General features: G+C 64.4%; 56 protein-coding genes (1 of these 56 cut by a window edge). 34 read left to right on the plus strand and 22 right to left on the minus strand.

Going from position 1 to position 55,884, the window contains the following annotated elements:
* Window positions 1–297 precede the first annotated feature (297 nt).
* The 4 genes from NLM15_RS31090 to NLM15_RS31105 all read right to left on the minus strand — a co-directional run bounded on the left by NLM15_RS31090 (window position 298) and on the right by NLM15_RS31105 (window position 4,592).
* A complete protein-coding gene (locus tag NLM15_RS31090) occupies window positions 298–1,155 on the minus strand; it encodes a hypothetical protein (RefSeq protein WP_254121584.1) in 858 nt (285 codons plus the stop codon).
* Between the two features lie 178 nt (window positions 1,156–1,333).
* On the minus strand, window positions 1,334–3,121 hold the full coding sequence (locus NLM15_RS31095; RefSeq protein ID WP_254121585.1) for a chloride channel protein: 1,788 nt from the start codon (window positions 3,119–3,121) through the stop codon (window positions 1,334–1,336).
* Window positions 3,122–3,130: 9 nt separating this feature from the next.
* Complete coding sequence (locus NLM15_RS31100) at window positions 3,131–3,784, minus strand: L-fuculose-phosphate aldolase (protein WP_254121586.1); 654 nt, start codon at window positions 3,782–3,784, stop codon at window positions 3,131–3,133.
* A gap of 181 nt (window positions 3,785–3,965) precedes the next feature.
* Window positions 3,966–4,592 carry a MarC family protein gene (locus NLM15_RS31105; protein WP_254121587.1) on the minus strand — a complete coding sequence of 209 codons (627 nt, stop codon included), beginning with the start codon at window positions 4,590–4,592 and terminating at the stop codon, window positions 3,966–3,968.
* Window positions 4,593–4,742: 150 nt separating this feature from the next.
* Here NLM15_RS31105 and NLM15_RS31110 point away from each other — a divergent pair, with 150 nt between their 5' ends.
* From NLM15_RS31110 to NLM15_RS31125, 4 genes are all read left to right on the plus strand, one after another.
* Window positions 4,743–5,309, plus strand: coding sequence for a ferritin-like domain-containing protein (locus NLM15_RS31110; protein WP_254121588.1), 567 nt, complete (start codon window positions 4,743–4,745; stop codon window positions 5,307–5,309).
* 186 nt (window positions 5,310–5,495) lie between these two features.
* Entirely contained in the window at window positions 5,496–5,879 is a 384-nt protein-coding gene (locus NLM15_RS31115; RefSeq protein WP_254121589.1) for an Hsp20/alpha crystallin family protein, read from the plus strand.
* 8 nt (window positions 5,880–5,887) lie between these two features.
* Window positions 5,888–8,281, plus strand: coding sequence for an endopeptidase La (gene lon / locus NLM15_RS31120; RefSeq protein WP_254121590.1), 2,394 nt, complete (start codon window positions 5,888–5,890; stop codon window positions 8,279–8,281).
* 5 nt (window positions 8,282–8,286) lie between these two features.
* Window positions 8,287–8,442 (plus strand): hypothetical protein, encoded by a 156-nt coding sequence (locus NLM15_RS31125; protein WP_254121591.1) that lies wholly within the window; start codon window positions 8,287–8,289, stop codon window positions 8,440–8,442.
* 72 nt (window positions 8,443–8,514) lie between these two features.
* On the opposite strand, the gene NLM15_RS31130 is transcribed toward NLM15_RS31125, so the two are convergent.
* From NLM15_RS31130 to NLM15_RS31140, 3 genes are all read right to left on the minus strand, one after another.
* Window positions 8,515–8,817 carry an HU family DNA-binding protein gene (locus NLM15_RS31130; protein ID WP_014493658.1) on the minus strand — a complete coding sequence of 101 codons (303 nt, stop codon included), beginning with the start codon at window positions 8,815–8,817 and terminating at the stop codon, window positions 8,515–8,517.
* Window positions 8,818–9,098: 281 nt separating this feature from the next.
* Window positions 9,099–10,331 carry an acetyl-CoA C-acetyltransferase gene (locus NLM15_RS31135; protein WP_254121592.1) on the minus strand — a complete coding sequence of 411 codons (1,233 nt, stop codon included), beginning with the start codon at window positions 10,329–10,331 and terminating at the stop codon, window positions 9,099–9,101.
* A 167-nt stretch (window positions 10,332–10,498) separates the two neighbouring features.
* Entirely contained in the window at window positions 10,499–11,962 is a 1,464-nt protein-coding gene (locus NLM15_RS31140) for a GH1 family beta-glucosidase (protein WP_254121593.1), read from the minus strand.
* A 176-nt stretch (window positions 11,963–12,138) separates the two neighbouring features.
* On the opposite strand from NLM15_RS31140, the gene NLM15_RS31145 reads away from it, so the two are divergent.
* Both NLM15_RS31145 and NLM15_RS31150 read left to right on the plus strand, forming a co-directional pair.
* Window positions 12,139–13,005, plus strand: coding sequence for a VOC family protein (locus NLM15_RS31145; protein ID WP_254121594.1), 867 nt, complete (start codon window positions 12,139–12,141; stop codon window positions 13,003–13,005).
* A 72-nt stretch (window positions 13,006–13,077) separates the two neighbouring features.
* Window positions 13,078–13,491: a putative quinol monooxygenase gene (locus tag NLM15_RS31150; protein WP_254121595.1), complete on the plus strand. Its 414-nt coding sequence runs from the start codon at window positions 13,078–13,080 to the stop codon at window positions 13,489–13,491.
* Window positions 13,492–13,524: 33 nt separating this feature from the next.
* Here the strand turns inward: NLM15_RS31150 and NLM15_RS31155 are convergent, their stop codons facing one another.
* The 5 genes from NLM15_RS31155 to NLM15_RS31175 all read right to left on the minus strand — a co-directional run bounded on the left by NLM15_RS31155 (window position 13,525) and on the right by NLM15_RS31175 (window position 21,479).
* Window positions 13,525–16,350: a winged helix-turn-helix domain-containing protein gene (locus NLM15_RS31155; RefSeq protein ID WP_254121596.1), complete on the minus strand. Its 2,826-nt coding sequence runs from the start codon at window positions 16,348–16,350 to the stop codon at window positions 13,525–13,527.
* A 330-nt stretch (window positions 16,351–16,680) separates the two neighbouring features.
* Window positions 16,681–17,088: a hypothetical protein gene (locus NLM15_RS31160; RefSeq protein ID WP_254121597.1), complete on the minus strand. Its 408-nt coding sequence runs from the start codon at window positions 17,086–17,088 to the stop codon at window positions 16,681–16,683.
* A gap of 58 nt (window positions 17,089–17,146) precedes the next feature.
* Window positions 17,147–17,314 (minus strand): hypothetical protein, encoded by a 168-nt coding sequence (locus NLM15_RS31165; RefSeq protein WP_254121598.1) that lies wholly within the window; start codon window positions 17,312–17,314, stop codon window positions 17,147–17,149.
* A 173-nt stretch (window positions 17,315–17,487) separates the two neighbouring features.
* Window positions 17,488–19,956 (minus strand): TonB-dependent receptor, encoded by a 2,469-nt coding sequence (locus NLM15_RS31170; RefSeq protein WP_254121599.1) that lies wholly within the window; start codon window positions 19,954–19,956, stop codon window positions 17,488–17,490.
* 164 nt (window positions 19,957–20,120) lie between these two features.
* A complete protein-coding gene (locus NLM15_RS31175) occupies window positions 20,121–21,479 on the minus strand; it encodes a histidine kinase (RefSeq protein ID WP_254121600.1) in 1,359 nt (452 codons plus the stop codon).
* Between the two features lie 143 nt (window positions 21,480–21,622).
* Here NLM15_RS31175 and NLM15_RS31180 point away from each other — a divergent pair, with 143 nt between their 5' ends.
* Both NLM15_RS31180 and fghA read left to right on the plus strand, forming a co-directional pair.
* On the plus strand, window positions 21,623–22,243 hold the full coding sequence (locus NLM15_RS31180; protein ID WP_232993430.1) for a response regulator transcription factor: 621 nt from the start codon (window positions 21,623–21,625) through the stop codon (window positions 22,241–22,243).
* Between the two features lie 77 nt (window positions 22,244–22,320).
* The gene (gene fghA / locus NLM15_RS31185) at window positions 22,321–23,166 is read left to right on the plus strand and encodes an S-formylglutathione hydrolase (RefSeq protein ID WP_254121601.1); all 846 of its coding nucleotides are present in this window, start codon (window positions 22,321–22,323) and stop codon (window positions 23,164–23,166) included.
* 198 nt (window positions 23,167–23,364) lie between these two features.
* Here the strand turns inward: fghA and NLM15_RS31190 are convergent, their stop codons facing one another.
* Complete coding sequence (locus NLM15_RS31190; RefSeq protein WP_254121602.1) at window positions 23,365–23,937, minus strand: DUF3280 domain-containing protein; 573 nt, start codon at window positions 23,935–23,937, stop codon at window positions 23,365–23,367.
* A 59-nt stretch (window positions 23,938–23,996) separates the two neighbouring features.
* On the opposite strand from NLM15_RS31190, the gene NLM15_RS31195 reads away from it, so the two are divergent.
* The 6 genes from NLM15_RS31195 to NLM15_RS31220 all read left to right on the plus strand — a co-directional run bounded on the left by NLM15_RS31195 (window position 23,997) and on the right by NLM15_RS31220 (window position 28,865).
* On the plus strand, window positions 23,997–25,178 hold the full coding sequence (locus tag NLM15_RS31195) for an ABC transporter substrate-binding protein (RefSeq protein ID WP_254121603.1): 1,182 nt from the start codon (window positions 23,997–23,999) through the stop codon (window positions 25,176–25,178).
* 22 nt (window positions 25,179–25,200) lie between these two features.
* Window positions 25,201–26,169, plus strand: coding sequence for a YVTN family beta-propeller repeat protein (locus NLM15_RS31200; RefSeq protein WP_254121604.1), 969 nt, complete (start codon window positions 25,201–25,203; stop codon window positions 26,167–26,169).
* Entirely contained in the window at window positions 26,166–26,972 is an 807-nt protein-coding gene (locus NLM15_RS31205; protein WP_254121605.1) for an ABC transporter ATP-binding protein, read from the plus strand. Before NLM15_RS31200 ends, NLM15_RS31205 begins: the two co-directional genes overlap by 4 nt.
* Window positions 26,969–27,817: an ABC transporter permease gene (locus NLM15_RS31210; RefSeq protein WP_254121606.1), complete on the plus strand. Its 849-nt coding sequence runs from the start codon at window positions 26,969–26,971 to the stop codon at window positions 27,815–27,817. Before NLM15_RS31205 ends, NLM15_RS31210 begins: the two co-directional genes overlap by 4 nt.
* Window positions 27,814–28,428 (plus strand): hypothetical protein, encoded by a 615-nt coding sequence (locus tag NLM15_RS31215; protein ID WP_254121607.1) that lies wholly within the window; start codon window positions 27,814–27,816, stop codon window positions 28,426–28,428. The genes NLM15_RS31210 and NLM15_RS31215 overlap by 4 nt, the downstream gene beginning before the upstream one ends.
* Window positions 28,429–28,565: 137 nt before the next feature.
* Entirely contained in the window at window positions 28,566–28,865 is a 300-nt protein-coding gene (locus NLM15_RS31220) for a copper-binding protein (RefSeq protein WP_254121608.1), read from the plus strand.
* Between the two features lie 145 nt (window positions 28,866–29,010).
* Here the strand turns inward: NLM15_RS31220 and NLM15_RS31225 are convergent, their stop codons facing one another.
* On the minus strand, window positions 29,011–29,568 hold the full coding sequence (locus tag NLM15_RS31225) for a PQQ-dependent catabolism-associated CXXCW motif protein (protein WP_254121609.1): 558 nt from the start codon (window positions 29,566–29,568) through the stop codon (window positions 29,011–29,013).
* Window positions 29,565–30,446 (minus strand): substrate-binding domain-containing protein, encoded by an 882-nt coding sequence (locus tag NLM15_RS31230; protein ID WP_254121610.1) that lies wholly within the window; start codon window positions 30,444–30,446, stop codon window positions 29,565–29,567. Before NLM15_RS31230 ends, NLM15_RS31225 begins: the two co-directional genes overlap by 4 nt.
* Before the next feature lie 132 nt (window positions 30,447–30,578).
* Here NLM15_RS31230 and NLM15_RS31235 point away from each other — a divergent pair, with 132 nt between their 5' ends.
* Together NLM15_RS31235 and NLM15_RS31240 are read left to right on the plus strand one after the other, a co-directional pair.
* Window positions 30,579–31,505, plus strand: a complete 927-nt coding sequence (locus NLM15_RS31235) for a quinoprotein relay system zinc metallohydrolase 2 (RefSeq protein WP_254121611.1) — start codon at window positions 30,579–30,581, stop codon at window positions 31,503–31,505.
* Between the two features lie 51 nt (window positions 31,506–31,556).
* Entirely contained in the window at window positions 31,557–32,375 is an 819-nt protein-coding gene (locus tag NLM15_RS31240; RefSeq protein WP_254121612.1) for a quinoprotein dehydrogenase-associated SoxYZ-like carrier, read from the plus strand.
* Between the two features lie 103 nt (window positions 32,376–32,478).
* Here the strand turns inward: NLM15_RS31240 and NLM15_RS31245 are convergent, their stop codons facing one another.
* Window positions 32,479–32,838, minus strand: coding sequence for a hypothetical protein (locus tag NLM15_RS31245; protein WP_254121613.1), 360 nt, complete (start codon window positions 32,836–32,838; stop codon window positions 32,479–32,481).
* Window positions 32,839–32,958: 120 nt separating this feature from the next.
* On the opposite strand from NLM15_RS31245, the gene NLM15_RS31250 reads away from it, so the two are divergent.
* Genes NLM15_RS31250 through NLM15_RS31270 form a run of 5 tightly spaced genes read left to right on the plus strand, consistent with a single transcriptional unit; the run spans window position 32,959 to window position 36,592 of the window.
* Window positions 32,959–33,906, plus strand: coding sequence for an ABC transporter substrate-binding protein (locus NLM15_RS31250; protein WP_375166946.1), 948 nt, complete (start codon window positions 32,959–32,961; stop codon window positions 33,904–33,906).
* Between the two features lies 1 nt (window position 33,907).
* Window positions 33,908–34,645 carry an ABC transporter permease gene (locus NLM15_RS31255; RefSeq protein ID WP_254121614.1) on the plus strand — a complete coding sequence of 246 codons (738 nt, stop codon included), beginning with the start codon at window positions 33,908–33,910 and terminating at the stop codon, window positions 34,643–34,645.
* Window positions 34,635–35,375, plus strand: coding sequence for an ABC transporter ATP-binding protein (locus NLM15_RS31260; RefSeq protein ID WP_254121615.1), 741 nt, complete (start codon window positions 34,635–34,637; stop codon window positions 35,373–35,375). The genes NLM15_RS31255 and NLM15_RS31260 overlap by 11 nt, the downstream gene beginning before the upstream one ends.
* Window positions 35,376–35,423: 48 nt before the next feature.
* Entirely contained in the window at window positions 35,424–36,218 is a 795-nt protein-coding gene (locus NLM15_RS31265) for a pentapeptide repeat-containing protein (RefSeq protein WP_254121616.1), read from the plus strand.
* A gap of 26 nt (window positions 36,219–36,244) precedes the next feature.
* On the plus strand, window positions 36,245–36,592 hold the full coding sequence (locus NLM15_RS31270) for a hypothetical protein (RefSeq protein WP_254121617.1): 348 nt from the start codon (window positions 36,245–36,247) through the stop codon (window positions 36,590–36,592).
* A gap of 10 nt (window positions 36,593–36,602) precedes the next feature.
* Here NLM15_RS31270 and NLM15_RS31275 read toward each other — a convergent pair whose 3' ends face one another.
* From NLM15_RS31275 to NLM15_RS31290, 4 genes are all read right to left on the minus strand, one after another.
* A complete protein-coding gene (locus tag NLM15_RS31275) occupies window positions 36,603–36,812 on the minus strand; it encodes a hypothetical protein (protein ID WP_212488791.1) in 210 nt (69 codons plus the stop codon).
* 168 nt (window positions 36,813–36,980) lie between these two features.
* Complete coding sequence (locus NLM15_RS31280; protein WP_254121618.1) at window positions 36,981–37,886, minus strand: hypothetical protein; 906 nt, start codon at window positions 37,884–37,886, stop codon at window positions 36,981–36,983.
* Window positions 37,887–37,909: 23 nt separating this feature from the next.
* Window positions 37,910–37,990: a pyrroloquinoline quinone precursor peptide PqqA gene (pqqA, locus tag NLM15_RS31285; RefSeq protein WP_008562446.1), complete on the minus strand. Its 81-nt coding sequence runs from the start codon at window positions 37,988–37,990 to the stop codon at window positions 37,910–37,912.
* A gap of 171 nt (window positions 37,991–38,161) precedes the next feature.
* Window positions 38,162–38,554: an EF-hand domain-containing protein gene (locus NLM15_RS31290; protein WP_254121619.1), complete on the minus strand. Its 393-nt coding sequence runs from the start codon at window positions 38,552–38,554 to the stop codon at window positions 38,162–38,164.
* A 341-nt stretch (window positions 38,555–38,895) separates the two neighbouring features.
* On the opposite strand from NLM15_RS31290, the gene NLM15_RS31295 reads away from it, so the two are divergent.
* The 6 genes from NLM15_RS31295 to NLM15_RS31320 all read left to right on the plus strand — a co-directional run bounded on the left by NLM15_RS31295 (window position 38,896) and on the right by NLM15_RS31320 (window position 44,740).
* The gene (locus tag NLM15_RS31295; RefSeq protein WP_254121620.1) at window positions 38,896–40,560 is read left to right on the plus strand and encodes a methanol/ethanol family PQQ-dependent dehydrogenase; all 1,665 of its coding nucleotides are present in this window, start codon (window positions 38,896–38,898) and stop codon (window positions 40,558–40,560) included.
* A 10-nt stretch (window positions 40,561–40,570) separates the two neighbouring features.
* Entirely contained in the window at window positions 40,571–40,927 is a 357-nt protein-coding gene (locus NLM15_RS31300) for a cytochrome c (protein ID WP_254121621.1), read from the plus strand.
* The gene (locus tag NLM15_RS31305; protein ID WP_254121622.1) at window positions 40,924–41,850 is read left to right on the plus strand and encodes an ABC transporter substrate-binding protein; all 927 of its coding nucleotides are present in this window, start codon (window positions 40,924–40,926) and stop codon (window positions 41,848–41,850) included. The genes NLM15_RS31300 and NLM15_RS31305 overlap by 4 nt, the downstream gene beginning before the upstream one ends.
* A 211-nt stretch (window positions 41,851–42,061) precedes the next feature.
* Window positions 42,062–43,081, plus strand: coding sequence for an FUSC family protein (locus NLM15_RS31310; protein ID WP_254121623.1), 1,020 nt, complete (start codon window positions 42,062–42,064; stop codon window positions 43,079–43,081).
* A 108-nt stretch (window positions 43,082–43,189) separates the two neighbouring features.
* Window positions 43,190–44,179 (plus strand): tripartite tricarboxylate transporter substrate binding protein, encoded by a 990-nt coding sequence (locus NLM15_RS31315; protein ID WP_254121624.1) that lies wholly within the window; start codon window positions 43,190–43,192, stop codon window positions 44,177–44,179.
* Between the two features lie 135 nt (window positions 44,180–44,314).
* On the plus strand, window positions 44,315–44,740 hold the full coding sequence (locus tag NLM15_RS31320; protein ID WP_254121625.1) for a hypothetical protein: 426 nt from the start codon (window positions 44,315–44,317) through the stop codon (window positions 44,738–44,740).
* A 45-nt stretch (window positions 44,741–44,785) separates the two neighbouring features.
* Here the strand turns inward: NLM15_RS31320 and NLM15_RS31325 are convergent, their stop codons facing one another.
* Window positions 44,786–45,754, minus strand: a complete 969-nt coding sequence (locus NLM15_RS31325; protein WP_254121626.1) for a helix-turn-helix domain-containing protein — start codon at window positions 45,752–45,754, stop codon at window positions 44,786–44,788.
* Between the two features lie 517 nt (window positions 45,755–46,271).
* Between NLM15_RS31325 and xoxF5 the strand changes: the two genes are divergently transcribed.
* The 7 genes from xoxF5 to NLM15_RS31360 all read left to right on the plus strand — a co-directional run bounded on the left by xoxF5 (window position 46,272) and on the right by NLM15_RS31360 (window position 54,149).
* Entirely contained in the window at window positions 46,272–48,080 is a 1,809-nt protein-coding gene (xoxF5, locus tag NLM15_RS31330) for a lanthanide-dependent methanol dehydrogenase XoxF5 (RefSeq protein WP_254121627.1), read from the plus strand.
* 111 nt (window positions 48,081–48,191) lie between these two features.
* Entirely contained in the window at window positions 48,192–48,683 is a 492-nt protein-coding gene (locus tag NLM15_RS31335) for a c-type cytochrome, methanol metabolism-related (protein WP_254124510.1), read from the plus strand.
* Between the two features lie 60 nt (window positions 48,684–48,743).
* Window positions 48,744–49,853, plus strand: a complete 1,110-nt coding sequence (locus tag NLM15_RS31340) for an S-(hydroxymethyl)glutathione dehydrogenase/class III alcohol dehydrogenase (RefSeq protein ID WP_254121628.1) — start codon at window positions 48,744–48,746, stop codon at window positions 49,851–49,853.
* A 33-nt stretch (window positions 49,854–49,886) separates the two neighbouring features.
* Window positions 49,887–50,450 (plus strand): S-(hydroxymethyl)glutathione synthase, encoded by a 564-nt coding sequence (gene gfa / locus NLM15_RS31345; protein ID WP_254121629.1) that lies wholly within the window; start codon window positions 49,887–49,889, stop codon window positions 50,448–50,450.
* 613 nt (window positions 50,451–51,063) lie between these two features.
* Complete coding sequence (locus NLM15_RS31350) at window positions 51,064–51,516, plus strand: (2Fe-2S)-binding protein (RefSeq protein WP_014493612.1); 453 nt, start codon at window positions 51,064–51,066, stop codon at window positions 51,514–51,516.
* Window position 51,517: 1 nt separating this feature from the next.
* Complete coding sequence (locus NLM15_RS31355; RefSeq protein ID WP_254121630.1) at window positions 51,518–53,830, plus strand: molybdopterin cofactor-binding domain-containing protein; 2,313 nt, start codon at window positions 51,518–51,520, stop codon at window positions 53,828–53,830.
* 58 nt (window positions 53,831–53,888) lie between these two features.
* Window positions 53,889–54,149 (plus strand): hypothetical protein, encoded by a 261-nt coding sequence (locus tag NLM15_RS31360; RefSeq protein WP_254121631.1) that lies wholly within the window; start codon window positions 53,889–53,891, stop codon window positions 54,147–54,149.
* A 265-nt stretch (window positions 54,150–54,414) separates the two neighbouring features.
* Here the strand turns inward: NLM15_RS31360 and NLM15_RS31365 are convergent, their stop codons facing one another.
* Window positions 54,415–55,884, minus strand: partial view of a methanol/ethanol family PQQ-dependent dehydrogenase gene (locus tag NLM15_RS31365; RefSeq protein ID WP_254121632.1) — the 3' portion only. It continues 255 nt past the right edge of the window; the window shows 1,470 of its 1,725 coding nt (coding positions 256–1,725); its start codon lies off the right edge, out of view; its stop codon occupies window positions 54,415–54,417.

Raw genomic sequence — 55,884 nt, forward strand, 5'->3', positions numbered from 1 at the left:
GGAATGCTCCTATCAAGTCGCTCGCCGCAGCGATTGACTGGCAAATCTATGCACTAACCGGCAGCCTACTCTCTCGCCCCGCAGGGCTCGATCATCGCGCGGATGGCTATAGGCGCCATACGATCAGCGGCGTGGTCCGCCTCGCGCTGGTGCGGCTCCGGCGAATTCGAAAGCGGCATATCCGCCATCTTCCTCGGCGCGATGCCGGCGGTAGTTCTCGGCAACGTCGGCACCATCGATGTGGGGGCGATCGTTACCGTGAATGTGGCCGCGACTACGGGCCCGTGTCGATCGCGACTATTGTCGCGCCGATTGCAGCTGGACCGGGGCCGCCCGTCGCACCGTCGCATGCGGTGACGACGTTGCCGGCGCCGGCTTGCGCGTCTGAGCCGCAGCCGGACGTGGCGCAGGCGCTGGTGCTGCGCGTTTCTTCTGCCCCGCGTTCGACCGGCCGGTCGTTTTCCCGGCGATCTCGGGCATCTTGTTATCCGACGTCTTGCTTTCAGACGCCTTGTCCCCAGGCATCTTGGCGACCAGCCGCGCCATCTGTTCCTGGCCTGCTTTCAATTCATCGGCAAGCCTGAGATTGTCGAGCGACATTTGCTCCTGGTTCGCTTTCAATTGCGCCTGGCTCTCCTTGAGCTGATCGATGCCTTGCTGCACGTTTGCGAGATCGCTCGCCAGCTTCTGCAGCAATTCGGTCAACTCCGGCGGGAGCGTGCTGCCGGTTGGCGCGACGACCTCCGGTACGGTTTCGGCGGCAGATGCCGGTTGCGGCGACGCCTCGGCCAATTGAGCAGTCGGGCTCGTCTCAGCTTCGCGCACCGACTCTGCTTGCAACTGCGACGACGTCGCAGTTTGCAACGGCGCCCAACCTGCGATCATCTGCCTGACCGTATCACCGTGGGATGATTGCGAGACGAAGGCAGCGATGCCGATCCCTGCAGCCAGCCCGAGACCGGCGAGGCCGCGTAGCGCTGGTCCGCCACGCCGCAGGCGACTGCGCATGGCATCGCGCTCCAGCTGGGCAAGCTGCTCGTTGGCGCGCGCGATCTCTTCATCCACGCTCTTGATTTTCTCGAAGGTATGCGTGAGCTCCGCGTCCATGCGCGCGGACAGCGCATACGGCTCGATCGGTGTCGTTACGGAATTCATTGGCGCTCCTCTTCGCAGCCCAATGTCGCCCGAAGGCGTCCGTCGCATTTGCTTGCCCTGATCATCGCTGACGCGATTTGTCCAAAGCAAGACGCCTTCAAGGAAATTCGGAGGCCGGGGGACTACGGGCGCCATGCCCCCTCCCCCAATACCTCCTCGATCCCGAGGCCGCAGCCCCTTACGACAACGCTCCCAACACCCCGCGCGTCGCCTTGTCGATCTCCTCGACATAGCGGCGGCGGACGAAGTTCTCGGTGAGGAAGCCGACCACCTTGCGGCTGTCGGTGGAATCGACCACCGCCAGCATTTCGGCCTCGGCCTCGTCGAACACCGCCATCGCCGACTTCACGTTCATTTCCGGGATCAGCACGATCTCGGTCAGGCGCGCGAGTTCGATGACCTGGATGTCGTCGGCGATGGTGTCGAGATCGCTGGAGAACAGGTCGGGCAGCAGAACGAGCCCGACATATTCGTCCGCATTGTTGACGATGACGATACCGGGCCGCGAGCCCAGCGCGAATTCGCGGCGGACCGCGGCGATCGTCGTGGTCGACGGCACCTTGCCGACGTCGGATCGCATCAACCGCTCGACGGTGAGGTTGCGCAGCCAGCCCACGTCATTGGCGCTTCGGATGGTCTCGCCGCGCAGATGCAGGCGCCAGGTCGAGAAGGAATGGCCGAACATGAAGCGGACGCAGATCGAGGTGACGATGCAGCCGGCCAGCACCACGGCGGTGACGTCGACATTGCGGGTCATCTCGAGCACGAGGAACGACATGGTCAGGGGACCGCCGACGATGGCGACGCCGAGCGTCGCCATCCCCGTCAGCATCGCGACCAGCGGGTCGATCACGAAATTCGGGCTGATCAGCAACAGCACCGCGGCAAAGAATTTTCCGATCAGGCTGCCGACGAACAGCGAGGCGAAGAACAGTCCGCCGCGGAAACCCGAGGCGAGCGAGATCAGGCAGGCCGTCACCTTCAGCGCGATGATCAGCGCGATCAGGCCGATCGTCATGTCGTGAAAGAGATCGAGCACCATGGCGCCGTGGCCGGCCGCCAGCACCTGCGGCGTGACGATGGCAAATCCACCAACGATGAGGCCGCCGATCACCGGCCGCAGCCAGATCGGCAGCCAGGCGAACAGGCGCTCGAACATCGAAGACGAACGCATCACCGCGATGCCGACGCCGCTGGTCACGAGCGCGAGCCCGACCAGCGCCAGATATTGCTCGATGCCGACCGAACTGACCTTCGGGATCTCGAGGGAGTACGGCGCGCCGCCGAGCCATTGCGCGGTCAGGGCGCCGGCCAGCGAGGCCGCCAGGATCGGCGCGGCGCTGCCGACCGAATAGACGCCGACGATCAGCTCGCAGGCGTAGAAGGCACCGGTGATCGGCGCGCCGAACGCCGCCGCGATCGCAGCGGCGGCGCCGCAACCGACGATCAGGCGCAAATCGTTGCGGCGTAGATTGAAGAACTTGCCGAACAGCGAGGCGATGCCCGAGCCGATCTGGGTGTAGCCGGCCTCGAGGCCGACCGAGGCGCCGCAGCCGTTCGAGATCAGCGTCTGGCTCGACACCACCACGCTGTCGCGCATCGACAGGTTGCCACCGCGCAACGCGTTGGCCTCGATCGGGTCGACCGCATTCGAGATCTTCATGCGCCGCCGCGACCATTCCATAATGCCGAGCGCCAGTCCGCCGAGCGCCGGCGCAATCAGCGCCGCCCAGGGACTGACGCGCGTATTGGCGGACAGCCGGACGTCGATCGGAATGCCATAGATCACCACGTGCGCAATCTGCGCGATCTCCGCCATCAGCGTCACGACCGCGCCGGCCAGCGTTCCGATCACAAGGGCAAGCGGGATCAGGTAGAATTCGTTGCTGCGCAGCAGCGCGCGCAGCCGAACCATGGTGCGGTTCGACCCCTTGCGATCGACGAGATGTCTGATCCGCACGAACACCTTTCCGCCCTAGCCTTCCGACATGCCGTAGCCGGCCATGCGCTGGCGGACACGTTCGATCTCGTCGCTGGGGAGCAGCGGCGGTTTCCCGATCTGGAGGCAGCCGTGATACTGCCGCGCCAGCGTTTCGACCTCGACGGCGAGCCACATCGCCTTGTCCAGCGTCTTGCCGAGCGCGATCATGCCGTGATGGTCGAGCAGGCAGGCATGCCGCCCCACCAGCGCCCGCAACGCATGCTCGGAGAGCTCCGCCGTACCGAACGTGGCATAGGGCGCGCAGCGGATGCTCTCGCCGCCGGCCGCCACGATCATGTAGTGCACGGCGGGAATCTCCATGCCCATGATCGCCAGGATGGTGCAATAGGTGGGATGGGCGTGGACGACAGCGTTGACGTCGTCCCGCGCCCTCAGGATGTCCAGGTGGAAGCGCCACTCGCTAGACGGCTTCTGGTCGGGCGCGTGCGAGCCGTCCATCGCCATGAACACGATCTGGTCAGGCGTCATGGCGTCGTAGGGTGTGCTGGTCGGCGTGATCAGGAGCCCGTCCGCATGCCGGACGCTGATGTTGCCCGAGGTGCCCTGGTTGATGCCGAGCGCGTTCATGCGGCGGCAAGCGTCGATGATGGCCTGTCTCTTTGCGAGCTCGTCCGCTGTCATCGACATCTCGGTTTCTTCTCGATTTCTTCTCGATTTCTTGGCGATGGGCGCTTGTTAGACCCGAAGTACGTCAAAGCAATATGGCAGTGCAAGAGAAAGCGGACCGGATGAGATCCCGTCGTGCCGGCTGTACCGTTACATCAGGAAACCAGCTGTAAAATCAGCACATTAGCAGATTGTCGCAGGTTCAGAAAAAGCTCGCCCTGACGGCCGCGATTCCGTTGATCACGAACTGCACCGAATAGGCCGCGAGCAGCATGCCGAGCACCCGCGACAGGACCGCGTTGCCGGTACGCCCGAGGGTGCGGGCGATCAGGCCCGCAGAGACGAAGCACAGCATGCAGAGCAGACAGACCGCGACCACGACAGCGATGATGATCGCGAGCCTGGCCCCATAGCCGGCATCGCCCGCCAGCAGCAGAGTGGTCGCGATCGCGCCGGGACCAGCCATCATCGGGATCGCCAGCGGAAACACCGCGACGTCGGAGGCATGCTCCGAAGTCGCCTTGTCGGCCTCGCGCGCCTCGCGATGCGGACGGTCGCCGAAGATCATCTGGTAGGACACGCCGAACAGCAGCAGTCCGCCGGCGATCTGGAAGGCGGGGATGCCGATCCCGAGCTGGCGCAGCAGCCAGTTTCCGATCAACGCGATGACCACCAGAATCGACGCCGCGATCAACGGCGCGCGCAGCGCGATCGTGCGCTTGACCTTGTCGGGCATCCCGCCGGTCGCGGCCAGGAAGGCCGGCGCAAGGCCGACGGGATCAACCACCAGCAGCAGCGTCACGAAGGCGGACAGGGCGAAGTCGAGCATGGGTCAGGCGTCTCGGGCGGGCGTCACTCGGGCGACCAGCCATAGCGGCTCGCGATCGCCTTCGCGAGGAACAATTGCTTTCGAAGAGTCTTTATCGCGAGAGGAATGAGGAAGGGCATGCCTTCCCGTGTCGCCTCATGAGGAGGATCTATGGCTAAACGAGCAAAGAAACGCACCACCAGGAAGACCGCGGCGCGCCGCCCGCGTCAGGCGCCGAAGATGCTGAGCGACCTGTTCCTGGAAACGCTGAAGGACATCTATTTCGCCGAGAACAAGATCATCAAGACGCTGCCGAAGATGGCCAAGGCCGCGCATTCCAGGGATCTCGCTGCCGCCTTCAACAAGCATCTGCGCGAGACGCAGGGCCAGGTCAAACGTCTCGACCAGATCTTCAAGATGCTGGGCAAGCCCGCGCGCGGCAAGCCCTGCGAAGCGATCAACGGCATCACCGAAGAGGGCGCCGAGATCATGAAGGACTTCAAGAACGCCCCTGCCCTCGACGCCGGCCTGCTCGCCGCGGCGCAGGCCGTCGAGCACTACGAGATCTCCCGCTACGGCACGCTGCGCACCTGGGCCGAAGAGCTCGGCATGCCTGACGCGGCAAGGCTGCTTCAGGCCACGCTGGATGAGGAAGAGGCGACCGATCACACCCTGACCGAGCTCGCCACCTCCGTCATCAACCTCGAGGCGGAAGAAGGCTACCGCGCGGCCGCCTGATACGCGCGCCTGCCCTACTGTTGCCTCCGACGCCGCGGAACATCTCCGCGGCGTCGATGCGTTAGAGTGCAAGGGCCTCTTCCGGTCCGTGGGGCCAGGCATGCTCCAAACGCGCGATGCTGGAATTTTGGGGAACCATCCCCATATCCTCGTTTTCCAATCGCAGCGCCTTCCCCGAGTTTTGCCATGCAACCCAAAAATCCCCTCGACTGGATGCTGTCCGAAGCCCTGGACTCGCTGACCCGCGCCGAACGGCTGCGCCAGCAGTTCGGCCGTCAGGACGCCTGCTGGGAGCCGCCGATCGACGTGCTCGAGACCGAGCATGAGCTGTTGATCCTGGTGGCGCTTCCCGGGGTCAATCCCGACAATGTCGAGACGGTGATCCATGACGGCGTACTCGTCGTCTCCGGCCAGCGCACGCTGCCGCCGGAGCTTCGCAACGCCCGCATCCACCGGCTCGAGCTGCCGCAGGGCCGCTTCGAGCGGCGCATCGCGCTTCCGCTTGGCCGCTACGCCATCAGCCGCTTCGTGATGGACGGCTGCGTCGCGCTGCGTCTCGCCAAATCCTGAGGTCGATCATGGCCACCGAACAGATGAATAACGAACAGACCAACTCTCAAAGCAATTCCGACGTGAAGATCCCCGAAGACGCGCTGATCATCATCCCCGTGCGCGAGATGGTGCTGTTTCCCGGCGCCATCGCGCCGATCGCGATCGGCCGGGCGAAGTCCATCGCCGCCGCGCAGCAGGCGCTGCGCGAGCAGCGGCCGGTCGGCATCGTCCTGCAGCGCAGCCCCGAGATCGAGGACCCCGGGCCGGACGATCTCTACCGGGTCGCGACCATCGCCAACATCGTGCGCTATATCACCGCGCCCGACGGCACCCATCACATCGTCTGCCAGGGCGTGCAGCGCGCGCGCATCCTCGACTTCCTGCCGGGGACGCCGTTCCCGGCTGCGCGCATCCAGCAAATCCCGGAGCCGACCACAAATTCGCCCGAGATCGAGGCGCGCGCGCTGAACCTGCAGCGCCAGGCCATCGAGGCGATCGAGCTGCTGCCGCAGTCGCCGCCCGAACTGGTCGCGATGTTCCAGAGCACCACCGCGCCCGGCGCACTGGCGGATCTGGCGACCTCGTTCATGGACATCAAGCCGCAGGACAAGCAGGAGGTGCTGGAGACCATCGACCTCGCCCTGCGTGTCGAGAAGGTGTCGAAGCACCTGGCCGAGCGGCTGGAGGTGCTGCGCATCTCCAACGAGATCGGCCAGAAGACCCGCGCCAGCTTCGACGAGCGGCAGCGCGAGGCGATCCTGCGCGAGCAGATGGCGACCATCCAGCGCCAGCTGGGCGAAGGCGACGGCAAGGCGGCCGAGGTCGCCGAGCTGACGGCTGCCATCGCCAAGGCCAACATGCCGCCCGAGGCGGATGCGCACGCGAAGAAGGAGCTGCGCCGCTACGAGCGCATGCCGGAGGCCGCCGGCGAAGCCGGCATGGTTCGCACCTATCTCGACTGGCTGATCGAGCTGCCGTGGGCGCTGCCCGCGGAGAAGCCGATCGACATCAAGGAAGCGCGCCGCATCCTGGACGCCGACCATTTCGGCCTGGAGAAGATCAAGAGCCGGATCATCGAATATCTGGCGGTGCGCAAGCTCGCCCCGCGGGGCAAGGCCCCGATCCTGTGCTTCGTCGGCCCGCCCGGCGTCGGCAAGACCTCGCTCGGCCAGTCCATCGCGCGTGCGATGGATCGCCCCTTCGTGCGCGTCAGCCTCGGCGGCGTGCATGACGAGGCCGAGATCCGCGGTCACCGCCGCACCTATATCGGCGCGCTGCCCGGCAACATCATCCAGGGCATCAAGAAGGCCGGCACGCGGAACTGCGTCATGATGCTGGACGAGATCGACAAGATGGGCCGCGGCGTCCAGGGCGATCCTTCGGCTGCGATGCTGGAGGTGCTCGACCCCGAGCAGAACGGGACGTTCCGGGACAATTACCTGGGCGTGCCCTTCGACCTGTCGCGCGTGGTGTTCATCGCGACCGCCAACATGCTGGACCAGATTCCGGGTCCGCTGCTGGACCGCATGGAGCTGATCAGCCTCGCCGGTTACACCGAGGAGGAGAAGCTGGAGATCGCGCGGCGCTATCTGGTGCGGCGGCAGCTGGAGGCCAACGGCCTTTCGGCCGAGCAGGCCGAGATCGAGCCGGAGGCGCTGAAGCTGGTGGTCAAGGGCTACACCCGCGAAGCCGGCGTGCGCAATCTCGAGCGCGAGATCGGCAAGGTGTTCCGGCATGCCGCGGTGCAGGTCGCAGAAGGTACGGCTGCGAAGGTCGTGGTGACGCCGAAGGACATCGCCACCGTGCTCGGCCAGCCGCGCTTCGAAGGCGAGATCGCGCAGCGCACCAGCATTCCGGGCGTGGCCACCGGCCTTGCCTGGACGCCGGTCGGCGGCGACATCCTGTTCATCGAGGCCTCGCGCGTGCCCGGCCGCGGCGGGATGATCCTGACCGGCCAGCTCGGCGACGTCATGCGCGAGAGCGTGCAGGCGGCGATGACGCTGGTAAAGAGCAAGGCTACGCAGCTCGGCATCGATCCCCAGGTGTTCGAGAAGAGCGACATCCACGTTCACGTCCCCGCGGGCGCGACCCCGAAGGACGGGCCGAGCGCGGGCGTTGCGATGTTCACGGCGCTGACGTCACTGCTCACCAATCGCACGGTGCGCAGCGACACCGCGATGACCGGCGAGATCTCGCTGCGGGGCCTGGTGCTGCCGGTCGGCGGCATCAAGGAGAAGGTGGTGGCTGCGGCCGCCGCCGGACTGAAGCGGGTGATGCTGCCGGCGCGCAACAAGCGGGACTACGACGACATCCCGAAGAGCGCGCGGGACAACCTCGAATTCATCTGGCTGGAGCGCGTCGACGAGGCCATTACGGCTGCGCTCGAGCCGGCTGATGCCAAGGTCGAGGCGGCGGAGTGAAGGTGATGAAGAAACTGCTGGAAAAAGCGAAGCGATCTCGGAAGACGCAGCGGCTGCGCCAGCTGCTCGATCGTGCCATCGACCGGGTTCGCGATGCGCTGGCGGCACCCGGGCCGCGGCTCCAGCCCGTTCCGGTCCGGGTGAAGCGCCGCAAGGGTTGAGCCCTCCGTCTCAAGCCCTCGCGGCAGCCCCAAACAAAAGGCCCCCTCCTAACCGAGGGGGCCCTTGCGTTGTTAGCCCACGGCGTCCTTGGCGGCCTTGACCGGGCGGGCGCGGACGATCTTCCGGGCCGGCTTGGCCTTGAACATCATCTCTTCACCCGTGAACGGGTTGGTGCCCTTGCGTGCCTTGGTCGCGGGCTTCTTGATGACCACGAACTTGGCGAAGCCCGGCACCAGGAACAGGCCGTTCTTCTTGAGCTCCTTGTGACCGACATCGGTCAGCGTCTCCATGACGCTCTTGACGTCGCGCTTGGAAAGCTCGGTGGCGGTCGCAATCTTTTCGATCAGCTGCGATTTGGACATTTGGGTTGGCATCGTGTCTCCTCTGATTCGTTGCCGGTTGCATACTAGACCAACCGTTGAAGGCTTAGAGCCTTCTGCACAGTTTTGTCGCGGTTTTACGGGCTTTTTTGGCCCTCTCAGGCAAAAAACCCTGCTTTTCAGCGGCTTCCAGAGCGGAAGGAGCCTCCGGCAGCGGTTTTTGCCTTGTTTCAAAGGCCCGCACGTCGCCTTGCTAAAGCTGATTCGCTGCTTTCGACAAGCGACGACCGGCCTCTTTGCCGGACGCCGGTCGCGATTCACCCTGAAAAATAAGGCTAGACGCGCTCGATGATGACGGCTGGAGCCATGCCGCCGGCGGCGCACATGGTGACGAGACCGCGCTTGAGGTCACGCCGTTCGAGCTCGTCGAGCACGGTGCCGATCAGGATCGAGCCGGTGGCGCCGATGGGATGGCCAAGGGCGATCGAGCCGCCATTGACGTTGACCTTGGCACGGTCGAGCTTGAGGTCACGGATGTATTTTTCCGCCACCACCGCAAACGCCTCGTTGATCTCGAACAGGTCGATGTCGTCGATGGTCAGCCCCGCCTTGGCCAGCACCTTGCGCGTGGCCGGCACCGGCGCGTTCAGCATCAGGGTCGGCGAGTCCCCCATGTTGGCCATCGCGACCACGCGCGCGCGGGCTTTCAGGCCATGCGCCCTGGCATAAGCGGGCGATGCGAGGAGGATCGCGGCGGCGCCGTCGACGACGCCGGAGGAGTTGCCGGCGTGATGCATGAAGTCGATGTTCAGGTCCGGATGTTTTTGCAGGATGAGGCCGCGATAGGTCGTGCCCTTGTCATCGAGCGCATAGTCGGCGATCGCGGGGAATGCCGGCTTCAATGCGGCCAGCCCTTCCATCGTGGTCTGCGGCCGCGGGTACTCTTCATGGTCGAGCGCGAGGCTGCCGTCCTCGCGATGCACAGGCACGAGGCTCTTCTTGAAGTAGCCGTTCGCCATCGCATGCGCCGCACGCTTCTGGCTTTCGAGACCGAGCGCGTCGACGTCCTGCCGCGTGATGCCTTCCAGCGTCGCGATCGCATCGGCACAGACGCCCTGATGCGACTGCGGATGCCGCGCACGCAGGCGCAGATTGCCAGAGTCCATCATCATCGGACCGCCGCCGCGGCGCCCTTCCATCGACATCATCTCGCAGCCGCCGGCGATGACGAGGTCTTCGGTGCCCGACATGATCGAGGCCGCAGCCATGTTGACGCTGGTGATGCCGGAGCCGCAGAAGCGGTCGAGCGTCACCGCGCTGGCGCGCACGTCGTAGCCGGCATCGAGCGCCGACATGCGGCCGAGATCGCCGCCTTGCGTCGCCACCTGCGCGCTGCAGCCCCAGACGATGTCATCGACATCGGCGGTGTCGATGCCGGTGCGGTCGGCGAGCGCGCGCAGCACGGTTGCACCGAGCTGCTGCGGATGAATGCCCGAGAGTGCTCCCTTGCCGGCCTTGCCGACGCCTCGCGGGGTCCGGCAGGCATCGATGATCAGCGCATCGGTCATGGGCGTTGTCCTCTTGTTATGAGTGTTGAGGACGGTTTTGAATCAGGGGATGGGCGGAGTCAATGCGCGGCGCAGACCCTTCTCACCCGGATTTTCCGCTGCGCGGTTTGCGTACGAAAGCCTCCGCAACGTCATGGCCCGGCTTGACGGCGTCTGAACGCAAGCGACTACACCCCCGCCGCGTTCTTCGCGATCACGTTGCGGTAGAAGCTCGCGCTGAGCTTCGGTGTACGCACCTGCGTGTCGAAATTGACGTGATAGAGCCCGAACCGCTTGCCGAGCCCGAACACCCATTCGAAATTGTCCAGCAGGCTCCAGAGGAAATAGCCGCGTACCGGCACGCCTTCGGCGGTGGCGCGCTGGAGCTGAGCGAGATAGTTGCGCAGGTACATGATGCGGTCGGTGTCGTAGATCTTGCCGTCAGGCGACACCACGTCGTCGCTGGAGGTGCCGTTCTCGGTGATGTAGATCGCATCCGTCTTCCAGATCTTCGCCGCCAGCTTCGGCACCCAGTAGATCGTCTCCGGCGCGATCCGGAGCCAGTCCGAACTCATATGCGGGAACGATTTCGGGATCGGCAGCGGCATGAAGCCTGCGCCCTGGTCGGAGGGCACCACGTAGTTCTGCGGCGCGTAGATGTTGAGGCCAAGGAAGTCGACCGGCGAGGAGATGATCTTCAGCTCGGCGTCGGTGTATTTCGGCGCATTGGCGCCCGCGTATTTCAGGAAGGCGTCGGTGTATTGGCCCGTCATGATGACGTTGAGATAGCCGGCATTCATCTCGCGCAGCGCAATCTCGGCGGCGCGGACATGCTCGGGCGTGTCGATCGCGGGAACGCAGACGTCGATGTTCTCGGCCGGCCCCACCCGTGTGCCGCGGCGGCCACGGGCTCGCACCGCCTGCACCGCGATCCCGTGCGCGAGCGCGCTGTTGTGCCTGATCTGGTTGACCTCGGCCTGCGGCAGCGTCACGCCCGGCGCATCGATGCCGAGGCCATAGCCGAACTGGACGAAGCGCCCGCTCTCGTTCAGCGTGAATACGTTCTTGACGCGATCGGTCAGGCGCTCGGCGACATAGCCCGCATAGTCACCGAAAATCTTGCAAGTCTCGGTCGAGCGCCAGCCGCCAAAACGGTCCTGGAGCGATTGCGGCAGGTCCCAGTGATAGAGCGTCAGCCACGGCTCGATGCCGTTCTTGAGGAGCTCGTCGACGAGGCGGTTGTAGAAGTCGAGCCCCCTAGGGTTCGGCTTGCCGTCGCCGTCCGGAAACACCCGCGGCCAGGCCACCGAGAAGCGATAGGCCTTGCAGCCGAGCTCCTTGATGAGCGCGATGTCCTCCTTGTAGCGGTGATAGTGCTCAACGGCGCGATCGCCGGTGGTCCCGTCCTCGATCTTGCCGGGGATGCGCACGAACTTGTCCCAGATCGAGGCCCCTCGCCCGTCCACGTTGACCGCGCCCTCGACCTGATAGGACGAGGTCGCCGTGCCCCAGACAAAGCCCGCCGGAAAGCCGTCCATGCCTCGCGGCGCCGCCGCCCGCTTGGCCTCGGCGGCCTCCAACGGATTTGCCAGCCCGGCCGCGGACAATCCCGCCAGCTTGGCAAACTGGCGACGCGAAACCTTGTCCGACATTGATACTGCTCCGAGGGTGATGCTGATGCTGCGGCACAATGGCGCGTCGCAGGCGGTTTGAGAAGACGTGAGGCCGGGATTTGCAGATGCAGAATTGCGGCACACCGACCCACCACAGAATTTACCTCAATTAACCTGCAAAGCTCTCCGTTCTCCAGCAAGTTTTGCGTCGCGCCATGTCGATCAAGCGATGGAGACGGAAGATGAGCGAAGAGACAGACCTCGAGACGACCGGCATTGGACGCCGGGATGTTCTTCTCACGGCCGGAGCCATGCTGGCAGGAATGACGGCAGCCAATCCGGCGGCTGCCAATGCCCAAGGCGCTCCCCGCCCCGCTTCGGTCGCCCGCGATTCCGCGCCGCTCGGCGCGCGGCTGCAAGGCGTTCAGCATTTCGGCGTGACCGTGCAAAACATGAATCGCGCCTTCGAATTCTACACTGAAGTGCTCGGCGGCACCGAGATTTTCCGCGACGGCGACTTCCAGGGTGAACCGATCCACAACACACTCTTGACCGATCAGGAAATCGAAGCGCGCGAGCGTCATGTCAACCCGCGCACGATCGGGGTTCCCGATCTCAGGGGCGGCACCCAACGCCTGGACGTGCGCTTCGTCCAGTTCGACAACGTCGTGATCGAGCTTCTGCAATATCGCGACGCCGGTCAGCCGTCGGGCAGCGGCGACAGCTTCGCGGAACCTCGCGATCACATGAGCCCGGCGTTTCCACGCTCCATGCACATCTGCTTCTACGTGAGGGATGACGTCGACTTCAACAAGTTCATCCATGACCTCGAAGCAGAATCGGCGCGCCGCGGCATGACGCAGGTGCGGGCCAATCGTGTGATCACCGTGACGTCCGAGCAGCAACGCCGCGCCGCCCCGATCGAGGCGAACACCAATCGCATCACGCAGGGCCTCTCGGAAGGCTGGGAGCTGATCTACTGCAAGGGTCCCGAGGGAGAACAGCTTGAATTCGTCAAGGCCCTGGGGCCGGTCAAGAAACGCTTCAGTGACGCGCTCGCCGCCCGCCAGCAGCGGGGCTAGAGCAGCACGACGCCTGTTCCTGTGAGCCCCTGCCCTGCAAGACGCATGCGTGCGTACCGGAGGATGATCCCCATGACGTCACGAACACGAATGATCCTGGCCCTCGCCGCTGCTTTACTCGGCGGCGCGGCGTCGGCCGCCGCACAGGAGCGCGACGGCGTTCGCTATCGCGCCATTCCCGACGGTGCCTATTCGGTTGTCGCCGAAGTGCGAGCCAAGCCGGGCAAGGAACGCGCGCTTCGCGAAGCAACGCTGCCGCTCGTCGCGCTTGTCCGCAGCGATCCAAAGAACCTCGTCTACTTCTTCCAGGAAGATCGCGAGACACCGGGACGCTTCATCTTCTATGAGATATTCGCAACCCGCGACGACTTCGAGGCCCACAACGCCATGCCCTATGTCCAGCAGTGGTTCGGCCGGCTTCCCGAACTGGCGGAAGGTGGCGTCGTGGTCAGGCGGCTGGAAATCCTCGGCCACAACGGCGGTTGATTTCACCGCAAGGCGGCAGCATCGCTTGATGGATCAGGACAAGCGGGCGATCTGCCGCCGCGCGATCGCCTCCCCTCTGGTCTCGTCAAGAATTTCCCGCGCCCGGGCCAGCCCGGGAACGTGCTCCCGGTCGCCGAGACGTCCCAGCAATTCGCTGAGGACGGCGTGCGCGACCGCCGGTCGTCCGGCGACCAGCTCCAGTTCGGCGAGACCGACGCTGGCATCGCATTCATGGAAATAGATGCCCTGCGAGCGCATCAATTCGATCGCGCCCACGAACAGGTTTCTCGCGGCATCCAGATCGCCCGGCCGATTGCGCGCCATCAGGATCCTTGCGAGGACGGGGTTGTATCGTCCAATGAACCGGCCATCCCGGTCGCCGAGGCATTGTGTCATCGCCTGCTTTGCCGCGGCCTCCGCTCCATCCAGATCACCTAACAAGCGTCGCGTCTCCGCAAGTTCAACCCACAGGATCGGATGAAGCGTCCCTGTCTTCAGGATGAATCCGTCCTGCAGACTACGCGTCAGACTGCGTTCTGCCGCCTCCAGGTCACGGGCTTCCTCGCGGACCAGAAGGGCCTGGAAGACATCAACCAGAACGCGCCATGGACGATAGAAGCTGGAAACAGCCTCGAGCTTCCGCAAATAGAGTCTGACGCGCTCAAAATCGCCGGACGCAAGGTTGGCCCAGATAGCTCCCTGGGCGAGGACAAAATACAGGGTGGTCACGTGGCCCTGGCTTTCCGCCTGGCTGACGGTCGAAGCCAGCAGAGACCGCGCCTGATCGGAATACCCCAGATAATATCTAGCGAGCCCGAGGCCGACCTTGCAGGAGATGATCGAGTCGATACCGCCAAAATAAAGCGAAACCCTTCGCGGAATCGCCGTTCGGTCGTCGAGAAACGCCTCGAACTTCTGCTGTGCCAACCTCATGTCGGAGTCCTCAAAAGCCTGGAAGGCAGACCAGCGCAGGAGAAGCCGCGACATCACGGCATCGTTCGATCGCCTGCATACCGCTGCGAACGCATCGATGTACGGCGAAGCGGGACGCCTGGTCAGGAGCATGTTTTGAATGATGCCGTAGAGCGCTCGCATCTCCAGGAAATCGTTGCGCGCGATTTGCGCTGCGCGCCAGGCGTGTTCGTAGAGGCTCGCGCCTTCGAGGCCCGGCACATAGACCTGCGCCGCCGCGAGCGCGACCAGCACGCGAGATCTCACGGCGGGCCCGACATCGGGACTGCTGTCGGCAAAGCGCAACGCCAGCTCCAGATGAGGAACGCCTTGCGCGAGTGAGGTGAACTCGAGCCATAAACGTTCGGCTGCAAGAACCAGCGCCATCCCGAGGCCGGGGTTGACGGAAAACGCCCAATCGAGAGCAACGCGAACCTCGTCGATATAACCGCGCAGCCGTGCACCGTCCGCGACGGACTCGGGGGCGTCCCAATCCCTCCGTTCCAGCACGTCGAGGAAATAGCGCGCGTGGCGCTCGTGCACCCGCTCCCGATCGCCTGCCGCGCCCGATGCCCGCGTGGCATAGGCCCGCGTGGTCTCCAGCAGGCGATATTCCAGCAGCGTGGCCCGATGATCGAGGCTCAGAAACGACTTGCCCGCCAATGCGGCAACCGCTTCGCGGACACCCGCCATGTCCAGATCGTCATCGCTGGCAACCGCAATCGCAGCATCGAGGGTGAAAGGCCCGGCAAAAAGGGAGAGGCGCCCGAGCACCACCTGCTCCCTTTCGGGAAGCAGGTTGTAGCTCCAGTCGATCGTGGCGGCGAGCGAGCGATGACGCGGGATGTTGGTCCGGCGATCGACCCAGAGCAGGGAAAACCGCTCGTCGAGCCCGCGGCGAACCTCGTCGACGCCGAGGACGTCGACCATCGACGCCGCGAGCTCGATAGCCAGGGGCATTCCGTCGAGATGCCGGCAGATATCCGCGATCGCTGCCGCGACGGTATCGTCGATCTCGAAGCCCGGAATTCGCTGGCAGACGGTTCGCGTGAACAGCTGGGCCGATGAATAATCCTGAAGGTTCTCCGCCGTCACCGGAACGGACGACGGCGGTGTTTCCAGCGGACCGAGACGCCAGACCAGCTCGCCTTCGATCCGCATGGTTTCGCGGGTCGTCACCAGAATGTGGACGTCGCTCGTATCGCTGAGCACACTTTCGACGAGAAGCGCGACATTCTCGGTGACATGCTCGCAGGAATCCAGGACCAGCAGCAGGTGCCGGCCATGGAGGGCCAGCAGGACCTGATCGAGACTTGCGGCGATGTGAACCGGCAGATCAAGCGCGCCGGTGACTGCCGCACAGACCCGGCTTCCGTCGGTGATGCGGTCGAGCTCGACAAGGCACACGCCGTCGGCGTAGGCCGCTTCGAGTTCGCTTGCCACGGCAAGCGCCACTGTCGTCTTGCCGATTCCACCGGGGCCCAGGACCGTGACAAGCCGGTGGTTCTGCAGGAGCTCCCTGATGTTGCCGATCACCGCACCGCGGCCAATCGGCGCGTTCGTCGCAGCAGGCGCCCGAGATCGGCGCTTCGGTGCGCGATAGACGCTGACCTCCCCGACGAAACGGTATCCGAAGGATGCCTCTGCGCGGATCAGGTCGCCGTATTCATGAAGAGCTTTTCTCAGGCCGGAGATCTGAACCTTCAGGTTGGCCTCGGTCACGATCCTCCCGGGCCATGCCCGATCGTAAAGCACAGACCTCGAGACGAGCTCACCTGGAGCTTCCAGGAGAGCACCCAGGATCGCAGCCGCGCGCGAGCCAATCCTCACGGGGGTCTCACCGTGCAACAGCAGGCGTCTGGCCAGGCTGAAACGAAATGGTCCAAACGTAACTTCCGGACCCGACATTGCCTGCTCAGCCCTCAGCGAAGCGATGGTCGATCGGTCGGCCGTTCTGCGGAGGCGTCGCGCGATCGCTGGTCTTGCGGCCACAGCATCTCGACAAGATGTCGCAGGCACGGGAAGCGTTGGATCGGGTGATATCGGGATCGCGCGGGATCATCGGTTGTGGCCAGTGCTCAGCCGGTACGAAGATACGCAGCTATCAGGCACAGGACCGGAATTCTTTCGGATTGGCACGAATAGGTCGGGCGAACTGACGCAGCCAGCGTTCGATGCATCCGAGGAGCCGATGCCGGAGCAAGGCGCAGGAGGGCCCGCAGGTGCCGGCGCGTGCGGTCAGCGCGAGCGCTTCGGCAATTTCGGGAGCTTGCCAGGATCGAACGGGGGGACCTTCGCGATCTGTTCGGGGGCCGGCGTCGGCTGTTCGGTCCGAATGAGCGTTCCCTGGAGCAAGACGCCCGGCGCCTGTCCCGCCGTCGCGGTGTAAGTCGCGATCTTGCCGGGGCACGTCCCTTGGATCTCCAGCGTGAGCTCATCGTCGACGCCGAAGACCGTTGCACGTCCGTCGGTATGACGCTTCGTCGACACGGTGGCGGTGAAGCGATCTCCATCGAGCTTGCAGGAGCCGTGATACGTCATCAGGCTGTCGCAGCCCCAGATTTGTCCGTCTGCGACATGGACGATCCCGGTCCCCTGGTCGATCGGCGTCTTGTACCAGGCCGCGTAGGTGCCGTCCTTCAGCATGGGAGTCTCCGCTGACATTCCCTCGCGAATAATCCGCATGATCAGCGCTAAGAAACGGTTAATCGCGCGGCCCGTGCGAATCCGGTCGCTCCTTTCGCAACTCGGCTTCCAGTTCCTCGATGATGCTGTGAAGCAGACCGGCGGCAAGCGGATCGGTGACTTCCCGCTCCAGGCGCCTGTAACGCGCGATCTGGAATTCCTGCTCTTGCAACTGGCGCTCTGTCATCGGACGGGCCCTCCGGCAAACCTACCCGGAAACAGCCAAGTCGTTTCGTTACAATTTTAAGATCATTGGCGATGGTTTCTGATCGGTTAAGGAACGCGGCGCCGAGCAGGCAGGTCTGTGGGGTTTGTACTGTCTCGCCTGTGGCCGACGCCGGTGGCTCAACGGAACCACCCTCAGAACGTCACCCGCATGCCCGCATAGAACGCCCTTGGCCTTGCCGGGCTCAGCGAGCGCGGGTCGTTGAATTCGGCGCCATTGGTGAAGTTGGGCAGGGCTTCGCGGTCGAAGAATGTGCCAAGGGTCGAGTAGCGGTTGTCGAAAATATTGTTCACCCGCCCGTAGATCTGGAAGTTCTTGGTGATCTGGTAGGAGGTGTGGAGGTTGAAGACGGTGTACGAGGGCAACTTCGGAAACTGGTTGGACTCATCGCCGACGAAATACTGGCTCGAGACAAAGAGCGCGTCACCCCCGACCTTCCAAACATCGGTCACCGCATACTCGACGCTGGCCTTGATGAGGTGGCTTGGCAGGCGCGGAATGTGATTGCCCGGCAAGACCTGGATGTTGCCGTCGGCGTCAGCGAATGGGCTGTCTGATCCAAGCGTCAGCGCGTCGAGGAAGCGCGCGTCCAGGAACGCATAGCTCGCCTGGAACTGAAGCACGTTCGACTTGATGCTTACCTCGGCCTCGACGCCCTGCCTGCGCGTCCGGCCGACGTTCTGGAAAAAGCCGAAGCCAGTCAGGCCCGGAATCGGAGTCGCCAGAATGTCGTCGTAGTTTGTGGCACGGTAGGCACCGATTTTCCAGCCGAGCGAGCCGATGTTCAATTCCTTGGTGCCGCGGAAGCCCGCTTCGAACGTCTTGGATACGACTTGCTGAAGTGGGGGGTCAGCGATCAGGAACTGCCCGATGATGCACGGCCTCGCCGGATCGGCGCAGCCGAGTTCGAGTGGGGTCGGCACCCGGTTGGCTTCGGAATAGCCGGCATAGGCGGTGACTTCAGACGTGATCCTGTAGGTGCCGCCGATGATGGGATTGAATCGATCATAGGTATGATCGCCGTTGAGCGCGGTGCCGAGCTGGTCCATCAGCGTGACCCGGGCCGCATTGAACCGGCCGCCCGCCGTCACCGCAAAGCGATCGTCCACGTTGAACGTGTCGAGCGCATAGAGCCCATGATATTGGTTGACGGTGCGAAGCGACACGGGGCCTACCGATGTCGGGTCACCGGACGGACCCAGGAATATGCCGCTGCCCGTAACGACATAGTTCGTGCCTATCGTTCCCAATTCGGCGCTGCCGGTGAAACGCGTGCTGCTGACATCATAGCTTGCGCCGATTACGAAGCGGTTGTCATGACCGAACAACTGATCGGTGTTCGTCGCCTGCCCGGAGACGCCAAACGTGGTCGATTTCGTGGTGGTGCGATCGATCTCGCTGAGAATGGCATCGGGCGCAAAGGTATTGGCGAGCTGAACGCCGTTCAGGCCGTTGGCCGGCGCTTGAAGGCCAGTCAGAGGGTTGACATCGCCAAAGCAGAGCAGTGTCGCATCCGCGTCGCAGGGCACCGTATCAGTCGGGTTTCCGTCCACGGTGCTCTGTTTGAAGCTCCGCAAATGCGCCGTGCCCTCGAAGGTCCAGGTCGGCGTCGCCTCCACCTTGCCGGTCAGGTTGAGATAGCCGACCTTGTTGGAAATGGTTTGCGGCGTCGTGTAGGTCGCGCCCCAATATTGCTGGAGCAATTCGGCCGGAACAGTGCTGGGTCCTGCCAGAGAATTGTTGGCGACGCCGCCATTGATGTGGAACTCGTTGCCTTCGAAGCGATACCCGACGTCGCCATAGAAGCGCCGGACATCCGATTGCGAGAAATTGCGGAAACCATTGTCGTGAACGCCTTCGAGCGCTCCGTAGACCGACCAATTATTGTCGACCTGCTTGCCCCACTGCGCAGAGCCCTGGATGCGGCCGAACGAACCGCCCATGATATCGATTTCGGCACCTTGATAGTTGAAGCCGTTCTTCATCTGCAGATCGATGGCGCCGCCGAGCGCATTGAGGCCGTAAGCAGGATTGTTGGTCACGACCACTGCCGATCGGATTGCTGCCGTCGGAATCAGATCCCAATTGACGATGTCGGAAAATGCCTCGTTGATGCGTACACCGTTCTGGTAGACGGCGAGCCCCTGCGGCGTGCCGGCCAGAGGTGAGGCAACATAGCCGCGAAACTGCACATCGGGCTGGAATGGATTGCCGGTCACTTCATTGATGCTGAGACCAGGCACGTACTGCTGCAGGGCAACAGCGATATCTGGCGAGGCGGTACGCCTGATCTGGCTGGCATCAACCGCATTGATCGCCGACGGCACCTTGTCGACATCGAGACCTCTGCCGGTGCCCGGTGATGTCGGATAAACGTATATTCGGGTCTTCGGAGCGGCGGACGCCGGCGCGCCGATGCGCGCGACCGGTCGCGTTGGCGCAGTGCGCCTCACGGCCGGCGGCGGAGGCGCCGTGACCTCGATCGGCGGCAGGTTCTGGACGTTGGTCTGCTCGTCCTGCGCAGCCCCGGCAGGGCCTGCGAAAACCAACCCCGACATCAGCCCCGTCGACACCGAGGCCATCAACAAACTACGCCTGCCCATCCCTGCTTTCCCATCCGTGACCACCGGCCGTTTTGATTTTCGCCGTTTGGTTGAGACCAAGTGTAATCAGCGGTCGCAATCCCGCCAGCCACAAAAGGTCGGGTAATCTCCGCGCCCATTTTCCCGACAAAATCGGGAATTTTTCCCGATCATCTCGGATGCGATCAGGCCACCGCCGTCGGAACCAGCGCCTCGACGGTCAAGCCGCCCTCGCCGGAGACGACGTTGAGCGTGCCGCCCAGCGCCAGGATTCGCTCGCGCATGCCGACGAGGCCGAAGCCGAGCTTCTGGCCCGGCTCCATGCCACGGCCATTGTCGCTGACCCGCACCCGGGCGCAGCCGCGGCCGTCGCGCTCCACCGGCTCCACGGGTTCGATCACGACATTCACCGAGGTCGCGCCGGCATGGCGGAACACGTTGGTGAGCGCCTCCTGCACGATGCGGTAAATGGTGAGGTCGGCGGTCTCGCCGGTCGGGCCCAGCGCCGGCGAGATCGTGGTTTCGATCGCGACGTCGGGATGCGACTCCCGCCACAGCCGCGACAGCGATTCCAGCGCCTGGCGCAGGCCGAGCTCGGCGAGGCCCACAGGTCGGAGCCGTTCCAGCACCCGACGATTGAACTGCTGGAGCGCGTTGATCTGCTCCATCATGGCGCTGCCGTGTTTTCGCACGGCATCCGCGCTCGGGGCGCGTCCATCCGCCTGCTTCGCCAGCGCGCTGGCATGCGCGCGCAGCGAGAAAAGATAGGGCCCGAACTCGTCATGGAGCTCGCGTGCGATCTCCTTGCGCTCGAGGTCCTGGAGCGACACCGCGCGCTCGGCAAGGCGCCGCTTGTCCTCGACCGCCTCACCGAGCGTCGCCGCAAGATGATTGAGCTTGGTGCAGATCGCGGCCAGCTCAGGGGCACCGCCCGGCGCAACGCGCGCGCCATAGCGCCCGTCTTCGAGCTCGGCCATCATTTGCGCCAATGACTGGAGGGGGGCGAGCGCGCGACCCACGACCGCCATCATCACCAGGAACAGCGCGAGCGCGATCACCGAGCCAACCTCGAGCTGGGTGACGATGGCGTCCCAGATCTCGGCGATCTCGTCATCGGGATGCGCGGTGATCACCAGCGAGCCGGGCTTGCCTTGGATCGAGACGGGCACGCTCACCGCGCTCTGCTCGGGATGAACCAGGCTGACGAACCAGGCCGGCGGCCCGCGCGCATCGTCGTCGGCTTCGGTTCGCGGCGGCGTCAGCGGGTTCCCGCCGGCGTCCTTGAGGGCTATGCTGACATGGCGCAGGCGGCTGAGATCGCGCGCGATCTGGTTCAGCCTGGCATCCGGATCGGGCGCTTCGTTGAGGTCGGCCACGATCATCTCGATGAATTCGCGCGCGAGCCGGATCACGCTCTGGTCCTCGGCCTGCACGCGCGGCCCGGCTTCGGCGACCTGGCGGCCGATATTGACCGCGAGCCCCAGCGCCAGCAGCAGCGCCAGCAACAGGTTGATGCGCGCGCGCAACGATAGATTTTGCCACATGGGTGCCGCCCGTGCCTCGCGAAGGTTGGCCCGCGCCTGTCCGATGACGTTGACAGGGGCGAAGCGCCCGATATCTAATCGAGAGCGTACAGCAATCCCGGCCGAGCGCGAAACAGGCCAAGACGCTGTCACGGGGAACGCCTATGCGCATTCTGATCGTCGACGATCATCCCATCGTGGCCTCCGGCTGCCGCGCCGTGCTGGCCGACGAGGGCGAGATCGAGATCCTGGAGGCCGCCGACGCCGAAGACGGCGAGTGCGTCTTCATCGTCGAGCGCCCCGACCTCTCGATCATCGACATCAACCTGCCGACCGTCTCCGGCTTCGAGCTCGCGCGCCGCATCCTCGAGCGCGCACCGGAAGCCCGCATCATCATGTTCAGCATGAACGACGACCCTGCCTTTGCCGCGCGGGCGATCGAGTGCGGCGCCAAGGGCTACGTCTCCAAGACCGGCGACCCCGACGACCTCGTCGAGGCGATCCGCGCCGTCGGAGGCGGCGGCACTTATCTGCCCACCGCGATCGCACGCAGCATCGCGTTCGCGGGACCGGCGCTGGCGCAAAGCCCGCTGTCGAAGCTGAACGCGCGCGAGATGGAGATCCTGCGGCTGCTCAGCGCCGGAAAGAGCCTGTCCGAGATCGCCTGGCTGGTGCAATCGTCCTACAAGACGGTGGCCAACACCTCCTCGATCATGCGCCAGAAACTCGGCGTGAAGACCTCGGTCGAGCTGGTTCGGCTGGCGATCGACAGCGGCGTCGCCTGACGCGCGACAACCGCCACGATTTCGGTCACACAAGCGTTGCAATGTTGATGTGGTTAGGTGCCACTGGAGCTTAGGGCATGACGATTCAGACTGTCTCGACCAATACATCCTACGGCGGCGTGCAGGGCGTGTATCGCCATGCGAGCCAGACGACCGGAACCGACATGGTGTTCTCGGTCTATGTCCCGCCGCATGCGCAAGGCGCGAAGCTTCCCGTGGTCTGGTATCTCTCCGGCCTCACCTGCACGCATGCCAACGTCACCGAAAAAGGCGAATTCCGCAAAGCCTGCGCCGAGCTCGGCCTGATCTTCGTCGCGCCCGACACCAGCCCGCGCGGGCCGGACGTGCCGGGCGATGCCAACAATGCCTATGATTTCGGCCTGGGGGCCGGCTTCTATGTCGACGCGACGCAAGAACCGTTCGCGCGCAACTATCGCATGTGGAGCTATGTCACCGACGAGCTGCCCAAACTCGTGGCGGAGAATTTCCCGGTCGACGCCAAGCGGCAATCGGTGATGGGCCATTCGATGGGCGGCCACGGCGCGCTGACGGTCGCACTGCGCAATCCGCACCGCTATCGCGCCGCGAGCGCGTTCGCGCCGATCGTGGCGCCCTCGCTTGTGCCGTGGGGCATCAAGGCGCTGACGGGCTATCTCGGGCCGAACAAGGACACCTGGCGCAACCACGACACCGTGGCGCTGATCGAGGACGGCGCGAAGTACTCCGGCTTCCTGGTCGACGTCGGCGAGGCCGATAATTTCCTCAAGGAACAGCTCAGGCCGGAGTTGCTGGAAGCGGCCTGCGCCAAGGCGGGCATCCCGCTGACGTTGCGGCGCCAGGCGGGCTATGATCACAGCTATTATTTCATCTCGACGTTCATGGGCGACCATCTGCACTGGCATGCCGAGCGATTGAAAGCTTAGCGGGTTGCTCGCTGTTTTCTTCCCTCTCCCCTTGTGGGAGAAGGTGGCGCGAAGCGCCGGATGAGGGGTTGTTTCCGCGCATTCAACTGCGTGAAAGTGCGCGCGGATAAATACCCCTCACCCGTCTCGCCGCTAAAGCGGCGAGCCACCCTCTCCCACAAGGGGAGAGGGTGCAGTGACGCGCGCGGAGAGAAGAATCTACTCCGGCTTGCCGTAATTCGGCGCCAGCAATCGGTTGCGGATCAGATAGCTCATCGTGCGCGACCAGGATTCGTCCGTGTTGCCGCGCATGTCGGCGCTGGCGGCGGCGATCATGTTGCCGGTCTTCACGTCGCGCAGATAGATGTTGAGGTTGATGATCAGGTTCGAAACCTTCTGCACCATGCCGGTGATCTCCAAGTCGGCACCCAGCTGCCCGGCAAGCTTGAGGTCGCAGCCGCCGCAGGCCTGAAGATTGGCGTGACGGGCGGCATCCCTGACCGGCGCGATATCGAGCAGCTGGAACCTTCCCGACGCAGTCAGTTCCTTGCGCAGCTGCTCGCTGATGCGCTCGAGCCGCGCCTCCTCCGGCTTGGAGCCGTAGAACTCGCCGGGCAGGCTGGTGTCGATCAGCTCGAAATCGAACACCACCAGCTTCGGCGGATCGGCGCGCGCGACCGAACCCGTCAACAGCAAAGCCGCGAAACACAGCAGCGCTCGCATGATCGTGATTCCGGGCCTCGCGCGCGCGGGGACGAAATGCGGGGTTGCAAGCCGGGCCAAATCGGTCATGCTTTAGCAGAGACAATTCTCCACCGGCGGTCAAGCCAGGGAGAACATCTGGAGGAAACATGATCCGATGGTTGGTCGGCCTGATCGGCTTGGGTCTTGCCGCGACGAGCGCGCTCGCGGCGGAGCCTGCCCAGATCGGCGTCGGCTATCTCGGAATCGCCGGCACCAGATCGACGCTGTCGCTGGTAGAGCAGCCCGCGGACAATGACGGCGTCGCCGGCGCGCGCCTCGCCATCGAGGACAACAACACCACCGGGAAATTCACGGGCCAGCGCTTCACGCTGGAGGAACGCCGGATCAAGGAGGGCGAAGACGTCGTCCAGGCTGCGACCGCGCTGGCCGACAAGAACGGCTTCATCATCGCCGATCTGCCGGCCGATGCGCTGCTGAAAGTCTCGGACGCGCTGCGCGACCGCGGCACGCTGGTGTTCAACGCCGGCGCGATCGACGAGCGGCTGCGCGAGGCCGATTGCCGCGCCAATGTCATCCACACCGCGCCGACGCGGGCGATGCTCGCCGATGCACTCGGCCAGTACCTGGTGTGGAAGAAATGGTCACGCTGGCTGCTGGTGGTCGGCTCGCATGACGAGGACAAGCTGTTCGCGGACGCACTAAAGCGCGCCGCCACCCGGTTCGGCGCCAAGGTCGTGCAGGAGAAGACCTTCGAGGACAAGGGCGGCGCGCGGCGCACCGATAGCGGCGTGACGCTGATCCAGCGCCAGATGCCGGTGTTCACGCAAGGCGCGCCGGCCTACGATGTTCTCGTCGCCGCCGACGAGAGCGAGGTGTTCGGCGCCTACCTGCCCTATCGCACCTGGGATCCCCGCCCGGTCGCGGGCTCGGCCGGCCTCGTGCCGAAGAGCTGGGATGCCTCGCAGGACCAGTGGGGCGCGATCCAGATGCAGAACCGCTTCGTCAAGCTGAACTCGCGGCGCATGACCGCTCTCGACATGCAGGCCTGGACGGCCGTGCGCATGATCGGCGAGGCGACCTCGCGCACCAATTCCGGCGACGTCAAGAAGGTGACCGACTTCATCAAGGGCCCGGATTTCTCGGTCGCCGCCTTCAAGGGCACCCGGCTGACCCTGCGCGACTGGAATCTCCAGCTGCGCCAGCCGATCCTGCTGGTCGACGGCCGCATGGTGGTGTCGGTGTCGCCGCAGGAAGGATTCCTGCACCAGGTCTCCGAGCTCGACACGCTCGGCTACGATCGCCCGGAGAGCAAATGCAAGTTGAAATGAGGACATTAAAGTGAGGACTTGGATGTTGCGCACATGGCGTGTTGGGCTCCTCTCCGGACTGGCGCTCGCGGCGGCGCCCGCGCATGCGTTCATCGCCTATGTCTCGAACGAGAAGAGCAACACGGTGTCGGTGATCGACACCGACAGCTGGACCGTGACCAAGACCATCAAGGTCGGCCAGCGCCCGCGCGGCATCGATTTCGCCCGCGACGGCAAGTTCGTGATGGTCGCGGTCGGCGACGACGACACCATCCAGGTCATCGACGCCAAGACCCAAGCCGTTGTGGACAGCCTGCCCTCCGGCCCCGACCCGGAATTGTTCGCGCAGGATGCGGCCGGAAAGATCCTCTATGTCGCCAACGAGAACGACAACACGGTCACCGTGATCGACCTGGAGAAGCGCGCTCGCCTCGGCGACATCCAGGTCGGCGTCGAGCCCGAGGGCATGACCATCAGCCCGGATGGCAAGACCCTGATCAACACGTCCGAGACGACCAACATGGCGCATTTCATCGACACCGCCTCGCGCCAGATCGTCGCCAACGTGCTGGTCGATGCGCGGCCGCGCTTTGCCGAGTTCAAGCATGATAGTTCAGAGCTGTGGGTGTCCTCGGAGATCGGCGGCACCGTCTCGATCATCGATCCCAAAAAGCATGAGGTAGTCGGCAAGGTCATGTTCGAGATTCCGGGCCTACGGAAAGAGGCGATCCAGCCGGTCGGCATCGGCATGACCAAGGACGACAAGACCGCCTTCGTCGCGCTCGGCCCGGCCAACCGCGTCGCCGTGGTCGACGTCGCCTCGCGCAAGGTGACGAAGTATTTGCTGGTCGGACAACGGGTCTGGCACATGGCGTTCACGCCGGACGAGAAATACCTGCTCACCACCAACGGCGTGTCGAACGATGTTTCCGTCATCGACGTCGCCGCGCAAAAAGTGATCAAGACCATTCAGGTGGGCGAACTGCCCTGGGGTATCACGATCGCGCCATGACCAGCCCTGCCCCCATCGCCGAACAGCGCGAGACGCCACGGACTGATCCGGCCGCGGTGCCGGCGCTGTCGATCGGCGGTGTCAGCCACGCTTACGGGCCGCGCCGGGCGCTGATGGACGTCTCCTTCAATGTGCAGCCCGCGAGCTTCACCGCCCTGCTCGGCCTCAACGGCGCGGGCAAGAGCACGCTGTTCTCGCTCGTCACGCGCCTGTTCGGCATCCAGAGCGGCCGCGTCGGCATTTTCGGCCACGACATCAGCAAGAGCCCCGGCGAGGCGCTGCGGCTGCTCGGCGTCGTGTTCCAGCCGCGCACGCTCGATCTCGACCTGTCGCTGACCCAGAACCTGCTCTATCACGCCGCGCTGCACGGCATCAGCCGGCGCGAGGCCGCCGCCCGCAGCGCCGAACTGCTCGGCCGCATCGGGCTCTCGGAGCGCGCCGGCAGCAAGGTGCGCGACCTCTCGGGCGGCCAGATGCGGCGACTGGAGATCGCCCGGGCGCTGCTGCACCGGCCGCGGCTGCTCCTGCTGGACGAGCCGACCGTCGGCCTCGACGTCAAGGCGCGCGCCGACATCATCAGCCATGTCCGCCAGCTCGTGACCGAGCAAGGCATCGGCGTGCTCTGGGCCACGCATCTGTTCGACGAGATCATGCCCGGCGACGAACTCGTGGTGCTGCACCAGGGCAAGGTACTGGCGCAGGGGCCGATGAGCCGCGTCATTACCGAGGCGGGCGCGCAGGACGTCAACACCGCCTTCATGCGCCTGACCGGTGCGCAAACGATGCCGGGAGGAGGCGCATGAGCAGCATCACGACGCGGGATACACCGCGCGGTTTCTCGACCGCGGAATACATGACCTGCCTCACCGGCATCGTCTGGCGCGAGGGCCTGCGCTTCCTGCATCAGCGCGAGCGCTTCGTCTCGGCGCTGGTTCGGCCGCTGGTGTGGCTATTCATCTTCGCCGCCGGCTTCCGTCAGGTGCTGGGCATCTCCATCATCCCGCCCTACGAGACCTACATCCTCTACGAGGTCTATATCGCGCCCGGGCTGATGGCGATGATCCAGCTCTTCAACGGCATGCAGTCCTCGCTTTCGATGGTCTATGACCGCGAGATGGGCAATATGCGGACGCTGCTGGTGAGCCCGCTGCCGCGCGGGTTCCTCCTGTTCTGCAAGCTGCTGGCGGGCACCGCCGTGTCGCTGCTCCAGGTCTATGCGTTCCTGCTGATCGCGTGGTTCTGGGACATCACCCCGCCGCCATCGGGCTATCTCACCGTGCTGCCGGCGCTGATCCTGTCCGGACTGATGCTGGGCTCACTCGGCATGCTGATCTCCTCCGGCATCAAGCAGCTCGAGAGTTTCGCCGGCGTGATGAACTTCGTGATCTTCCCGATGTTCTTCGCCTCCTCCGCGCTCTACCCGCTCTGGCGGGTGCAGGAGGGCAGCCCCTACCTCTACTATCTCTGCGAGGCCAACCCGTTCACCCACGCGGTCGAGCTGATCCGTTTTGCACTCTACGGGCAGATCAACTGGATCTCGCTGGCGGTGGTGGCGGCCTGCACAATCGTCTTCATGATCGGCGCCATTCTGGCCTATGATCCCTCGCGCGGGCTGGCGCGACGGGGCCCTGCGGGAGGCGAAGGATGAAGGTTCGGATTCTGGCTATGACCGCTCTGGCGCTTGCTCTTGCGAGCACGACCGCGCGTGCAGCCGATCCGCGCTATCCGGACTGGCCGTGCACGCAGGCAAAGGTGCCCGTGATTTCGCTCGCCGCGGTCTGGGCCGGCCCGGAACTCGGCGACGCCGAGACCAAATGGAAGGACGATGCCAAGGTCACCGCGCTGGTCTCAAAGCTGTCGGCGCGCAAGACGCCACTGGATGAGGCCGAGAAGTCCGTGAAGGAATTTCTGGCCGGCTCCGCCTCCGACAAGACCGCGAATGCCAAATTGCTGTTCGCCGGCCTGTTTGACACGCTCAACGCTCAGCGTTCGCAGGTAATGAGCGGCCTCGAACGCGTCAGCCGCAAGCAGCGTGAGGCCGCCGACAAGATTCGCGAGGAGACGATTCAGCTCCAGGCGCTGCAGGGCGCAACACCGCGCGACGAAGCCAAGGTCGAGGCGCTCAGCAACGAGCTGATCTGGAAGACCCGCATCTTCGAGGACCGTCACAAGGTGGTAAGGTTCGTCTGCGAGGTTCCAACCACGATCGACCAGCGCCTGTTCGCGCTCGGCCGCGTCATCCAACAGGAAATGGAATAGCGTCAGGCCCGCTGACGGCTCACGAAAAGTTCCCGCCATCGCCTCGGGATTGTTAACCTTTTGCCGTGCTATCTGCCGGAACCAAATCCATTTAAGGTGGCTTGTCGAAGTGAACTCCAGGACGTCGGGAGGCCTCGATGGGAACAACAAAATTCATCTTCGCGAGCGTTGCAGCCATCAGCACGCTCGCATCCGCTGCTTTTGCTGACGACATGACCGGAATGGTCACCAGAATCGACCGGCTCAACAGCACGATCTCGATCCAGCAGACACAGAAGGGCACGGTCGGCGCCAGCGCAGGCGGCGCCGGCGCGCTTCAGGAGTACAAGGCCAAGGACGCCGCGATGCTGGATGCCGTGCACGCCGGCGACAGGGTGACGTACTCGGCAACCGACACCAACGGCACGGGCACGCTGACGAAGTTGCAGAAGCAGTAGCAGTCTCTTTGTGGCCATCCTTCGAGACGCCCGCCTTCGGCGGGCTCCTCAGGATGAGGTCTGGTTTCGGCGAGATGTCAGCCCCTCATGGTGAGGAGACCGCGAAGCGGTCGTCTCGAACCACGAGGCTACTCGCGCAGTTTGCCTACTGCTCGGGCCGCGGCTCCGGCTGCGCCTCATCCGTCGGGAGCTTCGCACGCTCCCAGCCGTCGGTGCCGTCGGGGTACCAGGCGACGTTGGCATAACCATACGCCAATGCGCGCTTGGCGGCGTTCCACGACATCCAGCAATCGGCCAGGCAATAGATCACGAGCAACGCGGTCTTGTCGCCGCGCGACGCCTGCGCGAGGCCGCGCTGGAAATAATCGTCCATGGCGGGCGGCAGCGCGCCGTAGCCGGTGTCAGGCAGCCAGATGCTGCCCGGAATGTTTTTCCGCGGCGTATCGCGCCAGACGGTGCCTTCGGGAAGGTTCTTCGGCTTCGGCGCGCGTGGCAGCACGTCGATGAACGCGCCGCTCTTCGCACGCCAGATCGCTTCGGCCTCTCCAGTCGTCAGCACGCGCGCTCCGGCGAGCGTCGCCGGCACCGGCGCGCGGTAATTGTCGGTGCGATACCCCTCCGGCTCGAACGGCTCCTGCTGCTGCGCCAACGCCGGCGCCGCCAGACTGGCGGCGAGCAGCGCGACGGCAAGCTGTCGCCTCATGGCGTCTTCTTGGCCGTCTCCGCACCGAGCGGCCGGTCGCTCTCGTCGAGCAGCGGCACGCCGAAGTCGAGCAGGATCTTGTTGATCTCGCCCTGGTTCTCCTGGATCAGCTTGTTGAGCTGCCGCTTCCAGTTCTGGTCGGCGGGACGCACGCCCATGCCGATGCGATAGACCAGCTTCGGCCCGCTGGTTTCCTTCACCAGCGGCGTGACGTGAATCGAGCCGGCCTTCTTCGCATAATACCCGGCCATCGGTCCCCACAACACGCCGGCGTCGATCTTGCCGGCGACGAGATCGTCGACCATCGCCTGCGCCGAATTGTCGAAGCGCGTGTCGATCATCAGCGGATAGGGTTTTGCATCGCCCATCAGACCGGCCAGCGCCATGTTGGTCGCCGGCGGCGTGCCGGCGACGATGCCGACATGCTTGCCCTTCAGGCGCGCGTCCTCGAGCGTATCGACGTCCTCGAGCCCGCTGCCGGTCTTGGCAACGAGCGCATAGCTCGTGCGGTAATAGGGATTGGTGCCCTGCACGAGGTCATCGCCTTGCGGAAATCCCATGATGACGTCGCAGCGATGCGCGCCCAGCGTCATGCGCACGAAGCCGGTGGCCTGCGGGAAGAAGACGTAGTCGAGTTTCTTCTGGAGCTTGTCCGCGAGCAGCTCGGCGAGCTTGTTCTCGAACCCCTCGCCCTTTTCATTGGAGAAAGGCAGATTGCGCGGGTCGGCGCAGACGCGCAGCACCTTTGGGTCGACCAGCTCGAACGAGAGGTCGCCGGTCTCGCTGGTCTGCGCGATGGCGACGTCGCCGAGCGCGCAGGATGCAGCCAGGACCCACATTGAAAACAACCAGCGACGATATCGTCCGGCCTCCGTCATCGCGCTTCCTCCTCGGTTCGTTTGAATGCTAGCCATGCAACGCATGACGCGCCATGTCTTGCCAAACTTTGTGCTGGCTTGTTGACTTTGCTGCAGTGCAATGCGGTCAACCCTTTGAACTGAGGCGGAAAAGTGTCTCGCATCGCTCTCGTGATCGCAGCCTTGTCCCTGCTGGGGACAGCGACGCTAGCACGTGCCCGAGCGGCCGAATTGCCTGTGAGCGAAGTCGCACCGGGAATCTTCGTACACTCCGGGACCATCGCGCTCATGACCCGCGAGAACGAAGGGGACATCGCCAATGTCGGCTTCATCGTCGGCGAGGACGCGGTGGCCGTGATCGACACCGGCGGCAGCCTCCGCGAGGGCGAGGCGCTGCTGGCGGCGGTGCGGGCTCGCACCTCCAAGCCGATCCGCTACGTCATCAACACCCACGGCCATCCCGACCATGTCTTCGGCAACGCGGCCTTTGTCGCGGAGGGAACCAGCTTCGTCGGCCACAGCAAGCTGCCGCAGGCGATGGCGAGCCGTGGGCCGTATTATCTCGACAATTTCAGGCGCATCATAGGCAGCGAGCTGATCGATCCAGTGAAGATCGTGCCACCCACAATGCTCGTGTCAGACACGCTGACACTCGATCTCGGCGCGCGCCGCTTGACCTTGCGCGCATGGCCGGCCGGGCACAGCGACAACGATCTGACGGTGTTCGACGAGACGAGCAAGACGCTGTTCGCCGGCGACCTCGTCTTTCTCCGCCACATTCCGGTCATGGACGGCAGCATCCGCGGCTGGCTCGAAACGCTGAGAGGGTTGGAGGCCATCCCGGCGCTACGCGTCGTTCCGGGTCACGGACCCGTGAGCGACTGGCCTGCCGCGCTGGCCGATGAACGACGTTATCTGTCGACACTTCTGTCCGACGTCCGCGCACTGAACAAGAAGGGCGAGCCGATCCGGGCCGCCGCGGACAAGGCGGCCGCGTCGGAGCGGCCGCACTGGCAGCTGTTCGACGACTACAACGCCCGCAACGCAACCGCAGCATTCTCGGAAATTGATTGGGAGTAGCGGGCGCGCTACGATGGCCGAACATTGCTTCGTCCGCACAGGACCCTGACCATGATCGGATGCACGCGCCACCTGAGCTTGATCGCCCTACTCCTTGGCATCGCCTTCGCCGTGCCGGCGACTGCCGAAGAGGCCGATGATCCCTGGCCGGGCCTGGTGCAGGACATCTTCAGCAACCGTCCGATGAATGACGGCAGCGCCGTCATCGGCATCGAGATGCCCTATCGCGCCGAGGACGCCGCCATCGTGCCGGTGACCCTGCGCAGCAAGCTATCGCCAGGCGACAGCAGGCGCATCCGCTCGATCACGCTCGTGATCGACCGCAACCCCGCACCAATGGCGGCGAGATTCGAGCTCGGCGCGGATGCCAACGTCACTGAGATCTCCACGCGCGTGCGCGTCAACAACTACACCGACGTCCACGCCGTCGCCGAGCTCAGCGACGGCCAGCTCTATGTCTCGAAAGTCTATGTGAAGGCCTCCGGCGGCTGCTCGGCACCGGCAGGAAAGAACATCGAGGAAGCCAAAAATCGCCTTGGCCAGATGCGCTACCGGCAGTTCGCGCGCGAGGAAGCGCCGGCGAGCCGCGTCCGCGAAGCGCAGATCATGATCGGCCATCCCAACAATTCCGGGCTCCAGATGGACCAGGTCACGCAGCTCTACATCCCCGCCTTCTTTGTCGACCAGCTGAAGCTGACGCAAGACGACAGCCCAGTGCTGTCGATGGAAGGCGGCATCTCGATCTCGGAAGATCCCAATCTGCGCTTCACCTATGTCTCCAACGGCGCCAAGCGTTTCCGTGCGGAGGCGAAGGATACGGATGGCCACATCTTCCGCAATGAATGGGATGTGGAGAAGCCGGGGACGTAGCCGCGTCTCTCGCTGTCATTCCGGGGCGGTCCGCAGGACCGAACCCGGAATCTCGAGATTCCGGGTTCGATGCTTCGCATCGCCCCGGAATGACGGTGCTAACTCAGAAACACCTCACCTCGGCCTCCGCCTGCGCGCGGCGCAAATCATTCACGGCCGTGTTCGCCTGCTCGGACGTCCGGAACTGGACACCGAGATTGCCGCGCACCTGGGACATGCTGAGCGCGGTCTCGGCGGTGACGTAGCGGTCATAGGACACGATCGACGCGACGACGTCGATCGAGCATGAGCACTGCTCGATCGATTGCCGGCTTTCGCCATTGGCCTTCATGCAGCCATAGACGTACTCGGCACGTGCCGAGGTCGGGTAATCATTGGCGTCCTCGGCGCGCGCGGCGCACACGGTCGCTGTCAGCACCGCCAATGCGGCGACAATCGGTCGTAGCTGTCCCGCCAGATTCATGAGCATCCTCCCGCTGGTTGCGACGAAAGCTATGCTATGCGTATTGTCCTGAAAAGCACTCCCTTCGAGGAAACGGCTCACAAGGTGATGAGAGTTTTGGGACGAACATTGGCGCTCGCGATGACGCTGGCGCTGACGCTGGCCACAAGCGGCCGCGCCGCAGACAATATTCGCCTTGCGGTGCAGAAGACCGGAACATTCTCCTGGGAACTGGCCACGATCCGCGGCGCCGGTCTCGACAAGGAGGCCGACCTCTCGCTCGAGGTGACCGAGCTCGCCAGCCCCGAAGCCGGCAAGATCGCGCTCCGTGCCGGCAGTGCCGACATCATGCTGTCGGACTGGCTGTGGGTGTCGCGCGAGCGTGCGCTCGGCGCCAAGCTCACCTTCTACCCCTATTCCAGCGCGCTCGGCGCGGTGATGGTGCCGGCCGCCTCGCCGATCAAGACCCTCGCTGATCTCAAGGGGCGAAAGCTCGCCGTCGGCGGCGGTCCCATCGACAAGAGCTGGCTGCTGCTTCAGGCGCGGATGAAGCAGGACGGCGTCGACCTGAAGTCGGACGCGACCATCGTCTACGGCGCCCCGCCCTTGATCGCCGCCAAGGCGCTCGACGGCGAGATGGACGCGAGCCTCAACTTCTGGAATTTCTGCGCGCAGCTCGAGGCCAAGGGCTTTCGCCGCCTCGCCGGCATCGAGGACATTTTGCCGAAGTTGGGGGCCAAGGGCGCGGTATCCGCGGTCGGTTATGTCTTCGACGAGAGCTGGGCCGCCAGCCACCGCGATGCGGTAGCGCGCTTCATTGCGATGACCCGCAAGGCCAAGCAGTTGCTGGTCACCTCGGACGCCGCCTGGGACAAGATCGCGCCGCTCACCGGCGCGAGCGATCCGGCCATGCTCAAGACCTACCGCGACCGCTATCGCGACGGCATTCCGCGCCGGAGCATCGCGGACGAGGAAGCGGATGCGCGCGTGCTCTATCGCGTGCTCGCCGGAATCGGCGGACGCGACCTGGTCGGGCCGGCGGCCGAGCTCGATCCCGGCACCTTCTATCACGCGGTCCCCGGAGACTGAGGTGCCGCGTCTTCTGTCGTTTGCCCTGTTTCTCGCGATCTGGTGGACCGCCGCGCTGTTCGTCGGCGGCGCAAAACTGCCCTCCCCGCCGGCCGTGCTCAACGTCATCATCGCGGAGGCATCGAGCGGCGCGCTGTTCCTGCATCTCGGCGCCACGCTCGCCCGCGTCGCGCTTGCCTTCGTGCTGGCAATGTCGCTCGGCAGCGCCATCGGTTACCTGATGGGACGGGTGAAGCTCGCCGACCGGCTTTGCGATCCCTGGCTGATCCTACTCCTGAACCTGCCGGCACTGGTCGTGATCGTGCTGGCCTATATCTGGGCCGGGCTGACCGAGGCCGCCGCAATTGCCGCGATCGCCATCAACAAGCTGCCAACCGCCATCGTCACCTTGCGCGAGGGCACGCGCGCGCTCGACCGTTCGCTCGACGAGATGGCAACCGTGTTCGCGATGCCGCGCTGGCGCGCGTTCCGCCATGTCGTGCTGCCGCAGCTTGCACCCTATATCGCAGCCTCGGCCCGCTCGGGATTGTCGCTGGTGTGGAAGATCGTGCTGGTCGCCGAACTGCTGGGACGGCCGAACGGCGTCGGCTTCGAGATCGGGGTCGCCTTCCAGCTGTTCGACACGCCGCGGCTGCTCGCCTATTCCCTGACATTCGCCGCCGTCGTGCTCGTCATCGAAACCTTGCTGGTGCAGCCGTTCGAAGCCCGCGCAACACGGTGGCGGCCCCGTGCGGCTTGAGGTCGAGATATCGGGCAAGACGTTCCGGAGCGTCGCGGGCGAAACCCACGAGGTGCTGGCGCCGGTCAAATTCTCGCTTCAGTCCGGCGAGGTCGGCGTGCTCATCGGCCCCTCCGGCTGCGGCAAGAGCACGATGCTGCGCATCATCCTCGGGCTCGACCGCGATTTTCGCGGGACCGTCGCACGGCCACCGGAAGCGCGGATCGGGATGGTGTTCCAGGAGCCGCGGCTGTTGCCGTGGCGCTCGGTCGAGCAGAATGTGCGGCTTGCGGCTCCTGATATCTCCGAGGCAAAACTGTCGGAGCTGTTCAGGATCCTGGAGCTCGACGCACATCGCAGCCACTTTCCCGGCGAATTGTCGCTGGGCCTGGCCCGGCGCGTTGCACTTGCCCGCGCCTTCGCGGTCGAGCCCGATCTGCTCGTGCTCGACGAGCCCCTCGCCTCTCTCGACGACGCGCTCGCCGGCCGCTTGCGCGACGAGATCGCGACGCTGGTGGCGAGCCGCCCGGTGATGACGCTGCTCGTCACCCACAGCCTGGATGATGCGATCCGTCTCGGCGACCGCCTGTTCTTCCTGTCGCCGCGGCCGGCGCGCATCCTGGCCGAGGTCCCCATCGGCATCCCGCGCGAGGCGCGCGACGACGCCGCGATCGCCGCGATCAAGGCCGGACTTGCGCAGCGAGCCCAGGGTGAACAGGGCGGCGAACGCTCCGGGCGGGATGTCTCATAGGCAACCGCGCGGCGCGTGTGCTAAACAGGCCGGTAGCGGAGCCTGACAATGAGACGAACCGTTGCTCTGACGACGCTTGGCTTCGCGCTCGTCGCGACCATGGCGAGCGCTCAGGACATGATGCGTGACGTCGACCTGACCTCACCCGCCATGGTCTCCGCTGAAATGAGCCGGCAGGAAGTCGAGGCCGTGCTGGCCAAAACGGGCGCCGGCGTGCCCGCCGACTTCACCGGCACGCGATTGTCGGGACTCGATCTCTCGGGGCTCGACCTTTCCGGGGTGGTGCTTCGCACGGCACGTCTCAACAAGACAAAACTCGGCGGCGCCCGCCTTGATCGAGCGATCCTCGATCAGGCGTGGCTGCTCGACGCGGATCTCACGGGGGCAAGCCTGAAGGGCGCCAACCTGTTCGCTGCGCAGATGGCGCGCGCTCGCCTCGACGGCGCTGATCTCACCGGCGCGCGCATTGCGGCCGATCTCAGCGGCGCGAGCCTGGTCGGCGCCTCGATCGCCGACGCGCATCTCGGCGCCGACATGCGCAACCAGTCGATGGGGTTGATGCGCGCCGTGCTGCGATCGGCCAATCTGGAACGGTTGAACGCGCGCAACGCCGACCTGTCGCGCGTTGATCTCGAGTTTGCCTCCCTCAGGGGAGCCGACCTGACCGGGGCGTCGCTCCGGAACGCCCAGCTCGGCGGCGCCGACCTGACCGGGGCAACCGTCATCGACACCGATTTCGAGGGCGCCGATCTCACCTCCGCCAGGCTGATTGCACCGATCGGCCTTGACCGCGCCAAGAATTTCGACAAGGCAAAGAACCGCGAGCGCCTGATCAGGCAATAACGGCGTCGCCTTGGGAGGACGATTTGATGCGTTGGACTCTGGTGTTGATCGCGTTGCTGGCGTTTGCCGGCGAAGCCGCCGCGCAAGGCAAAGGCAAGGGCATCCGGCTCTGGAATTTGACGACGGAGACCATCTCCGGCTTCCAGCTCTCGCCGGCCGGCAAGACCGACTGGGGCCCGAACCAGTGCCTGAACGACAAGGACAAGGAGGTCGATCACGACGAGCGGCTGCGCATTACCGGCGTCGAGCCCGGCCGTTACGACGCCAAGGTCAGCTATCCCAATGCGCGGCAGTGCGTCGTCCGCGACATCGAGATCAGGGCCGATGCGGTGTTCTCGATCGCCGACAAGGATCTGAAAGACTGCACCAAGTAGCGCGGGCGCTTCACGCCTTGTCGTTCGGGTGCGGATATTCGCAGCGCCACCGCACCGCCTGCCACTTCGGATGGTCGCCGACCCATTGCGCGATATAGGGTGGCGCGGCCATCGCGCATTGCCGCGGCGACCCCGCATAGTTGAACACCAGGTGCTGCTCCTCGCAGGTCGCAGGCGAGAGCACCGCACATACAGTCACCACCAGGTCAATCGGATTCATGCCGGGATCCTCTCGCAAGGGCGATAGAGATTAGCACGAAAGGTTACGCTTCGCGGAGCGGGAAGTTTCAATTTGGTGGGAGATAATGGGAGGAACCGTGGGCCACACACTGACTGCCTTCTCCTCGTGGGGGAGAAGATGCACCTCCGTCGCGGTAACACACCCGGTCTAGAAGTTAACCCCGAACACCAATCGCGCCTGGTGCCGCTCGAAATTGACGAGGTCGAGATTGGCGCTCGATCCGGCCGGACGTCCCCAGGCCTGCATGCTCCAGCTTAGCGTGAGCCGCGACTTCTCCGAGAGCTGGAAATACGCGGTCGGACCGATGAACAAGGCCTGGCCGGAAAACTCGCCGAGACCGATGCCGTCATATTGCCGGAAGTATCGCATCTCCCCGCCGAGCAGCAAATTGGGGCGCACGCGCACCATGCCGGCGAAGGCCGCGCCGACGGTCGAGCTCCTTTCCGACACGCCCGCGACCTCGAAGCGAGCCCATTCCGGCTGGTAGATCAGATTGAGCGCCGCGATGGCGTAGTTCGGGATCAGCTCGCGATCGAAGGCGAGCGTGAAGTCGGTGCCGTACATCCGCCCTTTCGCGCCGCTGGTCTCGTCGATGCGGTCGCCATGGAGCTCCGCGGCGACAGTCAGTCCGAATGGCGCGCGCTCGCGGTCGAGCAGGCGATAGCGCAGGTCGAGCGAGGCGCCCTGAAAATTGAACTGGCGGCGATCGTCGATGTCGGGGACGCCGGTGATGTCGTGCAGCGTGGCGGTACCGCCGACCTCGATGCGGAAGTTCGGCAACGGCACCACCTCGATCTCGACCTCCTGCGCCAGGGCGCGATAGGTCCCGCCGCCCTTGCCGAAGCGCCCCGTGGTCTGGCTTTGAAATTCGCGCTCGCCGGGATTGCCGACATCGGTGCCGATCATGAAGCCGAAGATGTGCTCGGTATCAAAGCCCTCTTCGGCGCTGGCGCACGCCGGTGCAAGCGCGACGCTGCAGGCAGCTATGGTCCAGAATGTATGGGCTCTCGCGCGCATCCCTGACACTACCACGGCTTCGACGGCGTTTGCCATCGGGCCGCGGCAGGTCGTCAGTCTTACTTGCGCGAAGCGCAGGCGTACATGTTGATTTCCATGCCGACCGGCACTTCCACGATCTTCGGAGCTTTCCAAGCCATTCGGGGTCTCCCAAGGGATTGAGCGCGACATCGCGCGGGGCAAAACCTAGGGCTGCGTCAGGCACAGCGCAAGCGGGGAATCGAACCGCTGACACAGCGAACTGTCGCATCGCGCTCGCGAATTTCTCTCTCGGGCAAACCGTCTTCGCTCCCAGTCAAGCGCGACTGATTTCACCGCAACAATCGCAGCAACGCGCGGCCGGCGCGCGAGTTCAGCTCCTTCGCATCCAGCGTTCCATCCTTGTCGGGATTCGCCGCGTTGAAGCGCTGCTCCACCACCGCGAGATATTCGTCGAGCGTGAGAGTCCCGTCGCGATCGGGATCGGCGGCCGCGAGTTCTTTCGCTGTTAACCGTCCGCGCAATTCGCGGGCGTCGAGCGTGCCGTCGCGATCGGGATCGAGCCTGGCGAACAACGCGCTGGCAGCCTTCTTCACCTCGGCGAGATCGAGCGTGCCGTCATTGTCGGTATCGAACATCTTTACGGCGTTGCCGGAGGCCGACCATGCCGGGCCGGACAGCAGTGCAAGCGTGAGTGCAAGCGCAACAGAGCGACGCGATATCATGAAAACCTCCCTGACCAAGAGCTCCGATTCGAGCCGGTTCGAAACGACATAAGTCCACAAGCGAGCCGCGGTTCAAGTCCGGACTTGCATCTTGCGCGCCGCACAACTCGCGGAACCCGACGGCCCGAGCGCGGCAGCCCGTGCCGGCGCTGCTTCATGCCGCGGAATTTTTTCAGCGCCTGCGCACAAGTGAGAGCCGCCCGTAAGGTCTCCGTCAGGTAACCGGCATCCGGCGCCCAGCATATCGGCGTCGCAATTACGACTTTCGTATTGACGAGTTTTGCGTTCGGGCGGAGTGTTGCTGTCGCAGCGTCAAAAGGCGCGCATATTGGGAGGAACGGATGAAACGCTTTGCGATGGCCGCGAGCCTCGTCATGCTTGCATCGACTTGTGCGAGCGCACAAACCACCGAGCAACTGGTCAAGGGCGCGACCGATACATCGAACGTTCTCAATTACGGGATGGGCTACAATCTCCAGCGCTTCTCGACGCTGAACCAGATCAACAAGGACACCGTCAAGAATCTCGTCCCGGTCTGGAACTACAGCTTCAACGATGATCGCAGCGAGGAATCGCAACCCCTGGTATATAATGGCGTCATCTATGTGACCTCCCACAACGCCACCATGGCGGTCGATGCCAAGACGGGCAAGCAGATCTGGAAATCCAAGGTCGAGTATCCCGCCGAGACGCCGCGCATCGTCTGCTGCGGCATCATCAACCGCGGCGCCGCGCTCTATGACGGCAAAGTCTTCCGCACCACGCTCGACGCCAACGTGATCGCGCTCGATGCCAAGGACGGCAAGGAGCTGTGGCGGCAGAAAGCCGCCGACATCAAGGAAGGCTATTCGATGACGGTGGCGCCGCTGGTCGCCGACGGTGTCGTGATCACCGGCATCTCGGGCGCCGAGTTCGGCACCCGCGGCTTCATCGACGGCTGGGATCCGGCAACAGGCAAGCATCTGTGGCGCACCCATTCGATCCCCTCACCGGACGAGCCCGGCGGCGACACCTGGAAGGGCGACACCTGGAAGCTCGGCGGCGGCTCGACCTGGATTACGGGCTCGTACGATCCCGAGCTGAACACGGTCTATTGGGGCATCGGCAATCCCGGCCCGTTCAATTCGGCGGTGCGCCCCGGCGACAACCTCTACACCTGCTCCGTGCTGGCGATGGATCCCAAGACCGGCAAGATCAAGTGGCACTACCAGTTCTCGCCGAACAACCCGTTCGACTATGACGCCGTGGCCGAGATGGTCCTCGCCGACATGAACGTCGAGGGCAAGCCGACCAAGGTGCTGATGGATGCCAACCGCAACGGCTTCTTCTACGTGCTCGACCGCACCAACGGAAAGCTGCTCGCGGCCAATCCCTACGTGAAGGTGAACTGGGCAACCGGCGTCGACATGAAGACGGGCAAGCCGATCGAGACCGACGTTTCCAAGGATGCGCGCGAGGGCAAGAAGGTGATCGTCTATCCGTCGATCCTCGGCGGCAAGAACTGGGAGCCGATGTCGTTCAATCCGCAGACCGGATTGGCCTATGCCAACACGCTCGCCTTCGGCGGCAAGTACAAGTCGGAGCCCGTCACCTTCAAGCAAGGCGAATGGTATCTCGGCATGGACCTGACCGATCCCTGGGAGTTCGGGGACGGCGCGCGCGGCCATCTGAAGGCGATCGATCCCATGACCGGCAAGGCCAAGTGGGAGGCGCCGGCCGACATCCCGCGCTTCTCCGGCGTGCTGTCGACCGCGGGCGGCGTCGTGTTCACGGGCGCGCTGACCGGCGAGTTCGAGGCCTTCGATGCCGACACCGGCAAGAAGCTCTGGCAGTTCCAGACCGGCTCCGGCATCGAGGGACAACCGGTGACCTGGCAGCAGGACGGCGTGCAATACGTGGCCGTCACCTCCGGCTATGGCGGCGTCTACTCGCTGTTCTCCGGCGACGAGCGGCTTGCCAAGGTGCCGCCCGGCGGCTCGCTGTGGGTTTTTGCGGTCAAGCAGTAACCCCGGCGCGATGCGGAAAGACATATCTCACAAGACGGTGGCGACGATCGCCACCGTCGCGGTGCTGACGGTCGCGCTTGCGGCGACCGTTCGTGCCGCGGACGACGCAACCGGCAATCCCCTTCAGGCGCAGATCGACCATGGCAAGTCGACCTATGCCTCGAAATGCTCGCACTGCCACGGCCCCAATCTGATGAACTCCGGCACCATCACGCCGGACCTGCGCGCCTTTCCCGACGACAAGACGCGCTTCGTCACCACCGTGAAGAACGGCAAGAACAACAAGATGCCGCCCTGGGCCGACATCCTCAACGACGACCAGATCGCTGATCTCTGGGCCTTCGTCTCCAGCCGGAGAAAGCCATGAGGAGCTGGCTCGCTGCGTGGAGCGTTGCCGCGATCCTCGCGGCGGCGACGGTCGCCCGCGCGGCCGACGATCCGCTGAAAGTATGTCTCGACGAGGACCGACCGCCGCTCTCGGTGCATCGGCGAGGCGAGCCGGATTCCGGCTTCGACGTGCTGCTGGCACAGGCGATCGCGGAGCGGATGGGAAGGCCGCTGAAAATCCAGTGGTTCGAGAGCAAGCTGGACGAGGATTCCAGTCCGCAGCTCGAGGCCAACGCCTTGCTCTCCGACGGGCGCTGCTCGCTGGTCGGCGGCTATGCGCTGACGACGGATTCCCTCGTCAAGCCCGGCATGAAGACGGCACGCTTGCCGGATTTCTCCGGGGCCACGCGCGATGACCGGCGCCGCCGCGTCGCCGTCGGCGTGCTTGCGCCGAGCCAGCCCTATGTTTATTCGCCGATGACAGTCGTGCTCGGGCCGAAGGCGCGGGGTCGCAAGATCGGCGACATCGGCGACCTCGCCGGCCTTCGCCTCGCGATCGAGAGCGGCTCGCTGGGCGATGCCATCCTGATGACCTTCGACAAGGGCCGCCTGATCGACGGCATCACCCATCTCGTCCCCGGCCGCGACGATCTCCTCGGCGCGCTCCAGCGCGGCGACTATGACGCGACGCTGATCGACCTCGGCCGTTTCGACGCCCACCGCGCCGCGCATCCCGATACGGCGATCACCTCTTCCGGCTACTATTATCCGATCGGCGCCAATCGCGGCTATGTCGGGCTCGCCAGCGATCCCGCGCTGATCGACGCCGTCAACTCCGCGCTGACCGGCCTTGCTGCCGAAGGCAAGATCGCCGAATTCGGCAAGCAGGCCGGCCTCACCTATTTGCCGCCGCGCGAGCCTGCGATCTTGGGCGATGTCTGGATGAAGATCATTCAGCGGTGACGCCTGTCATTTGCGGGGCGCCCACAGGGCGAGCCCGGGATCCATTTCTCCGCAGCACATGCGGCCCGATGGATTCCGGGCCTGCGTGCTGCGCGCGCATCCCGGAATGACGGAGGGTGCGGTTGGCAACGGAGCGCATCACCATCGATTCGCCTGGCGGCACCGCGAACCGTATGATGCCCCGCATTTCATTTCGACCATTCGGTGCGCCGTGAATTCCCCGACCGCATCCGCCGCAGGCCTGCGCGATCTTCTCTCCCGCGAGATCAAGACGGGCGAACTGCTGCGGGCGCTGATCGTCGTCGGCCCGATGGTCGTCGCCTATTTCATCTCGCGCGAGACGGCGCTGTTGAATCTCGGGTTGGTCGCAGTCTCATTGCTCATTCCAGCCCTCAGGCTGCACCTGCCGCCAAAAGTCGTCGCGTGGCATTACCTCGTCATCATCGTTACCTTCGCTACGCTGTTCCTCGCGAGCCCGATCAAGCCGGCCTTCGTGGCGCTGACGGCGCTCGCCGGCTTCCTTGCTGTGGCCGGGACGCGCTATGGCGAGCATTTCCGCACGCTTGGCAATTGGGTATTTATCCCCGCCGTCTATCTCGCCTGCGAGGTGCGGGAGGGCGTGAGCGCCTCGGAAGCCGTCCGTCATGCCGGCGTGATCATCGCCTCCTCCCCGATCGCGCTGGCGCTCGTCTGCGCCATCCAATTTTACGACCAGCAGCGAAGTGACAATGCGGCGACCTCGTTCGGACCGCCCGCGGCCGAGTGGTTTCTGCCCGCGGTAGCAACCGCCATGGCGGTCTTTGCGGCAGCCGCGCTGGTCGAGATCCTCGACCTTGCGCAGGGGCAATGGGTGATGTGGTCGGCCGCGAGCGTCGTGGTCGGCGATCTCTCCGCGTCCACCGGCAAGTTGAGACAGCGGGCGATCGGCGCCTTCGTCGGCGTGCCGCTCGGCTTCCTCGCGGGCCTTGCCCTGCCGCAAAGCCGCGTCGGCTATGCCATCGCGGTGCTGGCTGCTACCCTCACCCTGATCTCGTTCTCACGCTATGTCATCGGCTTCGGCCTGCGCTGCTTCTTTATTGCGCTCGCCGCGTCCTTCGCCGGCGGCGCCAGCGGGATCGCGGAGGAGCGCATCGTCAACGTGCTGATCGGCGGCACTTTTGGCCTCATCGCCGTCGCCTTGACCGAGATCGTCTGGCTTCGGGTCATGCGCAAGCCGCGCTCGTCCGGGTGACGGAAAATAAAGGCCGCGCCGCCTGATCAATGCGCCAATCTGTCTCGCCTCCCGACCATGGCAGCGCCAGCCCGATGCAGTAGGTTCGGCCAAAATCAGGAGGGAATCATGTCCGCCAAATTCGATCGCCGCCACTTCATCGCCGCCGGTACCACTGCACTCGCGATGCCCTTCGTCGCGCGCGGCGCCTCGGCGCAAAGCACCTGGCCCTCGCGGCAAATCCGCATGATCTGCAGCTATCCCGCCGGCGGACAGACCGACCTGCTCGCGCGCGCCTATGGCGAATTCATCTCCAAGCAGGTCGGCAAGACCGTCGTCGTCGAGAACAAGCCCGGTGCCTCCGGCGCGATCGGCACCGCGGAAGTCGCCCGCGCGGAGCCCGACGGCCACACCATCCTGTGCTCGATCTCGACCACCTACATCATGAACCGGGTGGTGATGAAGAATCCCGGCTACGACATGGACAAGGATCTGACGCTCGTGAGCGTCATTCCCGGCGCCGGCCTTCTGCTGGTCGCGAACCCCAAGACCGGCGTCAAGACGCTGGAGGATTTCGTCGCCTTCGCGCGCAAGAGCGGCAAGGTCAATTTCGGCACCTACAGCGCGGGGTCGGCCCCGCACATGACGATCAACGAGCTCAACAAGCAGTATGGCCTTTCCATCGAGCCGGTTCACTACCGTGGCGAAGCACCGATGTGGACGGGGATGCTGGAAGGCACGCTCGATGCCGCGATGGGCAGCTACACGGCGGCGCAATCGGTCCTGCAAAGCGACCGCGGCACCGTCTTCGCCGTGCATTCGAAGAAGGTGGACGCGATCCCTGCCATCAAGACACTCCCAGAGCAGGGCGCGACGTCAAAATTCTTCACCGTGAGCGGCTTCTCCGGCTGGGCGGTGCCGAAGGCGACGCCGCAGCCGGTCGTCGACCGGCTGGCTGAGCTTTGCGTTGCCGCCAACAGCGATCCGAAGGTAAAGGAGGTGCTCGCGACCTTCGTGCTCGAGCCGGCGATCGGCTTCAAGGAGACCAACGCACTGTATCAGCGCGAGCTCCCGATCTGGATCGAGAGCGCAAAGTCGCTCGGTCTCGAGCCGGCCTGAACGTGACGCGGCACACGGGCTGTCCCATCGCAGCCCGCGTCCTACCAAAGCCTAGTGTCGGAAGCGCATTTTCCCGCTATGATTGTGCGCCGCTTCCGGAAGCCCTCTCCGGGGCGAACGAGAAAGGCCGCTCGCATGACACCGGATGGCGTCGCCGTAGCCGTCATGATCATCCTGCTCTTTCCGATGGGCTATTTCACGTTGGCCTCGCCGGCCTTCCTGCTGGTGAAGCTCGATATCCAACCCGTCGCCCAGCTATTGCGCGGTATGTTCAACGCCCATTTTCTGGTGATGCGCATTGCCGGCGTGATCGGGACGCTGGCTTTCCTCCTCGACGGCCGCCTGGTCGCCGCAACGGGCGTCGGCCTGCTCACAGCCCTGGCCATCTGGGGACGCCGCTGGTTCATGCAACGGATGGACGACCAGCTCAGCGCGAGAGACGCCGGCGATGCTGAAGCCCCGCGTCGACTGCGGCGGCTGCATTGGAGCGGAATGCTGGGCAACGCGGTGCTGCTCGTCGCTCTCGTGACCAGCATTCCCTACGTCGCCATATCGGCCTGAGCAATATCGCCGCGCAGCCTGCGTCGGCTGCGGCACGGCGTTCGCCTAATGCTCGCCTGAGGCCGCAGTCCCCTGCTGGGCCTTGTGGATCGAGGACGGCACCACGCCAAAATATTTCCGGAACACGCGGCTGAAGTGCGATGAGCTGGAGAAGCCCCAGGAGAAGGCGACGTCGGTGATGGTCTTGCCGCCGTGCGCCTCGAGCTCCTGGCGGCAATTCTGCAAGCGCGCCTGCCAGATGTAGTCGCTCACCGTGGTGCCGCGCTCGGAGAACAGCATGTGCAGATAGCGCTTGGAGCAGCCCAGCTCGGCGGAGATCTGGTCGATGCACAGATCCGGATCGCGCAAATGCTCGCGGATGAAGAATTGTGCGCGCACATACATCGCCTCGGGCCCGACGCGATCGAACATCGTGTCCGCTTCGCGCAACGGCAGCAGCAGGAGGTCGATCAGCGAATCGGCAACACCGACCGCGCTGTTCGCCGACAGCTTGGCCGCCTCGTCGAAGGTGGCGTGGACGAAATCGTGGGCGATTCTCCCCGTCCCGGTCTTCGCCGACAATTTGCAGGCCGGCATCCGCTGCGACGGGAATCCCCGGTCGCGCAGCAAAGCCTTCGGCACGATCACCACGTCGTGGCGGGTGAAGGCGGGGCTGATGATCGAATGCGGACAGGAGACGTCATAGGCGATGATGTCGCCCGGGTTCAGCTCGATGTGGCGGCCTTCCTGCTCGAAATAGGACACGCCGTAGGTCTGGAAGTGAATCTTGATGTACGGGTGTTCATTGGCCTTGGCGCGCGCCAGCGTGTGCGCGATGCGATGCTGGCTGACCTCGATCTGGCAGAGCTTCAGGCGCGAGACGCTGGTGTAGTCGATGCGGCCTTCGAGCGAGGATGCCTCGAGCGGATCGACGTCGAAATGCCCGCACAGGCTCGTCAGCCCGTCGATCCAGCTCTGGATCTGACGCTTCGGCGTCAGTCCGGTCGTCGAGAGCGTGTGAATTGTGTCGGACATTAATCCAGCCACTGTGGTTGCATCCGGAGATTCGACGCGAATCGCGACCAGCGCTGCCGGAGCCCTCAGCCATGATTGCGTGACGTTTACCTCGAAATTGAGCGGTCTTTTGCAACGAGCGCGATCGTTCCATTGCCACCCTTGACGGTTAATCCTCCGCCTTAGTTGCAGCGCCGTCAAGGGGAACCTGAGCGTCGAAGCCGGTCGCGAAGCCCCGCGGAAGCCGCTGAATTCGCTACTGCAAAATCAAAATCTTCGCATCCGTGCGCTGTCGAGCAAAGCGGCTTCTCTCTTGGGCAAGTTTCCCGATGACGAAGTCGTTAGGGATTGCGACAGGAACAAGAAGAACGGGCCGCTCCTGCACGTGGACCCGTAGCTCTCATCCGGAGGAGGAAACAGCACAGCATCGTTTCTGGTCCCAATCGTGACCGCCCTGCACGAGCAGACGCCGGACGAGAAGCCCGGTGATTTAGCAATGCTTCGGAAACAATAAAACGAGACCAACGGAGGAATGACTATGCGCAAGGTGCTAATGGCGACCTATCTTGGCTCCGCGGCGATGCTCGCCGTCGGCAGCGCGTCAGCCAATGACGAGCTGATCAAGATGTCGCAGAACCCCAAAGACTGGGTGATGCCGGCGGGCGACTACGCCAATACCCGCTATTCCAAGCTGAATCAGATCAACGCACAAAACGTAGGCAAGCTCCAGGTCGCCTGGACCTTCTCCACCGGCGTGCTGCGCGGCCACGAAGGCGGCCCGCTGATCATCGGCAACATGATGTACGTCCACACGCCGTTCCCGAACAAGGTCTACGCTATTGACCTTTCAAACGAGAACAAGATCGTCTGGAAGTACGAGCCGAAGCAGGATCCGAACGTCATCCCGGTGATGTGCTGCGATACGGTTAACCGCGGCCTGTCCTACGGCGACGGCAAGATCATCCTGCATCAGGCCGACACCAACCTCGTCGCGCTCGACGCCAAGACCGGCAAGGTCGAGTGGTCGTCGACGAACGGCAATCCTGCCAAGGGCGAGACCGGTACGTCGGCCGCGCTGGTCGTCAAGGACAAGGTCCTGGTCGGCATCTCCGGCGGCGAGTTCGGCGTGCAGTGCCACGTCACCGCTTACGACCTCAAGAGCGGCAAGCAGGTCTGGCGCGCCTTCTCGGAAGGTCCGGATGATCAGATCAAGGTCGATCCGGCCAAGACGACGTCGCTCGGCAAGCCGGTCGGAGCCGACTCCTCGCTGAAGACCTGGCAAGGCGATCAGTGGAAGATCGGTGGCGGCTGCACCTGGGGCTGGATGTCCTACGATCCCGCTCTGAACCTCGTGTATTACGGGTCGGGCAACCCCTCGACCTGGAATCCGAAGCAGCGTCCGGGCGACAACAAGTGGTCGATGACCATTTTCGCGCGCGACGCGGACACCGGCATGGCCAAGTGGGTCTATCAGATGACGCCCCACGACGAGTGGGACTATGACGGCGTCAACGAGATGATCCTCTCGGATCAGCAGATCAACGGCCAGCCGCGCAAGTTGCTGACCCATTTCGACCGTAACGGCCTCGCCTACACGATGGACCGTGAGAACGGCGAACTGCTGGTCGCCGAAAAGTACGATCCGAAGGTGAACTGGACCTCCGGCGTCGACATGGACAAGAACTCGGCGACCTATGGCCGTCCGAAGGTGCTCGACGCAGCGTCGACCGACAAGGCCGGCGAAGACCACAACGTAAAGGGCATCTGCCCGGCCGCGCTCGGTACCAAGGACGAGCAGCCGGCAGCCTACTCGCCGGACACGCAGCTGTTCTACGTTCCGACCAACCACGTCTGCATGGACTACGAGCCGTTCAAGGTGAGCTACACCGCGGGCCAGCCCTATGTGGGTGCGACGCTCTCGATGTATCCGCCGCAGGGTGAAACCCACATGGGTAACTTCATCGCCTGGGACGGCAAGACCGGCAAGATCGTCTGGTCGAACAAGGAGCAGTTCTCGGTCTGGTCGGGTGCGCTCGCAACCGCCGGCGGCGTGGTGTTCTACGGCACGCTCGAAGGCTACCTGAAGGCGGTCGATGCCAAGTCCGGCAAGGAGCTCTACAAGTTCAAGACTCCCTCCGGCATCATCGGCAACGTCACGACCTATGAGAACGGCGGCAAGCAGTATGTCGCAGTGCTCTCCGGCGTGGGCGGCTGGGCCGGCATCGGTCTGGCAGCAGGTCTGACCGATCCGACCGCCGGTCTCGGCGCAGTCGGTGGCTACGCGGCTCTCAGCAACTACACGGCACTCGGCGGTACGCTGACCGTGTTCTCGCTGCCGGCGAACTAGCCTCACCTTCGTGTCGCTCCGGCGCGTGGATCAACTCCACGCGCCGGCTCGTCTCCACCGAACGCCTTCGAGGATATTCTCTTGCGTAAAATCTGCTTTGCCATTGCTGCGATGATCTTCGTTGCGTCCGGCGGAATTGCCGTTGCGGACGGTCCGGGCGACCCGACCGCCGTCAAGAAGGAAGACGACGGAAAATGGCTCGATAAGGAAGGAAACCCGACCTACAAGATTTCGGCCGACGGCACCGTGGACTGGTTCACCTATTCCGGATATCGCCGCTATCACTCCGACTGCCACGTCTGCCATGGCCCCGACGGCATGGGATCGACCTACGCACCGGCGTTGAAGGATTCGGTCAAGACCATGAGCTATGGCGACTTCCTCGGCGTCGTCGCCTCCGGTCGCAAGAACATCTCGACCGCGCAGGAGAACGTCATGCCAGCCTTCGGCGACAACCCCAACGTCGCCTGCTACATGGACGATCTCTACGTCTATCTGCGCGCGCGCTCCGACGAAGCGTGGGGCCGGCAACGCCCCTCCAAGAAGGAGGAGAAGAACGAGGTCTACACCAAGGCGGAAGACGCCTGCATGGGCAAGAAATGAACGTTACGAGGGCTGCCGGTACTACCTCTTGGCGTCCTGCGAGAATTTGAGGAGTTTACGATGAAGACACGTGCCGCCGTCGCTTTCGAAGCGAAGAAACCACTCGAGATCGTCGAAGTCGATCTGGAAGGACCGAAGGCAGGCGAAGTCCTGGTCGAGATCAAGGCGACGGGCATCTGCCATACTGATGCCTACACGCTCGACGGCTTCGACAGTGAGGGAATTTTCCCGTCAATCCTGGGCCATGAGGGCGCCGGGATCATCCGCGAAATCGGCCCCGGCGTGAGCTCGGTGAAGCCGGGCGACCACGTCATCCCGCTCTACACGCCGGAGTGCCGGCAGTGCAAAAGCTGCCTGAGCCAGAAGACCAATCTCTGCACCGCGATCCGCGCGACGCAGGGCAAGGGCGTGATGCCCGACGGCACCAGCCGCTTCTCCTACAAGGGCAAGCCGGTCTACCACTACATGGGCTGCTCGACCTTCTCGAACTTCACCGTGCTGCCCGAGATCGCGGTCGCCAAGATCCGCGAGGACGCGCCGTTCGACAAGAGCTGCTACATCGGCTGCGGCGTCACCACCGGCGTTGGCGCCGTCGTCAACACCGCCAAGGTCACGCCGGGATCCAACGTGGTCGTGTTCGGCCTCGGCGGCATCGGCCTCAACGTGATCCAGGGCGCCAAGATGGCCGGCGCCGACAAGATCATCGGCGTCGACATCAACGATGCCAAGGAGGATTGGGGCCGCCGGTTCGGCATGACCGAGTTCGTCAACCCGAAGAAGGTCACCGGCGACATCGTCGCGCATCTGGTCAACCTGACCGACGGTGGTGCCGACTACACCTTCGATTGCACTGGCAACACCACCGTGATGCGCCAGGCGCTGGAAGCCTGCCATCGCGGCTGGGGCACCTCGATCATCATCGGCGTTGCCGAATCCGGCAAGGAGATCGCCACCCGCCCGTTCCAGCTCGTCACCGGGCGCAACTGGCGCGGCACGGCCTTCGGCGGCGCGCGCGGCCGCACCGACGTGCCCAAGATCGTCGACTGGTACATGAACGGAAAGATCCAGATCGATCCGATGATCACCCACGTGCTCAAGCTCGAGGAGATCAACAAGGGTTTTGACCTCATGCACGAGGGCAAATCCATCCGTTCAGTCGTCGTGTTCTAGCTCGAAAGCGTCACACCCAAGGAGGATCGAACCATGACTGTTGCACTCCATCCCTCGATCGACAACGGCGTCAAGCAAGGCAGCGGCAGCTTTGCCGGCGGCACGCTGGCCTGCAAATGCAAGGACCATCAGGTCAAGGTCGGCATCAAGGGCGACGTCGCCCACAATCACGCCTGCGGCTGCACCAAGTGCTGGAAGCCGCAGGGCGCGAACTTCTCGGTTGTCGCCGTGGTGCCACGGCAGAACGTCACCGTGCTCGAGAACGGCGACAAGCTCCAGATCGTCGATCCCTCGGCGGTGATCCAGCGCTACGCCTGCAAGGCCTGCGGCACGCATATGTATGGCCGCATCGAGAACAAGGGCCATCCCTTCTACGGCCTCGACTTCATCCATCCCGAGCTGTTCCAGGAGCAGGGCTCGCAGGCGCCGCAATTCGCCGCCTTCGTCTCCTCCGTGATCGAATCCGGCGTGAAGCCGGAGCAGATGGCGGGCATCCGTTCGCGGCTGAAGGAAATCGGGCTCGAGCCCTATGACTGCCTGTCGCCGGCGCTGATGGACGCGATCGCGACCCACGTGGCGAAAGCCAAGGCCGCCTGAACAAGGCAGCCAGACCTTCGCCTTGCCCCGTCCGCCCGCTGGCCCCAACCAGCGCCAGCGAGCCGGACGGGGACCGGCCCCGACTGATTGCGGCGATGCCGCCGCTTCGCACGACGCAGATGCGAGGGCCATGAACTCCTCAGTCCTGGTCTCTGAATGACTGCGCAGTGCCGCCCACTTCCCCCTCGAAGTCCGCGCCTCTGCGCTTCTCCCTCCCTCGACTGAGGCATCCTGCTTCGTCCGTGCAGTCTCTGCCGGACGAAGCTTTTTTCGTCGTGCACCTTCCGCGAGCACGGGGGCATGATGCCGCGCCCTGCTTTTGACAAACCTTGGTTGCAATCTTTTCCCGTCAAGAACACCCGGCTGTGAACGCCGGGCCGAGGCGATCTCTGTTACGATCGCGTCGTGACGATGCCGCGAAGTTCAATCAATCAAGAACAAGACGGGGAGGTATCGAGCACATCCGTACATTGCGATGCGCATTCCAGCCGCCCGCCGGGATTTGCCTGCGCGGGGCGAACGGCGGGATGCGGACGTGACGACGCATGGACCACTGCGCCGGCCGATGGCGGCGCGTTCAAAATCACAAGCTTATGAAGAGCGAGGGACGATCATGATCAAGGTAAAGATCAACGGCCAGGAACAGAGCTGGGACGGCGACCCGGATCTCCCGCTACTCTGGTTCCTGCGTGACGAGGCCGGGCTGACCGGCACCAAGTTCGGCTGCGGCCAGGCCCTGTGCGGCGCCTGCACCGTCATCGTCGACAAGGAGGCCGTGCGCTCCTGCATCACGTCGATCAACGACGTGGCCGGCCGCGAGGTCACGACGATCGAGGGGCTGCATCCGAATGGCGATCACCCGGTGCAGAAGGCCTGGCGCCAGGTCAACGTCCCCCAATGCGGTTTCTGCCAGGCCGGCCAGATCATGCAGGCCGCCGCGTTGCTGATGGAGAACCCGAAGCCGTCTCATGATCAGATCCGCGAGGCGATGGCCGGCAACATCTGCCGCTGCGGCTGCTACCAGCGCATCGAGAACGCAGTCCATCTCGCATCGACGGGAGTGTGACATGAATTTCATCGACAACCCCGGGAAGCTTCACAGCTTCGAGAAGACCATTCGGGTCGAGAAGGTCTCGCGCCGCAGCATCCTGAAGGGGCTCGGCGTCACCGGCGGCTTTGTGCTCGCCGCCCCCGTGATGTCGCGCCAGGCCTTCGCCTATGAGACTGGCGCCGGCAAGATGCCGCACGGCGTCGTGGTCGATCCGCGCGTGTTCGTCGCGGTTGCGCCCGACGGCACCGTCACCATCCTTGCCCATCGCGCCGAAATGGGCACCGGCGTGCGCACCAGCCTGCCCCTGATCGTGGCCGAGGAGATGGAGGCCGACTGGTCGAGGGTCAAGGTGGAGCAGGCACACGGCGACGAGGTGAAGTTCGGCAACCAGGACACCGACGGCTCCCGCAGCACGCGGCATTATCTGATCCCGATGCGCCAGATTGGCGCCTCCGCCCGCACCATGCTGGAGCAGGCCGCGGCGAAGCGCTGGGGCGTGCCCGCGACCGAGGTCAAGGCCGTCAACCACGAGGTCGTCCACAGCGCGACCAGCCGCAAGCTCGGCTTCGGCGAGCTCGCTGCCGATGCCGCCAAGGAATCGGTGCCGAGCATCGAAGGCCTCAAGCTGAAGGACCCCAAGGACTTCCGTTATCTCGGCAAGGGCAAGATCGGCATCGTCGACCTCCACGACATCACCACCGGCAAGGCGCGTTACGGCGCCGACGTGCGTTTGCCCGGAATGAAGTATGCCGTGATCGCGCGCCCGCCGGTGACGGGCGGCAAGCTGGTCTCGTTCGATCCTGAATCGGCGCTGAAGGTACCCGGCGTCGAGAAGGTGATGCAGGTGCGCGGCTGGCCGTGGCCGTCGAAATTCCAGCCGCTCGGCGGCGTCGCTGTGATCGCGCGCAATACCGGCGCGGCGATCAAGGGCCGCGACGCGCTGAAGCTGACCTGGGACGACGGCGCCAACGGCAAATACGACTCCGTCGCCTATCGCAAGGAGCTCGAGGAAGCCTCGCGCAAGCCGGGCCTCGTCGTCCGCCAGGAGGGCGACGCAGACGCTGCCCTGAAGGGCGCCGACAAGGTCGTGGTCGGCGAATACTATCTGCCGCACCTTGCCCATGTCAGCATGGAGCCGCCGGTGGCGGTCGCCGACGTCAAGGGTGACAAGGCGGAGATCTGGGCACCGGTGCAGAGTCCCGGCGGCACCCGCGAGGACGTCGCCAAGACGCTCGGAATTCCCGAGGGCAACGTCACCGTCAACGTCACGCTGCTCGGCGGCGGCTTCGGCCGCAAGTCGAAATGCGACTTCGCGCTCGAGGCGGCGCTGCTGTCGAAGGAGCTCGGCGCGCCGGTGAAGGTGCAATGGACGCGCGAGGACGACGTCCGTCACGACTTCCTGCACACCGTCTCGGTCGAGCGGATCGAGGCAGGCCTCGACAGGAGTGGCAAGGTGATCGCCTGGCGCCACCGCAGCGTGGCGCCGACCATCGCCTCGACCTTCGCCGCGGGGGCAAAGAACCAGGCCCCCTTCGAGCTCGGCATGGGCCTCGTCGACATGCCGTTCGAGATCGCCAACATCTCCTGCGAAAACCCGGAAGCCGCGGCGTTCACCCGCATCGGCTGGTTCCGTTCGGTCTCCAACATCCCGCGGGCCTTCGCGGTGCAGTCGATGGTCGGCGAGATCGCGCATGCGACCGGGCGCGACCAGAAGGAGACGCTGCTCGCCCTGATCGGCAGCCCGCGGATCGTCAAGCCCGCGGTGAAGGACATGTGGAACTACGGCGAGCCCTTCGACAGCTACCCGATCGACACCGCGCGCCTGCGCAAGGTGGTCGAGCTGGTCGCCGAGAAGGGCGAATGGGGCCGCCAGGTGCCGAAGGGCCACGGTCTCGGCATCGCCGTGCACCGCAGCTTCGTCAGCTACATCGCGACCATCGTCGAGGTGGCTGTCGACGAGAAGGGCAAGCTGACGGTGCCGCGGGTCGACACCGCGATCGACTGCGGCACCTATGTCAACCCCGAACGCATCGCCTCGCAGATCGAGGGCGCGGCGATCATGGGGCTGAGCGTCGCCAAATACGGCGCGGTCACCTTCAAGGACGGCAAGGTGGAGCAGAAGAACTTCGACGACTTCCAGGTTCTCAGGATGGATGAATCTCCTCTTGTCACCAACGTCTACATCGTCCCGCCTGGACCCGACACGCCGCCGAGCGGCGTCGGCGAGCCCGGTGTTCCGCCGTTCGCGCCCGCGCTGATGAACGCGATCTTCGCGGCGACCGGAAAGCGCATCCGCAACCTTCCGCTCGGCAAGCAATTGGAGGCGTAGGAAGCGGGAACATAAGACGGCCTCGCGCCGTTTCCATCGATCTGACAGGAGCAGATCGATGATCAACATCTCAAAGGCGCTCGCAGTCTCGTTGCTGTCGGGCGCCTTTTCTTTGACCGCCGTGAGCGTCCACGCGCAAAGCAACACGACGCCCCCGACCACCGCGACGCGCCCCGCCGCGCCGGACCAGAACTCGCTCCCCAACGCCGCCGCTCCGCCCGCCTCGACCACCCAGACCACCGGGCAGAGCAACACCGATCCGAAGGTTCAGGAGATGAACCAGAAGGAGAAGGACAAGGTGGACCGGCAAGGGAAGTAGTAATTCGGCACACCAACGTCTCCACACCGTCCGCCGAAGCGCATCGATGTGCCCTCTCCCCTTGTGGGAGAGGGCAGCGACGTTGGCTGCTACGACCTCACTTGGGTGAGGGGTCTGTCTCCGCGGATAGAGACCTCTCATCCGGCGCTTCGCGCCACCTTCTCCCACAAGGGGAAAAGGGCAGCGCACGCAAAATGCGGCGGACGTTGCCGTCCGCCGCATTTGCCCCCTCACCGCTCCGCTTCCTTCGATCCGCCCGCGGAGCTTATTTCTTCAGCGCGAACACCCAGATGACGCCGCCCTGCGGCACATTGGACTCAATGCCGATATTGTTGGTCACGAGCGCATCCTGGATGCGCTGCGCGTCGACGCCCCATCCGGACTGGATCGAGATGTATTGCGTGCCATCGATCTCATAGGACGACGGCATGCCCATGATGCCGGAGTTGGTCTTCTGCTCCCACAACAGTTCGCCGGTCTTGGCGTTGAAGGCGCGGAAGTTGCGGTCGTTGGTGCCGCCGACAAAGACGAGGTCGCCTGCGGTCGCCGTCACCGAGCCGAACAACTGCGACTTCGGGAAGTTGTGCTGCCACACCTTCTTGCCGGTGACCGGATCCCAGGCCTGGAGCTCGCCGAAATGATCCGCGCCGGGCTTGGTCTTCAGGCCGATGTCTTCCGGCTTGGTGCCAAGCCAGAGCTCGCCCGGCTTGAGCGGAAGCTTCTCGCCGGTGAAGCCGCCGCAGAAATTCTCGTTGGCGGGCACGTAGACGAGCTTGGTCCGCTCGCTGTAGGCCGCAGACGGCCAGTCCTTGCCGCCCCACAGCGACGGGCAGAACTCGACGCGCTTGCCGACGACCGGCTTATGAGCAGGATCGACGATCGGCTTGCCGGTCTCGTCGATGCCCTTCCAGACGTCGGTCGAGACGAACGGCCAGCCGGCGACGTAATTGATCTTGCTCGGTGTGCGCTCGAGCACCCAGAAGATCGCGTCGCGGCCCGGATGGATCAGGCTCTTGATGTTGCGGCCGTCGCGTTGCAGATCGACCAGGATCGGCGCTTCGACCTCGTCCCAGTCCCAGGAATCGTTCTGGTGATACTGGTGATAGGTCTTGATCTTGCCGTTGCTGGGATCGAGCGCGAGCACCGACGAGGTGTAGAGATTGTCGCCGGGGTGCATCTCACCGGGCCACGGCGCGGCGTTGCCGACGCCCCAATAGATCGTCTTGGTGTCCTTGTCGTAATTGCCGGTCATCCAGGCCGAGCCGCCGCCGTTCTTCCAGTCATCGCCCTGCCAGGTATCGTGACCGGGCTCGCCCTCGCCTGGAATGGTGTAGGTCCGCCACAGCTCCTTGCCGTCCTTGGCATCGAACGCAGCGACATAGCCGCGCACGCCGAACTCGCCGCCGGAGCCGCCGACGATGACCTTGCCGTCGACGACCAGCGGCATCAGGGTCATGTACTGGCCCTTCTTGTAATCCTGCACCTTGGTGTCCCACACCACCTTGCCGGTCTTGGCGTCGAGTGCCACGACATGGTCGTCAGTGGTGGCAAGATAGAGCTTGTCCTCCCAGAGGCCGACACCGCGGCTGGTCGGATGCAACTGGAACAGATCGTCGGGGAGCTGCCGCTTGTAGCGCCAGTATTCGTCGCCAGTCTTCGCGTTCAGCGCGATCACCTGTCCCATCGGGGTCGCTACGAACATCACGCCGTTGTTGACGATCGGCGGCGCCTCGTG

It is taken from the genome of Bradyrhizobium sp. CCGB20 (assembly GCF_024199855.1).
Classification (GTDB): domain Bacteria; phylum Pseudomonadota; class Alphaproteobacteria; order Rhizobiales; family Xanthobacteraceae; genus Bradyrhizobium.

Coding starts and splice junctions, on each gene's coding strand:
- NLM15_RS31155 (WP_254121596.1), bottom strand. CDS start 16,350: ATGTCGGGTCCGGAAGTTACGTTTGGACCATTTCGTTTCAGCCTGGCC.
- lon (WP_254121590.1), top strand. CDS start 5,888: ATGGCCACCGAACAGATGAATAACGAACAGACCAACTCTCAAAGCAAT.
- NLM15_RS31360 (WP_254121631.1), top strand. CDS start 53,889: ATGATCAACATCTCAAAGGCGCTCGCAGTCTCGTTGCTGTCGGGCGCC.
- NLM15_RS31145 (WP_254121594.1), top strand. CDS start 12,139: ATGTCGATCAAGCGATGGAGACGGAAGATGAGCGAAGAGACAGACCTC.
- NLM15_RS31275 (WP_212488791.1), bottom strand. CDS start 36,812: ATGAATCCGATTGACCTGGTGGTGACTGTATGTGCGGTGCTCTCGCCT.
- NLM15_RS31250 (WP_375166946.1), top strand. CDS start 32,959: ATGACGCTGGCGCTGACGCTGGCCACAAGCGGCCGCGCCGCAGACAAT.
- NLM15_RS31215 (WP_254121607.1), top strand. CDS start 27,814: ATGAAGGTTCGGATTCTGGCTATGACCGCTCTGGCGCTTGCTCTTGCG.
- NLM15_RS31190 (WP_254121602.1), bottom strand. CDS start 23,937: ATGACCGATTTGGCCCGGCTTGCAACCCCGCATTTCGTCCCCGCGCGC.
- NLM15_RS31325 (WP_254121626.1), bottom strand. CDS start 45,754: ATGTCCGACACAATTCACACGCTCTCGACGACCGGACTGACGCCGAAG.
- NLM15_RS31290 (WP_254121619.1), bottom strand. CDS start 38,554: ATGATATCGCGTCGCTCTGTTGCGCTTGCACTCACGCTTGCACTGCTG.
- NLM15_RS31175 (WP_254121600.1), bottom strand. CDS start 21,479: ATGTGGCAAAATCTATCGTTGCGCGCGCGCATCAACCTGTTGCTGGCG.
- NLM15_RS31305 (WP_254121622.1), top strand. CDS start 40,924: ATGAGGAGCTGGCTCGCTGCGTGGAGCGTTGCCGCGATCCTCGCGGCG.
- pqqA (WP_008562446.1), bottom strand. CDS start 37,990: ATGGCTTGGAAAGCTCCGAAGATCGTGGAAGTGCCGGTCGGCATGGAA.
- NLM15_RS31300 (WP_254121621.1), top strand. CDS start 40,571: ATGCGGAAAGACATATCTCACAAGACGGTGGCGACGATCGCCACCGTC.
- NLM15_RS31110 (WP_254121588.1), top strand. CDS start 4,743: ATGGCTAAACGAGCAAAGAAACGCACCACCAGGAAGACCGCGGCGCGC.
- NLM15_RS31165 (WP_254121598.1), bottom strand. CDS start 17,314: ATGACAGAGCGCCAGTTGCAAGAGCAGGAATTCCAGATCGCGCGTTAC.
- NLM15_RS31335 (WP_254124510.1), top strand. CDS start 48,192: ATGATCTTCGTTGCGTCCGGCGGAATTGCCGTTGCGGACGGTCCGGGC.
- NLM15_RS31315 (WP_254121624.1), top strand. CDS start 43,190: ATGTCCGCCAAATTCGATCGCCGCCACTTCATCGCCGCCGGTACCACT.
- NLM15_RS31225 (WP_254121609.1), bottom strand. CDS start 29,568: ATGAGGCGACAGCTTGCCGTCGCGCTGCTCGCCGCCAGTCTGGCGGCG.
- NLM15_RS31210 (WP_254121606.1), top strand. CDS start 26,969: ATGAGCAGCATCACGACGCGGGATACACCGCGCGGTTTCTCGACCGCG.
- NLM15_RS31245 (WP_254121613.1), bottom strand. CDS start 32,838: ATGAATCTGGCGGGACAGCTACGACCGATTGTCGCCGCATTGGCGGTG.
- NLM15_RS31280 (WP_254121618.1), bottom strand. CDS start 37,886: ATGGCAAACGCCGTCGAAGCCGTGGTAGTGTCAGGGATGCGCGCGAGA.
- NLM15_RS31090 (WP_254121584.1), bottom strand. CDS start 1,155: ATGAATTCCGTAACGACACCGATCGAGCCGTATGCGCTGTCCGCGCGC.
- NLM15_RS31340 (WP_254121628.1), top strand. CDS start 48,744: ATGAAGACACGTGCCGCCGTCGCTTTCGAAGCGAAGAAACCACTCGAG.
- NLM15_RS31160 (WP_254121597.1), bottom strand. CDS start 17,088: ATGCTGAAGGACGGCACCTACGCGGCCTGGTACAAGACGCCGATCGAC.
- NLM15_RS31105 (WP_254121587.1), bottom strand. CDS start 4,592: ATGCTCGACTTCGCCCTGTCCGCCTTCGTGACGCTGCTGCTGGTGGTT.
- NLM15_RS31200 (WP_254121604.1), top strand. CDS start 25,201: ATGTTGCGCACATGGCGTGTTGGGCTCCTCTCCGGACTGGCGCTCGCG.
- gfa (WP_254121629.1), top strand. CDS start 49,887: ATGACTGTTGCACTCCATCCCTCGATCGACAACGGCGTCAAGCAAGGC.
- NLM15_RS31125 (WP_254121591.1), top strand. CDS start 8,287: ATGAAGAAACTGCTGGAAAAAGCGAAGCGATCTCGGAAGACGCAGCGG.
- NLM15_RS31320 (WP_254121625.1), top strand. CDS start 44,315: ATGACACCGGATGGCGTCGCCGTAGCCGTCATGATCATCCTGCTCTTT.
- NLM15_RS31130 (WP_014493658.1), bottom strand. CDS start 8,817: ATGCCAACCCAAATGTCCAAATCGCAGCTGATCGAAAAGATTGCGACC.
- NLM15_RS31355 (WP_254121630.1), top strand. CDS start 51,518: ATGAATTTCATCGACAACCCCGGGAAGCTTCACAGCTTCGAGAAGACC.
- NLM15_RS31220 (WP_254121608.1), top strand. CDS start 28,566: ATGGGAACAACAAAATTCATCTTCGCGAGCGTTGCAGCCATCAGCACG.
- NLM15_RS31115 (WP_254121589.1), top strand. CDS start 5,496: ATGCAACCCAAAAATCCCCTCGACTGGATGCTGTCCGAAGCCCTGGAC.
- NLM15_RS31100 (WP_254121586.1), bottom strand. CDS start 3,784: ATGTCGATGACAGCGGACGAGCTCGCAAAGAGACAGGCCATCATCGAC.
- NLM15_RS31240 (WP_254121612.1), top strand. CDS start 31,557: ATGATCGGATGCACGCGCCACCTGAGCTTGATCGCCCTACTCCTTGGC.
- NLM15_RS31270 (WP_254121617.1), top strand. CDS start 36,245: ATGCGTTGGACTCTGGTGTTGATCGCGTTGCTGGCGTTTGCCGGCGAA.
- xoxF5 (WP_254121627.1), top strand. CDS start 46,272: ATGCGCAAGGTGCTAATGGCGACCTATCTTGGCTCCGCGGCGATGCTC.
- NLM15_RS31180 (WP_232993430.1), top strand. CDS start 21,623: ATGCGCATTCTGATCGTCGACGATCATCCCATCGTGGCCTCCGGCTGC.
- NLM15_RS31135 (WP_254121592.1), bottom strand. CDS start 10,331: ATGACCGATGCGCTGATCATCGATGCCTGCCGGACCCCGCGAGGCGTC.
- NLM15_RS31230 (WP_254121610.1), bottom strand. CDS start 30,446: ATGACGGAGGCCGGACGATATCGTCGCTGGTTGTTTTCAATGTGGGTC.
- fghA (WP_254121601.1), top strand. CDS start 22,321: ATGACGATTCAGACTGTCTCGACCAATACATCCTACGGCGGCGTGCAG.
- NLM15_RS31295 (WP_254121620.1), top strand. CDS start 38,896: ATGAAACGCTTTGCGATGGCCGCGAGCCTCGTCATGCTTGCATCGACT.
- NLM15_RS31205 (WP_254121605.1), top strand. CDS start 26,166: ATGACCAGCCCTGCCCCCATCGCCGAACAGCGCGAGACGCCACGGACT.
- NLM15_RS31150 (WP_254121595.1), top strand. CDS start 13,078: ATGACGTCACGAACACGAATGATCCTGGCCCTCGCCGCTGCTTTACTC.
- NLM15_RS31195 (WP_254121603.1), top strand. CDS start 23,997: ATGATCCGATGGTTGGTCGGCCTGATCGGCTTGGGTCTTGCCGCGACG.
- NLM15_RS31140 (WP_254121593.1), bottom strand. CDS start 11,962: ATGTCGGACAAGGTTTCGCGTCGCCAGTTTGCCAAGCTGGCGGGATTG.
- NLM15_RS31265 (WP_254121616.1), top strand. CDS start 35,424: ATGAGACGAACCGTTGCTCTGACGACGCTTGGCTTCGCGCTCGTCGCG.
- NLM15_RS31170 (WP_254121599.1), bottom strand. CDS start 19,956: ATGGGCAGGCGTAGTTTGTTGATGGCCTCGGTGTCGACGGGGCTGATG.
- NLM15_RS31350 (WP_014493612.1), top strand. CDS start 51,064: ATGATCAAGGTAAAGATCAACGGCCAGGAACAGAGCTGGGACGGCGAC.